This window comes from Nocardia kruczakiae NBRC 101016, assembly GCF_001612965.1.
In the GTDB taxonomy this organism is placed as follows: domain Bacteria; phylum Actinomycetota; class Actinomycetes; order Mycobacteriales; family Mycobacteriaceae; genus Nocardia; species Nocardia kruczakiae.
The window spans coordinates 56,224-113,894 of the sequence record NZ_BDBL01000006.1 but is presented as its reverse complement, the minus strand read 5'-3'; the positions used below and the strand labels follow the sequence as shown (position 1 = coordinate 113,894).

Here is a 57,671-nt window from a genome sequence, read left to right as displayed (position 1 = left end):
TAACGAGGGGCGAAACGGCTACCCGCCGGATGAGCGCGACGCACCCCGGCAATCTCCGTCGGCACGCTTCGCAGCGATATCGCCGATGCGGCAATCGTTCACATTTCCCTTCCCCCTTCCGCCCGATGCGACGAAACAGTCTGTCCTGCTACAGGTTCGATGTCGACGATATGTTCACGTTCGATGTCCGCGCCCTCGATGTCTAGGTCGGGGACGTAGCGGCCGAACCAGTGCGGGTGGTACCACATCCGGTCGCCGACGAGCGCCATCACCGCAGGTACCAGCGTCAGTCGAACGACGAAAGCGTCGAGGAGGACCCCGACGGCGAGAGTGAACGCCAGAGGCTTCACGATGGGGTTGTCGACGGTCGTGAAGGCGACGAAGACGGCGAACATGATGAGCGCCGCAGCAGTCACGACCCGCGCCGAGTGCGCCACACCGTTCTGTACGGAGCGGACGGCGTCGCCGGTGCGGGTGTACTCCTCCTTGATCCGTGACACCACAAAGATTTGGTAATCACTGGAGAGGCCGAAGATGATGGCCAGGGTGATGATCGGCAGGAAGCTCAGCGTTTGTGCCTTCGTGACGTCGAACAGGCTTCCGCTCCAGCCCCATTGGAAGACCGCGACCTGCACGCCGAGCGCCGCGAAGACCGACAGAATGAAACCGGCCACCGATGACACCGGCACCAGGACGGTGCGGAATGCGATCGTCAACAGGGCCAGCGCCAAACCCACAACGACCACGAGGAATACCGGCAATGCCGCACCCAACCGCTCCGAGGTGTCGATATTTGCCGCAGTCGTGCCACCGACGAGATATCGTGCACCCGTATCGCTTTCGATGCCGGCGCGATCGTCGCGCAGACGATTCACAAGGTCGGTGGTAGCAGAGTCCGCGGGGCCGGTCTTGGGGACAACCTGGATCAGAACCAGCTTGTTTGCGCTGGCAGCAGGCTCGACTGCCGCGACGTTCGGTTCTTGTTGTATGCGGGTCATCAGGGTGTGCGCGGCGTCTGACGTTGTGGCGTCCGACAGATCTGCCACCACCAGTAGCGGCCCGTTGAATCCGTCTCCGAACGAGCCACTTACCAGCTCGGAGGCCTTGTGTGCGGTGCTGGATTCGGGTTGGGAGGCACCATTCGGCAGCCCGAGATCCATCCGGAGGGTCGGGATAGCCAGAACGCCGAGAACCGCGACGCCGAGGACGAGAAGCGGGATACGGAATCGGGTGACGAACCGACCCCATGCGTGCCCGCAGGTGCGTTCGGGTTCGTAGGAGGCTATACGCGCCACCTCTTCGGGCTTACCGGGCTGCAAGGGTGGCTTGATGAATGTCGCAACCGAGCCGCCGGCGTAGGCCAGCAACGCCGGCAGGAGCGTCAGCGCGACCAGCATGGCGACAAGTACCGCACCCGCCGCGGTGAGGCCCATGACGGTGAGGAACGGAATACCGGCAACGGTCAGCCCGCACAGTGCGATGATCACTGTGACCGCAGCGAACACCACGGAGCTGCCGGCGGTGCCGATGGCCAGCGGAATCGATTCCGCCGCAGTCATTCCCAGCATAATATGGTGCCGGTGCCGAGACAGGATGAACAGGGCGTAGTCGATCCCGCACGACAGTCCCAACATCAGCGCCAACGACGTTGCGGCCGAGGGAACGTCGACGAAGGCGGCGACACCGAGAATTCCGGTGAGCCCGATTCCGACGCCGACCAATGCAGTGATGATCGGCAGCCCCGCCGCGACGACGGCACCGAAGGTGATCAGCAGGACCACGAAGGCCGCAGCGATCCCGAGACCTTCCGGGGTGTGCGGAATTTCGGCCGCCGAGCCCGGATACACTGCACCCGCGAACTCCACCTCGAAGCCGTCGTGCCGCACGGTTTCCGCAACGCGTGTCACCGCATCGAGCGTGGTTTCGTCGACGTCACCGGCCGACACCGAGAATTGCACACTCCCCAGCGCGACATGCTGGTCCGGCGAGACGGCCTGGGCCTGAAAGGGATCCACGACGGTTGATACCTGCGGAAGTCTCTTCAGGTCCGACATCACCTGCTCAATCCGGTCGGTGACCTGCCCGTCGGTCACCTTCTTCGCGCCCGGCGTGGCGAACACCACCTGCATCTGCGCGCCGCTGTACGCGGGCATCCTCTGCTGCAGCACGGACACGGCGTCCTGCGACTCCGTGCCCGGCACGGTGAAATTGTCGTTCGTCTTGCCGCCCGTTCCGAGAGCGAACGTGATGGCAGCAGCGAGTAGTGCGACCCAGATCACCAACACCCATGACCGGCGACGAACAACCACCTGCCCGAGAGCGAACAAATACCGAGACATGCGGGTCCTCTCGCTGATATGTCTACCGCCGTCGACGGAACGATGTCGTACGAAAACCCTATCTGATATATTCATCATATTCGATGTGATCGTCAACACCGGTGGGAGTCGGTGGCCACGATCAGCGTGTGGAAGCCCATATCCACAGGGACTCGGGGCATCGACGCACAAAAGGCCAGACGCTTCTTTCGGCTTTCTGCACAATGCCGTCCGGACACACGACTGCCGCGGAAGGAATCTCGTACTGTGCGCCCGTCGCGTCGAGCGACTCGAGCGTTTGCGCACCGATCTGCTGCGCTCACACCCCGGCATCACCGTGACGGTCGCGCAGCTGGATGTGAACGACCACGACCAGGTGTTCGCGGTATTTCGCGGGTTCGAGCGCGAACTGGGCGGCATCGACCGGGTGATCGTCAATGCGGGAATGGGCAAGGGCCAACCGATCGGTACCGGCCATTTCGACGCGAATCTGCGGACCGCGAACACAAATTTCATCGCGGCGTTGGCACAGTGCGAGGCGGCGATGGAGATCTTCCACACCCAGAACCACGGCCACCTGGTGATGGTCTCGTCGATCAGCGCGCTGCGCGGGCTACCAGGCTTCATGTCGATCTACTCCGCGACCAAGGCTGGTGCCGCAGCCCTCGCCGAGGGCATTCGCGCCGACACGCTCGCGTCACCGATCACTGTCACCACGCTGTATCCCGGGTACATCGAGTCGGAGTTGAGCGCGCGGGCCACCAAGTCACCGCTGATGTCCTCGACCGAGAAGGGCGTGCGAGCCATGGTGAAGGCCATCGAACATGAGGCCGCCGAGGCGAAAGTTCCCACCTGGCCGTGGATTGCCCTCGGATTCGCGCTGCGTTACCTACCGTTGCGTCTGGTTGCGAAGATGAGCTGAGGAGCGCGATCAGCCACTTGTTCGACGAAGACAGAGCCATCGGCCTCGGCCGCCCATGCCGCCCGAACCCTTCCACTCAGCGGGTACTACGCGCCACTGCCCGCCATAGGTTCGCCTCCGATCACGACACCGAACAAAGGCGGCATGCGGATCGCCGGTTCGATGTCGCGCACGCCACAACCATCGATTCCGCCCACGATCGACTCTGATACTTTCGTCAGATACGATTCTGGTAACGATCGGGATGGAGAGAGGGAACCAATGGCGGCAGAGCCCGTGGTGCGCAATCGCATCGATCGGCGCCGGGAACGCACCCGCAACGCTCTGTTGGGGGCGGCGCGGAAGTTTTTGTCGGAGGGGCGCTCCGCGGTCAGCATTCAGGAGATCACCGATGCCGCCGATGTCGGGTTCGGGTCGTTCTACAACCACTTCACCTCCAAGGAAGAGCTTTTCGACGAGGCTGTGCGCTCGGTGTTGCAGGTCTACAGCGAGATGCGCGACGAGATCGTTGCGCTCTACGACGATCCGGCGGAGGTGTTCACGGTCAGCTTCCGTATGACCGGACGGTTGCAGCGGCAGATTCCCGAAGGCGTTCGGGTGATCCTGAATTCCGGGATGTCGGTGTTGTTACGCGATGAGGGTCTGGCCCCGCGTGCCCGCCGCGACATCATCGCCGCGCAGGAGGCGGGACGGTTCGAGCCGATGGACCCCGATACGGCGATCATGGCCGCGGGCGGCGCGTTGCTGGGGCTGTTGCAGCTGCTCGACGCACGACCGGATGCGGACGTCGACGCACTGACCGACGAGATGGCGTTCCATGTGCTGCGCATGTTCGGGATGACCAAGCGCGCCGCACAGAAACTGACCACCAACCCGTTGCCGCCACAGCCGCAGCTCTGAGGGTTCGTATGGCTAGCGGTGGGGGTACTCCTTCGCCAGGCGGGGAAACAGATCGAGCGCGTTTCCGCGGTTGATCGCTGCACGGCCGGTGTCTTCGAGCCCGGGATAGGCGTCGAGTTGGCCGGTGAAATAGCCGACGGCGAGGTCGGGCGCGAATGGCCAATCGGAGCCGAAGAGGACATGTCCGGGTTCGGCGAAGGCCAGCAGGCTCGGCAGTGCGGCCGGGCTCGCCGATAGGGCGGTATCGAAGTAGAAGCCGGCGAGGTCCGCGAGGGTTTCGAGTGGGTTACGCCCGGTTTCGGCAGTGATCGCGGCGGCGATGCGGTGGGCGGCATAGGGCACGAACCCGCCCGCGTGCGACAGGATGAAGCGGATGTTCGGGTAGCGTTGTGGGACACCTCGCAGCACGAGATTGGTTGCAGCGCGGGTGGTGTCGAGGAGGAAGTCGGCCGCGAAGGGCGGGATCCCCGCGACCTCGGGGCCCGGCAGATCCGAGGGGTGCACGAATGCCACGGCGGCCCGCTGATCGAGCTCGGCCATGACCGGTTCGAGGCGTGGATCGCCCAGATAGATTCCGTGCGAGTTCGCAAGCAGCACCACACCATCGGCGTTCAGCTCGTCGTATGCGTGGGCGATCTCCCGCACCGATCCCTCGACGTCGGGCAGCGGGACGGTGGCGAACAACCCGAACCGGTCCGGGTGCTCGCGCACCAGGTCGGCGCCGGTGTCGTTGACTCGCCGCGCCCACACGCGCGCAGGGCCGTCGTCGCCGAGATGGGTACCCGGTGTGGACAGCGACAGGATCGCGGTGGCGATGGAGTGTCGATCCATCAGTGCGAGTGCGGTTTCCGGGCTCCAGTCCGGTAGATCGCGCCCGCCCGGTGCGACGACGCCGTTCTCGCGCAACCAGTCTGCGTAGTCTCGGGGCACGATGTGCTGATGGACATCGATCCGGTCGGCGGTCATCGCATATCCAGGGCGATGTCGACGATCATGTCCTCCTGGCCGCCGATCAGTCCGCGGCGACCTGCTTCGGTCAGCAGCGTCCGGACGTCGACTCCGTATGTCGCGGAGGCCTTTTCGGCGTGGCGGAGGAAGCTGGAATACACGCCGGCGTAGCCGAGGGTCAGTGTCTCGCGATCGACCTGCACCGGGCACTGCATCAGTGGCCGGATCAGGTCGTCGGCGGCGTCGGTGAGCGCGTCGAGGTCTGCCGCGTGTTTCCAGCCGGACAGATCGGCGACGGCGACGAAGGCCTCCAGCGGTGTATTACCCGCTCCCGCACCCAAGCCTGCCAGCGAGGCATCCACGCGGGTCACGCCCTCCTCCACGGCGACGACGCTGTTCGCGACCGACAGAGAGAGGTTCTGATGAGCGTGGATACCGATCTCGGTGTGCTCGTCGAGCACCTCACGGTAGGCGCGCACCCGGTCGCGCACACCGTCCATGGTGAGCCGCCCACCGGAGTCGGTGACGTAAACACACTGTGCACCATAGGATTCCATAAGCTTGGCCTGCGCGGCGAGGCCGCCGGGTGTGTTCATGTGGCTCATCATCAGGAATCCGGACACATCCATGCCGAGGTCGCGCGCGTAGGCGATGTGCTGGGCGGCGATGTCGGCCTCGGTGCAATGGGTCGCCACCCGCACCGACCGCACGCCGAGATCGAAGGCGCGGCGCAGATCGTCGGTGGTCCCGATGCCCGGCAGCAGCAGGGTGGTGAGCCGCGCATGGGTCAGCGCCTCGGCGGCGGCCCCGAGCCATTCCCAGTCGGTGTGGCTGCCCGGGCCGTAGGTGAGGCTGCTGCCGTGCAGGCCGTCACCATGCGCGACCTCCACGGCATCGACCCCGGCCGCATCCAGCGCGGCCGCGACCGCCGCGACGGTGGCCGGGGTGATGCGGTGCCGCAGCGCGTGCATGCCGTCGCGCAGCGTCACGTCTTGCAGAAAGACTTCTGTCATCACACACTCTCCGAGGTGGTCGAGGCCGCAACCGGCAATGCCGCCGCGGCGAGGCGTTCGGCGACTCGCAGCGCCGCTGAGGTCATGATGTCGAGGTTTCCGGCGTAGGCGGGCAGATAGTGGGCCGCGCCCTCGACCTCGAGGAACACCGATACCTGGTGGGTGACGGCGGTGTCGCCGACCAGCGTGCGCAATGCGGCGTCCGGGGCCAAGGGGGTGATCTGGATGTCCTGCTTGAGCCGGTAGCCGGGCACGTAGGCCGCCACCTCGGCGACCATCGCGTGAATCGATTCCCGTACGGCCACATCGTGTTCCGAATCCGGATCATTGATCAGAGCCAGCACAGTATCGCGCATCATCAGCGGTGGCTCGGCCGGGTTGAGGATGATGATCGCCCGCGCGCCCGCCGCGCCACCGACCACCTCGATGGCGCGCGATGTGGTTTCGGTGAACTCGTCGATGTTCGCCCGTGTGCCGGGACCGGCGGACTTCGAGGCGATCGAGGCGACGATCTCGGCGTAAGGCACCTCGCTGATCCGGGAGATGGCGGCCACGATCGGAATCGTGGCCTGCCCGCCGCAGGTCACCATGTTCACGTTCGGTGCGTCCAAGTGCTGGTCGAGGTTGACCGCGGGCACCACGAACGGGCCGACCGCGGCGGGGGTCAAGTCGATCAGGCGCTTGCCGTAGGGCGCGAGCGCGGCCGCATTGGCCCGGTGTGCGCCGGCGGAGGTGGCGTCGAAGATGATGTCGATGTCGCCGAAGTGCGGCATGGCGATCAGGCCATCGACACCGTGTGCGGTGGTGGGCACACCCAGCCGGTCGGCGCGCGCGAGCCCGTCGGAGGCGGGATCGATACCCACCACGGCGGCCATCTCGAGAGTGCCGGACAGGCGCAGCACCTTGAACATCAGGTCGGTTCCGATATTTCCCGACCCGACGACGGCGACTTTGGTACGACTCATGATTGCTCCCACGTGAAGTCGACGGCACCGAGTGTCTGTGTGCCACTGAATATCTCGGACCGGACCAGGGCTCCTGGGCGCAACGCCGCCATAGGGCCGAGCGCGCCCGAGAGCACGATCTCACCGGCTCGCAGCGGCTGCCCGAGATCGCGGGCGGTACGAGCCAGCCACGCCAGAGCGTTGAGCGGATCACCCAGACAGGCCGAACCCGTTCCGGTGGAGACGATCTCGCCATCGACGGTCATGTTCATTGCGATCTCGCGCGGCTCGAACTCCTCGAGCGAGAGCCGCTCGGTGCCGAGCACGAACCACCCGCTGGACGCATTGTCGGCGACGGTGTCGGCGAAACTGATGTCCCAGTCTGCAATGCGACTGTCGACGATCTCCAAGGCTGCGGCCGCGTACTCCACCGCGCCGCGCACGCTGATGGCGTCCAGCTGCTCGAGGTCGAGATCGGCGCTCAGCACGAACGCCAGCTCGGCCTCCACCTTCGGTTGCAGCAATCGAGGACGTCGCGCGAGCGGCGCGTGCGCGACGTCCATGGTGTCGAACAGGACCCCGAAGTCGGGCTGGTTCACACCCAGTTGCTGCTGCACCGCCGGTGAGGTGAGCCCGATCTTGCGGCCCACGGCCCGCTCGCCCGCCGCGAGCCGTCTGCGGGTACCAAGGCTCTGCACTGCGTACGCCGACTCCAGATCCTCGGGTCCGATCAGATCGCGCACCGGTGGGACAGGGACTCCCAGGATAGTGGCACTGTCCAGACGCTGCGCAGCTGCCCGCACCCCCGTTGTCGTAGTCATCGAGCCTCCTCGTAGCGGTGGTTGGAAGGCTCCGCGATCGACGGGTTCGAGCCCGATGCCGTCGGTATCGAATCCGAGATCGCCAGGGCGGAATCTGCCGTGTCCGGACCGGATTCGGCAGGCTCGGCCGCCGTCCCCATGAGTTGCCGGAAGAGTTCTGCGATCAATGGCCCGCCACTGCCTGCCGTGGCGGTGCCGAAGACGAATCTGTCAGGGCGCAACAGCATCAGTCCCCCGGCGCGGACGCCGGCCTTGGTGAACCATCGCGACAGTGTGCCCGTGTGGTCCTCGATGTCGGCGAAATCCGCACCGCTGGTGCGCCCATCGCCCGGCGAGCCCTGCGGTCGTCCCCCGATCGGGTACACAGTGACGAACCGGGCGCCCAGCGCGCGCAAGACTGCCAGGTCCTCGCCGCTCAGCGCGGCGCGGGGATCAACGCCGTAGCCGAGGACCGAGAAACCCAAGCCGAGCACATCATCGAAGCGGCACAGACGGCCGTCGTAGGTCCGTACCTCCGGCTGCGGGGCCAGTGTGCCCTCCACCCCGCGCCATCCACGCCACCCGCGGCGGGGCAAACCCAGGTAAGCACCGTGACGGAATCGCGGACCCGGCTTCATCTTCGCCGCACGGATCCATCCGCCCAGACCGGGCACTCGCAACGCGGTGGTGAGCGCGATATCCCGAGCCCCGGCGACCAGCTTGTTGTCGATGGAGACCAGAGCCTTGTTGAACACCGACAGATCGATCATCGCCTTGGCGTGCGGGGCACGCTCGGATTGGTAGCTGTCCAGAATCCGGTGGTCGGCACCTTGTTTGATGATCGCCGTCAGCTTCCACGACAGGTTGTCCGCATCGCGGACACCGGCATTCATACCCTGCCCGATGAACTGGGGGGTCATGTGAGCGGCGTCGCCGGCGATCAGGATTCGGCCGACCCGCCAGCGCTCGGCGATCACGGCGTTGAAGGTGTAGACCAGCTTGCGCAGCACTTCGACCTCGTCCGGGTCGACATAGCGAGAAATGTGGCGGCGGACGGTGTCCGGGTCCTCCATCTCCTCCTTGGTCTGCGACTCGGTGAGCATGAACTCGAATCGGTGATGCCCGCCCGGTTGCGGACACGACACGATCGGCAACTCGGGGTCGCAGACGAAGTCGAAGTAGGGCAAATGCCGGAAGGCGTCCACGCCGTCTTTCGCCTTCAGGTCCACTACCAGCCAGCGTTCCGGGAAGCTGGTGCCGGTCATATCGATGCCGAGTTTCGTACGCACGACGCTGCGACCACCATCGCAGCCGACGAGGAACTTCGCATGCACTCGCTCGGCGGTGCGCGGGTCGGGTTCGGTGGCGCGCCTGCCGTAGTCGGTGCCCCGGCATTCGGCATGCTCGACGCTGACACCGTCGGTGTTCTGGTCGAACTCCACCACCTCACGCCCACGCCGCACGGTCACATGCGGGTAGCGCTCGAGGGCACGCTCGAGGGTGTTCTCCAGATACGGCTGGTAGAGGAAGTTGACCACCGGCCACCCCAGCCGCCGCTCGGTCTGATGGAACTGCACCAACACCGATCCATCACTTCGCACCCACTGCACGGTCGAATCGATGTTCATGTCCGCAGCGAGTTCCTCTGCCGCACCAGCGGTTTGAAAGACTCGCATGCCCTCGTCGTCGGTATAGACGGCGCGGGCCATCCCGTAGTATTCGGGCTCACGTTCCAGCACCAATACGCTCACCCCGCGCCGACCCAGCAGGTTGGCGAGGGTGAGGCCGGTGGGTCCGAGCCCGACGACCACGACGTCGTAGTCGACAGTGTTCATCTCGTCAGTCCTCCTGCCAGTTCGGGCACGGTGATCTCGGGGGTGGACGCGGTCCGTAGGGCCTGACGGAATTGCGCGAATTTGGCCAGCACTGTCTCTCCCACTGGGGTGTGGCCCCAGATGCTGATCCCCTGATAAGTGGTCGGCTCCCAGGTGGATTCGAGCTCGGGCCCGATCACGATCGGGTTCCAGCCGACCTCCAGCTCGAATCCCGAAGGGGTCACGCAGTAGAAGGACAGCTCACGGTCGTTGGTGTGCTGTCCCACCGACCACTGCATGCGGAATCCCAGATCGGTCACTCGCTGAAACGAGGCGAGCATGTCATCGAGGCTCGCGGACTGAATATTGATGTGCTGCACCCGAGTTCGGATAGGGTCGATCTTGATCCCGCGGATGTTGGCGATAGCGATCGAGTGATGCCGTTCGTTGACGCGCAGGAACCGGATCTTCATCTTCAGTCCGGAGACGTTCTCGTCGATGTAATCACTGAGCCGGGAGTCGAAGACCGTCTGATAGTAGCCGCGCATCGCCTCCGGTTCACGGGACACGATCGCCACGTGCCCCATCCCGGCCTCGCCGGTGACCCAGCCGGAGCTGAGCATCCGCAGCGGTTCCGGGGTGGTCACCGGGACCGTGAAAATCTCTTGCGCAATGCCTTTCGGCCCGGCGAAACGCCACAACCGCTCCACACCACGCAGCGCCGCTTCCTCCTGAGTGCCTTCGTCGATCGGCACGCCCCGGGCGGTGACCCGCGCGATGATGCGGTCGAAGGTCTCGTGATCATCGACCTGCCAACCCAGTGCCGTGACGTCCTCCGCGGGGCCGCGTCGGATGAGAAAGCGGCAGGACCGATCGTCGAGCCGGAAACGCAGCGTGTCCAGGTCGAGGCGTTCCACGTGCATGCCGATGGCGTCCGCGCCGAAGCGCTGCCAATCGGCCATCCAATGAGACTGCACGACAATGTATCCCAGATGCACCGCACCGAATACCGAGCCATCGTTACCGGGACGCAGGAATTGGCTCATGATCACGCCTCGAGAAACGCGGCGGCCAAGGTGTTGAACAGCTCCGCACGTTCCCACTGCACCCAGTGCCCGGTATTCGCGGCGAGGTACAGATCGCAGTTCGGCATCGCCTCCGCCAGCATCCGGCCGCCGTCGGGCCGGTTCACCTTGTCGTCGGCACCCCAGATCACCAGCGTGGGCTGGGCGACCTTCTTCAGGCGCGAGTCCCGGGTGAAGTCCATGCGCCACAAGGTGCGCAGCGCCAGCGGGCCGGACGGACGACGCAGCGGCGGATGAGCGATCACTTCGGGGTCGATGCTGGCCCGGAAGCGCTCCTCGATGAGTTCCACCGGCACCGCATCGCCGTCGAAAACCAGGAACTCACGGATGAACCGGGTGATCTTCTCGCGGCTCGGCCCGCTACCGGGATAGTAGTTCAACAGCTCTTGCAGGCCCGCGGTCGGCAGTGCACGCGTGGTGCCGACACCGCCGGGACCCATCAGGATCATCCTGCCGACCTTTTGCGGTCGATCGATCGCCAGCCGCAGGGCCGCAGCGCCACCGTAGGAGTTGCCGATCAGATGCGCGGAGGCGATCCCGAGTTCGTCCAGCAGTCCGCCGACCGCACGCCCGAGATAGCCGAATGGATCCGACTGATCGACCCACTTCTCCGACCGCCCGTAACCGGGCATGTCCGGAATGATCACCCGGAACCGCTGAGCCAGCGCCTCGACGTTGCGCGAGTAGTTCGACAACCCGGTCGCGCCCGGCCCACCTCCGTGCAACAAAACCACCACCGGACCGGATCCGGTCTCGCTGAAGAAGAGCTCACGCCCGCCGACCCGGACCGTCCGCCCGGTCCCGACACCCTTGTCGATGCTCGTCATCACTAACCTCCACGGCTCTATTGATGAAATCATCAGTTACGATCAACGTCCTGTCAAGTAGCAACTGATGAAAACGTCAAAATTCCCTCGACGGGCGGGGATGCATGGACCTCGTCGATCGCAGACGTCTTCATAATTTGACTGACGACGTCATACATGATGAAATAATCAAAAGATAACTTCATGCGCCGCTGACGTCGCTTCGAATTCACTGTCGAGCGCGCACGCGCATGAAGGGGGACACTGTGGGCAGTCCACCGAGCCGCCACCACCTCGCGGTCGACGATTCGTTCTGGACCTGGCTCGATTCACCGGAAACGCCGATGCATGTCGCGGCATTGGCGATCTTCGAATCCGACGCCGAGCCAGCCGACCTGGTCGCGCGGCGTATCGCGACCGCGTTCCGGAACCGCACCGACATGGAGGGGCGATTCAGAACCCTGATCAGAGCACGCCGTTTCCCACGGCGAGCCCGGCTGCACGCGGCGGGCACCGTCGAGATCGACTACCACCTGCTGGAGCACACATTGCCCGCTCCCGGCGGCGAAGACGAACTGGCACAGCTCATTTCCCACCTGCACTCGATGGCGCTCGACGAGCGTCGCCCGATGTGGGAGGTCCACGTGATCGCCGGCCTGCAGCACAACCGGTTCGCCGTGTACCTCAAGGTCCATCACGCATTGATCAACGGCGTCGACGCGGTACGCCTGCTCGCCCGATCCCTGGCCACCGACGCCGGGTCCCGAATTCCGGATCCGGTGTGGGCGTTGCGCAGGACAGCTCACCCCGGGCCCGACAGTGCCGACAACACGGCACGGCCCAGCCGGTTCCGAGTGCTGATCACATCTTTGCGGGCCGCCGCCCGCTTGTGGAGGGCTGGGCGCACTGATTCACCATTGGTCGGTCCGTTCCAGGCTCCGCGATCGCCCCTCAATTCCGGTGATGTCGCTCCGGATCGTCGCGTCTGCACCGCGTCGATCGAGTTGGACCGGGTCAAGCTGCTGTCGAAGCTGAGCCGCAGCACCGTCAATGACGTCGTGCTGGCAGTCTGCTCCGCCGCACTGCGCCGATATCTGCTCGACATCGGCGGATTGCCCGCAAGCCCGCTGGTGATCGGCTGCCCGACCTCGATCAAGGCATCGCCAGGATCGTCGAGGAGTTCGGTGGGCATCATGTTCGTCGACTCGGCCACCGACCAGTCCGATCCCGGCATCCGGCTGTCGGTCATTTCCCGCTCGACCACGGCCGCGAAAGCTCATCTGGCGACCCTGCCACACGAGGCCCTCGTGAGCCACTCGATCCTTGCCATGGCGCCGCACACGCTCCGGCAACTCATCCCCCGCGCGGTCGGGCGCTGCGCGCCGATGTTCAATATGATCATCTCGAACGTCCCAGGCCCGGACCGGCCCCGCTACCTCGCCGGAGCACGGATGGTCGCTCTGTATCCGCTGTCACTATTGTTCAGAGGCGAGGGACTCAACATCACCGCGGTGTCTTACGACGGGCGGATGCACCTGGGCTTCACCGCGGGCGGGCCCACGCTATCCCAGGTTCATCTCTTCACCCGCTATCTCGAGACCGCGATGGACGAACTCGAAAACCATTACGCCACTGTAATTCCCGATCTCGGCCGTCCCGCGTGAAAGCTACCCCGAGCCGGGACCGAGCGGCGGTGATGTCATCGATTGTGTATCACGGCGACCGACCGCTCGACCGTGTAGGCGTGCGCCGCGGTGAGCACGCGGGCCTGATCGCCGATGACGGCCGACACCCCCCGCGAGTCCATCAGCTCGACCAGGTGATCGCGACTGCTCGCACCGATCACCAGCGCACCGTGGTACTCGCGGGACGCCGGATTATCATGGGAGACACCGGGAGTCATGTGAGCGAGTGGAGTGTACGGAAGGAACGTGTACGTCCTGAGGTCGCGCGCGCCCGCCGCATCCAGGGCAGGGCCGAGCTCCGCGTGCACGAAGCGACGGAATGCGCGTCCGCTCACACCGCGGCGTCGCCGCAATAACACAGCGGTCCGGTGCAACTCGGCATCGTCATGACCAGCAGTCCACCACCGTCCACCATGCGGGCCGGTCAGGTGACCGAACACGCGCTGGAAAACGTTCTGCTCATCGAGGAAGACCCCCCGCATGTGCAACGGCGTGGTCAGGGCAGCGATGGCCAGACTGCGCAACCGCACCTCCGCGAATCCGTCCATTCGCCACGACGGCGCAACCAGGGTTCCCACTCGCGGCGTCGCCGGCCAATACCCGTGGTCGGTGGGCGAAAATTGGCGTTGGATGTACTCGAGGAGGTGCGGATGCTGCTTGACGATCTCAGCATGCGGGCCGGCCCAGTAGGCCGTGGCGACTTCGCGTGGCATGTCGTCACGCAACGACACCGGATACAGCGCCGAGCTCGTGCGAATGCAGTCCGTCATCGTCCACTCTCCTTGTCGGCGAGGGCCAGAACCCCGGCGAATTGTCTGCTGCGGGACAAAGCCTGCACCCTCAGTGTCGACCAGATCCCGCGCAGCATCTCGAGCGCTCGCCACCTCGCTGGAAACACCAGAGTATCGGTACGAGTCACCATGGCCGCGGCCATCGCTGTCCCGATGGACTGCGTGGTGACCTGGCGCTCGCGCAGACGGGGGACCATCTTCTCGTATTCGTGGGCGGCCTCACCGGTCCGGAACGTGCGATGCGGGACGCCGACGCCGGCGTTGACGACCACCGTGTCGTAACCCCCGAATCGGTCCTCGACCGCTGCCGAGGCCGTACAGAGCGAGCCCAGGTCCCGGACGTCGGCTGCAATGACGCGCCCGGCGAGATCTCCGTGCATTTCAGATGCTCCTAATGATGAATCAATCAGCTGTGACCCTAGCATCACATTACGCCTAGCTGATAACCTCATCACACTTGATCGAATGCAGCACAACCGGAAAGGGGTCCGAGATGGCCGCCGGCCTACTGAACGAACCTCTGGAGATCGGTACCATGCGCGTCGAAGGGCGTCTGTATAAGTCGGCGACCAGCGAAACCCGCGCCACCACAGACGGTTTCGTCACTGATGATCTACTGTCCTTCTACGAGCCGATGGCGGCGGCAAGAACGCCGATGATCGTCACCGGCAACCTCTACATCTCGCTTCAAGGCAAATCAGCGGGCAGGCAAGCGGGAATCGACCACAACGACAAGATCCCGGGCCTGCGCGAGTGGGTCGAGGTCGCCCACGCCGGGGGCAGCAAGCTGGTGGCTCAGCTCAATCACGGCGGACGGCAGATCGCGAAGCTCGCCCCGGGCGCGGATCGCATCGTCTCCGCATCCAACGTCCGCGAACCGTTGTACGGGACCAAGCCCTCACCGCTACGGATCGACGAAATCCCCGGTGTCGTCCAGAGTTTCGTCGCGGCCAGTGTCAGGGCGCGAGAGGCTGGCTTCGACGGCGTCCAGATCCACGCGGCCCACGGTTACCTGCTCAGCCAATTCCTCACCCCACATACCAATCGGCGCTCGGACGAATACGGCGGTCCCCTCGACGCACGCGCCCGCCTGCTACTCGAAGTCCTGCACGCCATGCGGGAACTACATGGCGACGACTACCCCATCCTCGTCAAGATGAACGGCACCGACGATCTGCCCCTGCGACGCGGCGCGACGACACCCGAACTGGTCCGAGTCGCACAGTGGCTGCAGGACGGCGGCGCTGACGCCATCGAGATCTCACGCGGCCACTACGAGTCGTGGCCCGGCATGGTCCAGGGCAACTACCGCGGCTTCCTGAAGGCGAGCGTCACCGCCGGAGCCGGCATGCAGTCCCCTCGAATCCGCAAGCTCGCGATCCGAGCTGCCGCCCCGCTGGTCGAACGAGTGGCTCGACACCTGCGTCCTCCCCAGGAGGGGTTCAACCTCTCCTACGCTCGCCGCTTCACCGAGGCGCTCGACATTCCCGTGATCGCGGTCGGCGGCTTCCACACCAAGGAGGCCATGGAGGCGGCCATCAGCAGTCGCAGCGCCGATGCCGTCTCGGCAGCCAGAGCCTTCATCGCCGATCCCTACCTATACCGCGCCGTCACCGGAGACCTGCTCGAACACCCTGTCTGCGGCTACTGCAACGGATGCATCGCCCGGTTCAGCGGATCACGAATCGACTGCTACAGCAACGACATTCGCGCACAACGCGAAACAATGCTGCGCATCGCGGGCACGAATTCCCACCAAGAACAAGGATGAGATATTGAACGAGAACACATTCCGGACCGCAAGCTCGAGGCGCGCGTTCATCGGCGGCGCGGCAGCGGCGGGACTCGCTGCCGTCCTGGCATCTCATCTGCCCATGGCGGCCGCTGACACCTCAACAGGCGGGCAGGTCAAACTGGTGTGCGTCCTCCGCCGTCGACTGGACATGACGCCCGACCAGTTCAACGACTACTGGCTCAATGTCCACGCACCCATCGCCATCAAGGCCCTCACAACCCTCGGCGCGACCCGCTACATCCAAAGTCACACGATAGACACAGCCCTCAACACCACCATCGCCGCGTCCCACAACACTGGCCCAGCCTACGACGGCATCACCGAAGTCTGGTTCCCCTCCGAACAAGAACTGATCGCTGCGATCGCCACCCCCGCCGGGATACAGGCCAACCAAACGCTGGCCGACAACGAGAAGGAGTTCGTCGACCTGCCCCGTTCTTCATACTTCATGACCAAGGAGTACGTAAAGATCGGCTAGCCACTGGAGCCACTCGACAACGAACGGGTTGCGGCGCTTCGCCGATCCCGAAGGCATTCACGATCAATCGACACCGAGCAAGTTCCTCGCCACCAGACCAAGAACACGAACTGTGTCGGGCTCTCGCCGCTCGTCGGCAGGGAGAGTTCCAGGACTGATTGAACCCGGCCTCCGCCACATCCTGCGATCAGAGGGGTAGCACCCAGCGCTCGCAATCCCAAGTGTTCCATCCGGTTTCACGAAACCGCTGGCAACCACACGTTCTGTGATCTACCGCCTGGAACACAGCGCACGCCGAAGCATCATGCTTCTCCGTGATGCCAAAGAAGATGCCGGAGACCTCGAGAAGAGTTGATGACGGCCCTGAACCTGCTGGTCAGGGCCGCCATCATAGCAGCGGGACAGGATTTGAACCTGCGAACCTTTGGTTATGAGCCCGACGCGGGCAGCCGACCGCGCCTTCCCGTCCCACCACATCCCGCCCGAGTACGGCCCACTCGTCCGCGCGGCCCGGCCCGGCGCGGCCCGGAAGCAACCGGAGTGGTCCCATCATCACTCTTGTCCCAGCAGCCCCAAAAGTCACAAGCACCCCGCTGGATTTGAAACAGGAAAACAGCGACATTTCCGCAGATGAGAGCGCTACAGGGACCGAAGCCAATTCGCAGACAGCGAATGGCCAGAACCCACAGAGTTCCCTGACCAGGGATTATAAGAATTGTGGTCGCAGCTCGTTTCGAACCAGCGACCTCTAGCGCGGGAGTCGGGGGAGGGTTGCACCTTGCGTAGCAAGCAGGCGACATTCTGCACGTTGGCACACTCTAGGCACACTGGCAGTCAGCAGCGGCTGTGTGCCAAAAATAAAAATCCCCTCCGACGCTGGTCGGAGGGGATTTTCGTTGTCGGGCTGACAGGATTTGAACCTGCGACCACTTGACCCCCAGAGAAGTGTTCACCACAAGTTGCGGGCCGGCCGGTCGCCCTATCGGGCGTAATAGCCGCTAGGACAAGAGCGTTGAATGTGTCCACCAATAAAGAGGCGCGGAACGCTGCCGCGCTTGTGATGGTTACACCGCAGATCATTGGACGCGGTCCGCAGTGACGCTCCGCCCTGAGAGATCAGCATGCGGCGACTCAGCCTAAGCTTGCCAGTCTGATACTTCAGCAACATCTTTCGAACAACTACGGAGGGCTGTCACGTGGCGAAGAAGGTCATCGTCGAACTGATCGACGACTTCGACGGCAAATCGAAAGCCGAGGAAACGGTCTCGTTCAGACTCGACGGCGTCGAGTACGAGATCGACCTGTCGAACAAGAACGCGCGCAAGCTCCGTGGCGTGTTCGAGCAGTGGACCGGCCCCGCTCGCAAGGTCGGCCGGATCTCCCGCGCAAGGACCAAAACCGGCACGCGTCCCACAGTGGACAAGCGACAGACCGGCGCCATTCGCGAATGGGCGAAGAACAACGGCTACAACGTCTCCAGCCGCGGCCGAATCCAAGCCGACATCATCGAGGCGTACAACAAGGCGAGTTAGGACCGGGCGAGATCGGCATCGGTTCGATGCCGGATCCGGTGCTGACGAGGCGAACACCGAAGACTCCGCGATGCCTCAGACGCCTCTCTCCGCGCCTCCCCCGAACCCATGTTGCCAACTGGTTGCTAGACATAAAAGTAGCCGGCGTGTCGCGAAACGACACGCCAACCGCCTTTTCGATCTCGACCTGTCTCGACCTGCGATGACGGAGTCCCGGGCGAGAGCAGATATTCAAGCTACTCAACCCGACACACTGAGCGTGCGGGATCGAGCATGCAGAACGCAGATGCGTGCGCGTACGGTCATCGAAGACGGAAGGGCCGCTGCTGACACTCCCGCCGCCCGATGTTCTACCGCACCTCATGTCACGCCGCGCCGCCTCTCCGCAACGCCCGAGTACCCCGTAGGGGTATATGCGCCATCCCGTCATTCTCCCGCGACTCAATGGGACGCGACGAGAACCTACAGGTCACAAGGGGGATGAGGACCAGGCCGAATCAGGCCCACTCAGACACAGAAACCGCCTTCCACCAGGCACTTCTTTCCAACTCGCCGAGCATGAAGCTGATTATCGGGCGTAGCTTGTAGATCGGGTGGTGAGAGGCGGTTTTCGGGGTCAGGACGTCGCCCTGTCCCGTCTGCGTCCCGTCTCTCACAGTCTTGACCGAGGCTCCCTTCGCGATCAGCGCGGAGGCGTAGAAGTGCCGCAAGTCGTGCCACGTGAACCCGCGCGGCACGCCAGCCTCGACACCGATTTCGCGGAACCGTTGCCGCACGGCGGCCTGGTATCGGAACACCCACAACGCCGCCGCCGACAACGCCCACCCCCAGGACCCCGCGACCATCGATCCCGTCTCGCAGATCATCAACGGCGGTTCCAATGGGAAAGACGTCCGGCGTGATCACTTCATCCAGGCGTAGCGAGTGGCCGGCCCCTCACTGTGGCGCAACCGAGGCGTCACCGGACACGTGCAGCGCCAGCTCGGCCGCCACCGTTTCGCCGATCGCCGCACGCCGGGCCGACCGCCGGGCAGCGTCGCGCTCCGTGGCGGTGGCCAGGCGATCCAGGGTCGGCAACGCATGCCAGCTGTAACACAGCGAGAGAATCGTCAGAAGTAGTTCTCTCGCAGCGGATTCCGAAAGCTGCGGCACCGCGTCGCGAACACCGCGAATCTTGCCCAGCATGCTCTCGCGCCGCTCGGATTCGGCAACCGGTACCCCCAATTCCAGACTCTCCCAGAACAGCAGGCGCGCCAATGCGGGCTTGTCGCAGAGGTGATCGAAGAACCGCTCGGCATAGCCGATCACCGCAGCGGTTCCCTCTCCTTCGACCTGGACCGCCTCGCCGAGTTCCCCGATTTCCCGGGCGATCACGATGGCGAAGAGCTGATCCTTGGTGCCGAAATACTTGTAGATGCGCTCCTTGTTGACACCCGCCGCGGCCGCGATGCGGTCGACGCGCGCACCCGCCAGCCCGCGCTCACCGAACTCCGCCACCGCGGCGTCCAGCAGTAACCGTCGAGTGCGTTCGGTGTCCCAGGCCATGCGGGCCAGACTAGCAAATTCTCCAACTAAACAGTTGCGGAATTCGTTCCGGAGGTGTCTACTACATCTGCAACCATCTAGTTGGAGTCTTGAGGAGTCACTGTGCCCACCACTCTTCCCGCCCCATCCGTGCACGTCCGCGCCGCCGTCACCTGGCTCGCGATCTTCCCTATGGTCGCCCTCGGAATGACCGCGATGGCGCCGTTCACGGTCGGCTGGCATCCCGCGCTGCGCGCACTTGTTCTGACCGCGTTCGTAGTCCCCGCCGCGGTGTACGTCGTCGTCCCCCGTCTACTCGGCGTCCTCGCCCGGCATGTTCACCGGTGACACAGGCTGTGGCGGGTCGGGACGGAGCGTCAGCGGAAGAGGCGGAAGAACCCGCGCACCTGCTCGACCAGCGACTGCGGCTGTTCCAGCGCGGCGAAGTGGCCACCTCGCGGCAGTTCCTCGAACCAGCGCAGGTCGGTGAACCGCAGCTCGGCCTCCCGCCGCGACGGGCGGGTTATATCGCGCGGGTAGACCGACAACCCGGACGGCGCGGTGACCTTGTCGCGGAAGCTGGTGAAGCTCTCCCAATACAGGCGGGCCGACGACGTGGCCGACGCGGTGAACCAGTAGACCGAGATCTCATCGAGAATCTGCTGCCGCGACAACGCATCCTCGGGATGACCATTGTTGTCCGTCCATGCCCAGAACTTCTCGGCGATCCACGTGGCCTGGCCCGCCGGGGAGTCGGTGAGACCATAGCCGAGCGTCTGCGGCCGGGTCGCCTGGATCGCCGAGTACCCCCGGCCGGTGCGCTGGAACTCCTTGGCGGACTTCAGGTTCGCCAGCTCCGCGGGCGTCGGGTCGTCGAACGTGCCCGCCGCCACCGATCCCATGTTCAGGTGCACGCCGGCGACCCGCCCGGGCGCCACCTCGCCCAGCGCGCCGGACACCGCCGAACCCCAGTCACCGCCCTGCGCGCCGTACCGCTCGTAACCCAGCGACACCATCAACGTGTCCCAGGCCCGCGCGCTGCGATCGACGCCCCACCCCGTCGTCGACGGCTTGTCACTCCAGCCGTACCCGGGCAACGACGGCGCGACGACGTGAAACGCGTCCGACCGGTCCCCACCGTGCGCGCACGGGTCGGTCAGCGGGCCCAGCACCTCCAGGAACTCGAGCACCGAACCCGGCCACCCGTGCGTGAGCACCAGCGGGAACGCATCCGGCTCCGGCGAGCGAACATGCAAGAAGTGAATGCCCAGCCCGTCGATCGTGTCGCGATACTGCGGGAAGACGTTCAGCCGCTCGGCGAACCCGAAGTCGTAGTCCTCGGCCCAGCTGCGGCACAACTCCTGCGCATAAGCCAGCGGCACCCCCTGCGACCAGTCGTCCACCGGCTCGGGCTCGGGCCACCGCGTCCTCCGCAACCGTTCACGCAGATCCGCGATCTCGGCTTCGGTGACGCTGACTTCGAACGGCTCGGCGACCACTGGGGCTCCCTTCCTCGGCAACACTTGTCGGGATCAGATGTACACCTCGGCCTCCGACATACGACCGCGCCGACTCCTTTGCCGAGCCGGCGCGCTCTCGGTCTCCATCGGCGGTGCCGGTCGGGGCGTCCGGCTGATCGGCGAGCCACGCCACCTAGCGTGTGGTGTAGGCGCCGCCGTTGAGGTGAATGGTCTGGCCGGTGATGTGGCGGGCACGGGGAGACGCCAGAAATTCGACGAGATCAGCCACGTCGCCCGGACGTCCTGGACGTTTGTCGTGTGTCGCCGCGATCAGCTGCGCACGGCGTTCGGCGGTCAGTTTGCCCTGGAAGAAATCGGTGTCCTCGATGTAGCCGGGAGAGACCACGTTCACCGTAATTCCCTTCGGCGCCAGCTCGGCCGACAGGCCCGCAGACCAGGCCGCCAGGGCGGCCTTTGCCGCGCCATAGGAAGTCGAAGCGTACTCGGCTCCGATCGAGCCGACATTGATCAGCGCGCCTCCGGGACGGAGCCGGTCACGCAGGGCCGAGGTGGTCAGCACCGCGGTCAGCAGATTCGCAGACAGATTGGCATTCCATTGTGCAGCAACGTCTTTCAAGGACTCCGGCACGGGCCCGATGAGATCGGTGTTGCCGCCGGCCATGTTGACCAGCACGTCCACGGCATCACCGAGTCGCGCGGCGAATGCCTCGACACTCGCGGGCTCGCTCGCGTCGCACTCGATCCCGTCGACACCCAGCTCGGCGGCCGTTTGCCGAACCCGGTCCGAGCGACCGGTGACCACCACGCGCTCTCCGGATTCGCAGAAGCGCTGAGCCACCTGCCGTCCCAGCCCCCGCCTGCCGCCCGTGATCACGATGGTTCTGGCCATCAGCATCCTCCTTCACTATATTTAGCGCTAAATATACCTTACGAGAGAAAAGGATGCCGGGCACGATGATCGACACCGTACCGACGGCGGACCAGATCGCGACCGCCTGGCAACGCGAATTACCGGGCGCCCGAACCGAATCCATCGAGGTCATCACCCCACTGTGGCGAGTAGCCGAGATGCTCAGCGATGAGAGGCGGCGCACCCTTGCCCGGCTCGATATCGACGAGTCCACTCTCGATCTACTCAGCACGCTGCGGCGTGCCGGCGCGCCCTACCAACTGACCACACGCCAGATCACCGCGCGCAGTCTGGTGACCGCCGGTGCCATTTCGCAGCGACTGGCCCGCGCCGAGACCGCAGGCCTCATCACCCGCGCCCCCACCACCACGTCTCGCCGCGGCGTCCTCGTCACCCTGACTCCCCAGGGGCACACGCTGATCGAGCGGACGGTCCGCGAATTGCTCGACTACGAAACCTCGATCACCGAACGCCTCACCGTTGACCAGCGAACCGCGCTCACCGACGCGCTGCGCTGCCTGGCAGCGGCAGTGCGCCCAGACCACCGAATCTAGCGCCTCGCCGTGTTGTCGCTGCCCGGAAAACGATGCGCCGACCGGACCGGCGCACCGCTCGACAGCAGAGCCCGCCGAGAAAGCGGGGAAACCTCACTCAGCGCGACAGCTGAACGATGCGTTCGACTTGGCTCGCCCGCACACCGGCGAGCAGACTGCACATCGCGGCTTCCTCAGTGGATGACGTGCTCAGTGCGCGGTCCATCCACCGTCGACCGGCAGTACCGCACCGGTGAGATAGGAGGCTGCCGGACTGGCGAGCAGGACTGCCGCACCGACGAGTTCCTCCGGGTCGGCCCACCTGCGCATCGGGACTTGGTGGTCGAGAAATTCTCGGACGTAGGGATCGTCGTCGATGTTGTCGTTCAACGCTGTGCGGAACGGGCCGGGTGCCAATGCGTTGACGCAGATTCCGGTACCCGCCAGCTCAGCGGCGAGGCTACGGGTGAGCTGGACCACCGCACCCTTGCTCGCCGCGTAGCCCGCACGGCCTGCGGCTCCGACCAGGCCCAGGGCACTGGCGAGAGTGACGATGCGACCGTAGCCGGCTTGTCGCATCGTCGGCACGACCGCCTGGCAGGCCAGAAATGTGCCGACGACGTTGACATCGAGACAGTCGCGCAAGGTACCGGCGTCGAGCGTGTCGAGGTCGCCGCGGGCCTGGATACCTGCGCTGGTGACGAGCACGTCCAGGCGCCCGTGACTGTCGAGTATGGTCCGGACGACGTCGTGAACGGCATCCTCGTCGGTCACGTCACAGGACGCACCCTCGGCGATTTTGCCAGTGCGAGTGGATATTTCGGTTGCGGCCCGTTCGCTTGCTTCGCGTCGCCGCCCCGCGACGATTACCGCGGCCCCGGCGGCGGCCAATCCCGTCGCGATGGCGCGCCCCAGTCCGGACGAGCCGCCGGTGACCAGCGCCACCTGGCCGGTCAAGTCGGCCCCAGGTCCGACTGTCGGTTCGGCGCCAGCCTGCGGTGAAGTGAGTTTCCGGGTCATGACCGCTTCCCTCGAATACGAATCCCGCCTCGTCGTTCCGTAAACGGAACGCCGGAATGGAACAGTACTGCGAGCCCTCGAGATGCCCGGTATTTCTGCCCAGAGCAGATCAGGAAGGAAGGCTCCGTCGACTCTCGATAGGGTGCCGGGCAACAGGTGCAGCGGGTAATCCTCACCCATGCCCACGACGACCACATCGGTTCGGCGGCCGACCTCGCGGAGCGGGAAGTCGAAATCTGGGCGCACCATGCCGACGCCGACATCGTGCGGGGCGAACGTCCACAGCCGGCTCCGGTCCTGCGCGAGTGGGAACGCCCGATCGCCGAGGCTCTCGAACCGGGTACACCCCCGCGCCCGGCCCCGGTACACCGCGAGCTACGCGGTGGCGAAGTGTTCGGGAGCAGCGCCTACAGCGGCGTGATCGCGCGGACGACGAGCATGCGCTGCGGGCTCGGGCAGATCAGGTTGCCCCAGGGCAGCCACGAGCGTGACCGGAGCGGGCTCGGGCGCCTGCGGACCCTCGTCCCGCACGGCGGGCTCGCCCACCGGGTCATCGCTGGGGCCGTTGGCTTGCGAGACGCCCGGGAAACCTTGCAGGACACACCGTGCCCCGAACCATCCGAGCCTCTCTTCACGCCATTCGACTTCGTCATCTGCAACCGGCCGGCGACTGTTCGCGGGCTCGTGACCACAGGACCAGGCCCCGACCGATGTCGAGGAGTTCGCGTCGCCCAGCGGCACGGATCGGTCCGCATGGAATTTTTCTGCCGGAGAGAGCCGGCCAACGTGGGCCAGCGGCTGGGAACTTGCGGGTATAGCCGGATTCGCGCCGGTCCAGTACCGTCTCGGCGAGGCCGGGAACCGACGTGGAAACCGAACACCACGGCGGCCCGCCGCGCAGTCCAGCAGCGCCTGGGCCACAGGAATACGCTGTGCCGCACAGGCTTTCGTCGTCCAGGCAGGTCCGTCCTGCGACGAGGCCTGCCTGCACCGGAAAGCGCGAGAAGGCGAAGCCGAGGCAGGGTATGTCTGTTTCGGGCCGCCCGGCCCTCGGGGCAACGCAACTACGGAAAGGGCTGGCCGAGAATGGCGCGCAGCAACAACCCACTCGCGGCAGCGCCATGGGGATCGCGACTACTGGGACACGAGGACGAAGCGGCAGGAACTCGGCGGCTTCGGGTGCAATTGCTGTTGACGGTACCGATCGTGCTGGCCAACCTTGCCGGTGTCTTCGTGTCGATCACGTTGATCGGTTTCGTACTCCCCGGGCCTTCCGTCTTCGCTGCGAAGATCGTTCTGGTCGATGCCGTCGCCGCCCCGGTATACGCCGTGGTCGCACTGCTGATCGGCGTGTGGTGGGGCACTGTGCGTGGTTTGCGCGCGCTGGGCTGGGCCATCGACCCGGACGTGGTGCCCACCGAGCGGCAACAGGCCGCCGCCGCCGCGGTGCCGTGGCGACTGGTGCGGATCCAGGCGGTGCTGTGGTTCGGCGGAGTGGTCCTGCTCACGCTGCTCGCCGGACTCGCCGAGCCCGGGCTGATCGCCAAGGTCGCGTTCGGGATCACGTTCAGCGCAGTCGTGGTGTGCGCGAGTACCTATCTGATCATCGAATTCGCCCTGCGGCCGGTGACCTCGCGGGTGCTTTCGGCGCGAAAGTCGCGCCCCCGCAGTGGAATCGGCGTGTTCGGGCGATCGTTGTTGATGTGGCTGGTCGGATCGGGTCTGCCGGTGGCGGGACTGATGGTGCTCGCGGTGCTGGCGCTGTGCGCCGACTATGTGAGCACGGCCCGGCTGGCGGTATGCGTGCTATCGCTGGGCGGTGCGACCCTGCTGATCGGATCGCTGCTGATGACGCAGACACTGGCCGCCACCGTCGCCCCGATCAATGGTGTGCGCCGGGCGATGCGCGAGGTGGAGAAGGGCGATCTCGATCTGGAACTCGCCGTCTACGACGGCACCGAACTGGGCGAACTGCAGAGCGGTTTCAACAATATGGTCGGCGGTTTGCGCGAACGCGAGGAGATCCGGGACCTGTTCGGCAGGCATGTCGGGCGCGAGGTCGCCGACGCCGCACTGACGGGGAAGGCGGTGCTCGGCGGCGTCGAAGTCGAGGCGGCCGCACTGTTCATCGATATCGTCGGATCCACCACCATGGCCGCGTCCCTGCCCGCGCCCGAGATGGTCGCGATTCTCAATCGCTTCTTCGGTGTGGTGGTGGACGAGGTGGAACGCCACGGCGGCTTGCTCAACAAGTTCGAGGGGGACGCCGCGCTGGCCGTATTCGGCACGCCTGCCACGCTTCCCGACGCAGCGGGTGCCGCGTTGGCGTGCGGTCGCGCGATCCGCGCCCGGCTCGATACCGACGCCGCGGATTTCGTCGCCGCGATCGGCATCGCCGAGGGCCGGGTCGTCGCAGGCAATGTCGGCGCTCGGCAGCGCTACGAATTCACGGTGATCGGCGACGCCGTCAATGAAGCCGCCCGGCTGTGTGAACTGGCAAAACAGGATTCCTTGCTCCTCACCTCGGATAAGACGGTTGTCGCGGCCGCCGCCACCGAAGCCGAACATTGGCAGCTCGGTGAATCGGTGACCCTGCGAGGCCGGCTCACCCCGACGCGCCTTGCCCGCCCAGTCCAGCCATCAGCACTGGCACCCACAACCGAGTGAGGTCTCCCCGGGCCGGCGAGTGCATCAGCCGCCGCAGAGCGCGCGGGCAAGCAACTGGCCGGCCGGTCTCACGACAGCGAGGCCGCCAGCTCGGCATGCAGATCCAGCAGATCCGGGATTTGTTCGGCGGGCCGACGGCCGAATCCGCATTCGGTGGCGATACCGAATCCGTCGACGATTTCCCGGGCAGCGGCGATGCGGCGCAGGGCCCCGTCGCGGCCGTCGGTGGCGTGCACCAGTCCGAGGTACAGCCGGGTTCGCGGCGGCAGGGAAAGCCCGGCCAGCGGTGCGAAATACTCGCGGTCGGTGCGCGAGCGCGGAACCGGCATATGCACCCAGTCGACCCGGCGCGGCAGCGCCGCGACCACGCCGGACAGCACCGTCACCATGCGACCGGTGTCGGTGGGCTCGGCGAAGTGCCGATGCCCGAAATCGCCGTAGCACAAGTGATATCCGAGTTCGATGTCCGTGGGCACGGCCGCGCCGAGGCGCACGAGCCGGGCGACGATCTCACTCAGCCGGGTGTCGTCGTCGGCGCCGAACCAGCACGGGAACACCCCCTCGAAGATCGCGAACTCGACCGGGCAATCCCACTGCACCGCGAGATCGGTGTGCGGGATCTCCGCGGCGATGCGGCCGAGTTCGGCGAGCAGCGCCGCCTCGTAGCGCTGTTCGAGGATGTCCTGCGGATCGCCGACGAAAGCGCCCACCACCGAGATCGGGGTGGGCAGGCAGACCTGGAACCGCACCCCGGCATCGATGTCGCCGCGTTCGCGCAGCTTGCGGAATACATCCCAGGACTCGAGCGCTGCCTGTGCGTAACCCAGCTCACCGAAATCGATCGATGCGGGATCCACGCCGGGTTTGGGCCGCACCCGCTCACTGGGCCCGTATTCCGGGCTCGGCGGCGGCGCCGTCTCCAGATCCGGATGCGCGCCCATGCGCGGCAACTGCCAGACCGTGAAGTTGTCCCGCTCGCCGGTCTCACCGTCGGGTATGCGGCTGAGCCACGGTCCCAGCCGCCGTGCGGCCGCACCGAATACGGCCTCCGCATCCGGTAGCGGCACACTGCCACACAGATGAACATCGCCTCGGGTCATCGCGAACTCCTCATATCCCGGCCGCTGGAGTCCGGGTGCGGGATTCGGGGACGCAGCGGCGCACTCGATCGACGCGACGAGAGTAGATCCAGCAGCCGCCCGCGCGATTCCCACGCGCGAGAATGCGCGGCGTCGGTGCTGCGAAACGATCGCCACCCCGAAACCGGACTGCCGGCAATGGATCCTGCCCAGTCGCCTACTCAGGCTTGCTGACGTTCACAGCCAATCGATCCTGAAGCTCGGCGTGCCGAAACTGGTAAATAGGTCCCACTGTGCGTAAGACGCCTCGCTCCCGTGCGTCCTCCAGAAACCGCATGAGCCGCACCGGGATTCGGTGCCGCAGGGCCAGCTCGATCTGGAAACAGAAGGTTGGCCACGACGCGGTCATTGCGGGGGGCAAAGCGAGCGTCGCGGCAAGTCCACCGAGGAGCCCGACCGCGAGCACGGCAGGCAACCCCAGATCGAACCGCATGCCGAAGCACAGTCCTGCCGTCAGCGCGCCGAACCCGCATATGACCCCGAATCCGAGGCCCGCCATGGCGTCCTGCCTCCACGAGGTAATCGGGTCGCGCGAGCGGCTGTCGTCGCGGTCCGATGCGAACAACGAACTGCCGGTCCCGATCGTAAGCCAGAGCAACACCCCGAGTACGAGCCACCACACGAGCGCGGGCTCGAGGTGGTTGATAAAAACGAGTGCGAATCCGATTCCGAGCCCGAGCGGGAGCGCGATCAACAATCCGGTGGCCGTGACTGGTGCCAGCCACCAGCGAGCAACGACTCGCCTGGGTGTGATCTCACTCTCGCGATTGGTCAAAAACACGGACACAAGCCCGATGGCGAGCCCAACCGGCAGTCCGGACCAAATCTCTCTCCCATCCGCGATCCGGTACGAAAGACCGAACAGGAAGCTGATGGGGATCGCGGTCACGAACCAGACGATCATTGCACGTGCAAACAGAGCGATCCCATGGTCGGTCCATTGCCGGATGGTCCACCACGCCAGGTCACGACTTCCGTTCTGCTTCAGGCGGTCGGCGATGTAGCCGAGCGTCCGTTCCGCGGTCTGGACGGAGTATCGAGGCTTCGGGTTGCCCAGTTCCGGGGTGTATGCGGCGATGAGCACCCGGTCGAGCAGGTGGCTTTCGATCCGCTTGGGCGTCGAAAAGCGCTTGCGGTCGAGGAGTTCGTCGACCTCTCCGATCTGTGGGTAGGTGTCGCGGAGCAGTGTGACGGTGAGTGGTCTGGTCAGCGCTCGGGCGAGGGGGCTCCGTGGATCGTCGTTGAGCTTTTCGGCGACGGCCTGCCAATTCGGTGGCGGCGGGGAGACAACGTGGCGCAGTAGATAGTCGGCGGCGTCGGCGGGTTTCAACGATCGGAGCTCGATGACGGCAGCACCCAACAGCGGCTCGTGCTGTACGGCAGCGCGGAACTCCGCGCGCCGGCTGAGCAATACCAGACGGAAATCGGCCTTGTTCAGCGCCTGCAGCGCGATCGGACGCAGCTGCTCAGGCATTTCATCGAGACCATCGAGGAACACCGCGATTCGGCGCTCCTGGACCAGCCTCTTCGCTTCGTCTCTCCGGAGCGGGAAGGTCTCGGCGAGTTTGTGGATAAGCCATTCGTTGACCGGTGTGGCCCCCGGGTCCCAGTTGTGCAAGGTGAACATCACCGGCACCGGAATCCCAGAGTGACTCTGCTCGCGGAACTTCAGGGCGTCGAGTAGCAGTAGAATCGCGGCGGCGCTCTTGCCCGTACCCGCATCCCCAGTGATCACCAGTCGGCCGGAGGGCAGCCCGCCGTAGACGTCATACAGGGTGCTACGGTCACCCTCCTGCAAGGTAGCGCTGGTGATGAGGGAAAGGCCCGGTAGAGGGTCGAACCGCGGCCGCCCACCCCGTGTCGACGTTGCTGCAGCCACAGGCACGGCAACAGAGAGCGCCGTTTGATGCCACCTGATCGGCAACGGCTCGACCAACAGATCACGATCGTGCGCCTCCTTGGTCCATCGTTCGCGCACGAGGGCGGCCAATCGGTCAGCGAGGCGGTCCAGAGGCTCGGCAGTCCTTGACCAGAACGTCTTCACCACCCACACGACGAGTGAGCAGACTGCCACCACCACCGCCACGACGAACTGCCCGTATCCACTGGCGGTACTTTTCTCAGTCGGCGCGAGCAGCGTCACCCACAGGATCCACCAGACCGCCCCCAATGTGATCACGCCTGTGAATGCCGATATCAACTGACGCACGGACGTATACACTACTCGCCGTACCCACCGCACGAAGACCGAACTCGTTGTCGCGGTTGACAAGTGGATGAACTTCTACACACCGCTATCCGGCGGCATTCCGCGATCGGAGCCAAAGATTCGGAAGGACCGGTTCGGCATGCCGTTGCGATCCGCCTGTCGGTAGGCACCGTCTGTCGAGTATCACGTCCGTCGCCAATGTCGGCACCCTGGGTGTGGCGGAATCAGTTCGGTCCAGAATTCGTGGCGTACCGCGTCCCAATCGGTATCGATACCGACCCACCGGAGTAACTCTGCGCTCGCCGGCACTGTGCTCACGTGCGGTAAGTGTGGGCAACCAATGCCGAACGCAGGTGCCACAGCCCGCTCGCCTGGGTGGAATCGAACCCCGTGAGCTGCCCGATCCGCTTGAGCCGGTAGTCCACGGTGTTGATGTGCACGTTCAGTAGCCGCGCAGTGCGTTGGCGGTTCAGGTTGTGCGCGATATGCACCTGCAATGTCTCCAGCAGTTCCGGATGCTCGTCCAGCGGATCGAGCAGCGACCCGAGATGGTCGCGCCCCGGGCCGGGGCGGGTGAGCTGGTATTCCAGAGCCAGATCGTCGAAGTGATACAGGCCCGGCACCGATCCCAGCCGAGACACGACGTCGAGCAGTTCGTGGGCTTGATCCGCGGCCGTGGGCAGGGTGTCGGTAGAGGCGGTGACCATGGTGGCGGTGATCGGCACGCGCGCCGCCCGCGACAGATTCCCGATGAGTTCTTCCAGGGCCCCTTTGGTGACGCGATCGGCGGGGATGAGCACGGTGCCGCCGTCGATCGACAGCAATGACAGCACGGTGTCGCCGCAGCGGGTGGCCAGTTCTGCCTGCAGGCGCCGGAGTTTGCGGCGGGCAACGACTTTCGCGTTCAGCGTCGGGTTGGATTCGTCGGGGTGGGACGGAATGGCAAGGGCCAATACGCGATAGCGGCCGGCGATGTCGATGCCACACTCGCGGGCCATCGTGGAGGTGGGGTGCCCGCCGAGCAGTGCCGAAGTGAGCGTGTGCACCGCGGTGTGGTGCTCCGACACGACTGCGCGCAATTCGCGTACATAGGCCACCGAGACCGCCGTGGTCATCGTGTCGAGCATCTCGACGACGAGTTTGGCGGCATCGAGAATGCTCTGATAGTCGGCCGTGCTGAGCGTCGGATCGGTATCGGCCGAGCCGGAGGCACGTTGCTTGGCCAAGGCGGTGGACACCACCAGGTCGAAGCCGATCTTGAAGCCTTCGTGAATGGCGTGGTGAATGGTCCCAATGGGCACACCTTCGCGAGCCCATTGAGCCGCGGCGTCCTTCAGTTGCCCGGTCTTTTCCGCAATGTTGCTGCCGTCCAGCATGCTGACTGCCAGCTCCAGGCACACGCGGGTGATGATGGTGATGTCGCCATGGATTGCGTCACCTGGCAAGGTGCCACAGGGCGCGACGGTTTCGACGAAGTGGCTGACCATCTGCCGCGACAGGGCCCGCACGTCTTTCAGCGGCGACGATACGGGTCGACCGGATACGGTGAGGCCTTGCTGGTATGGAGAGGTGACAGGCATGATCGAACTTCCTTCCCTCCCCGGTTAGCTGGGCTATTTCACCAGCGTAACCAGGGCACGATTCGTGAGGAAGTACTACTCCGGGTAACGTGATCTTTGGTATCAGCGGCCGTCAGGCGATAGTGGTAGACCACAATGACGGTCGGCTGAGCTGCGATCGATATGCCGAGATGCCGGCGAACCACACCCTCTCGGGTGGGCGCACGTCCGAAGGTGGGGGTCGCCCGAGCGTGACTGAGCTCCTCTACGCCACGCACCGCTCCCACCGCGCAGGGATCTTCGGCGTCCAGGCGGGATGGAGTCGGGTCGAGTTCGGCGAAGAATCCACAACCTCAGCCAACCCACTGTTTGACGGGCAATTTTCCGGTAAACTTCGAGTTCCTCACATTCCGGAGCTGGAGGACAGAATTCCACCAGCGTGGCCGTCACGCTGGTCGACGAAGCGGAGAATCAGCGTCAGGACTCGTTTCAAACACCCGTTCAACCGAACTTCGTAGCATTACAGGCCACACTCGGAGAATCAGGAACAGTCTCACTCAGGTTATCCGAACTGTCGGCAGGCAACGATGCGGCGAAATCGGCGAGCGCGCATGCCTCGACAGGCAATAATCCGGGAGGTGGCCGTGACGTCCATGGTGTCGAGTGAGCCACGTGATCCATTGCACGGCAACAGTATTCGTCCATTCACCGTCGGCGTCGAAGAGGAGTTCGTTCTTGTCGATCCGGCCACCGGCCTCCCCTCGCTGAACAACACCGCCGTCGCGGCACGCGCCCCGGATGCCGAACTGCAACTGGAGCTATCCCAGTGCCAGATCGAGACCTGCACACCGGTCTGCGCGAACATTCCGGAGTTGCACCGCGAAGTTCGACGGGCGCGACTCTCGGTCACGCAGGCCGCGACATGCGCAGGATCGCTGCCACTGGCGGTGGGGGTGCCGATCTGGAGACCGCCGCCCGGGTCCATGACCGACACTCCCAGATACCGACGCATGGCGGCGCATTTCGGCGAACTGGCCGAGCAAGTGATCTGCGGTTGCCACGTCCACGTCTGCGTGCCCAACCGCGACGTCGCGGTGCAGGTCAGCAATCACCTGCGCCCTTGGCTGCCGACCCTGTTGGCGCTGACGGCGAATTCCCCGATCACAAGTGGTATCGACACCGGCTACGCCAGCTGGCGCCACCTACTGTGGGCGCGATGGCCCAGCGCCGGGCCGCCCCCGTACCTGCGGTCCGCCGCCGAATACGACGACACGGTCACCAAGCTCGTCGAGGACGGGCACATCCTCGACGCAGCGATGGTCTATTGGGATGTGCGATTGTCCTCGCATCTGCCCACGATCGAGATCCGCATCAGCGACGTTCCGGCCACGGTCGAGGAAACGGCACTTCTGGCGAGTCTCGTCCGGGCACTGGTCATCACCTCTGTGGCGGCAGTGGACAGCGGACGGACATCGGACCCTGTCGACCTGGCATATCTGCGGGCGGCATGCCGGCGCGCGGCCCACGACGGCCTGTCCGGTCCGCAGTTCCGCAGAGCTACACGACATTCCGTGCCCAAGCCCGCTTCCATCGCACATCTGCTCTCCCATATCCGCCCCGCTCTCGAACAGTCCGGCGACTACGAATTCACGCGCGGCGCGTTGGCAACAGTTCTGCGGAACGGCAACGGCGCTGTCCGACAACGCGAAGCATTGCGCATCGGAGGCCCCACTCAGGTCTTGAAACAGATGGCGCGATCGACCACCGAAGGATGCGCCGCCACCGAAGACCGTCAGCCGGCGTGACGAACCAGACGCCCATCGGCGCTCGTGCCGACCTCAGACGGGTGAGACCGGCACGAAGGGCCAGATCGCGTCGGCACCGGATCCCACCACCGCAGCACAGGATTCGGGCACCTCGTTCCACGCCCCCTCGAGATCGCGCAGCGGCTCCGACACCACGAAGCGGGTCTCACCGCCCAATTCGCGCAAAACCTCGACTTCGGGGTGCAATGCTCGTAACTGGGAGAGCTTGGTCGAGAAGAACAGTGAGCGCGATCGGCGCTCGCTGGAATAACGGAAGACCCAGAGGTTGTGACCGTTGGTCGTCGCGACGGTCATCTGAACCGGATGCTCGACACCGTGCGCGTGCCCAACGTCCTCGACGAAGCCGACTGCCCGCGCGACGGCACCGAGCGGGTCATCGGCGAGACCGAAGGTCAGGGCGAGGTAGAACAATGCTTCCGTGTCCGTCGAGCCCTCGATGTCGGAGAACAGCCCAGGATCCACGGCCATCAACAAATCGCGCCTGATTTCGCTGAAACCACGCAGGGCGCCGTTGTGTACCCATAACCATCGACCGTGCCGGAACGGATGACAATTGCTGCGCTGAACCGCGGTCCCAGTCGAAGCCCGCACATGAGCGAGCAACCTCGACGTGCGCACCTGACCAGCTATCTCCCGCAAATTCTTATCGTTCCAGGCCGGCTCGATCCCCTTGTACACCGCGGGTTCGGCACCCTCGCCATACCAGCCGACACCGAAGCCGTCCCCGTTGGTGGTGGTCTCTCCCAGACGAGAGTGCAGACTCTGGTCGATCAGCGAATGTTCAGGGCGAAACAACAGATCCTCGACAAGAATCGGCTCGCCCCAGTACGCCATCCACCGGCACATACATCAATTCAAACAGAGTAGACACCCGCTGCGATAGCCCTCGGGCTCCCCGGAACGTCGAACGACAGACACCGGTCAGAGGTCCGGGCGGCGGTGGGCCCACGGCTGGGCCTGCTCGAGTTGCGCGGCCAGCCGGATGAGCTGTCCTTCCGCCCCGAGGCGGCCGACGAACTGGACGCCGATCGGCAGCCCGTCGGGAGTCCAGTGCAGTGGCACACTCATGGCGGGACGGCCGGTGATGTTCGCCAATTGGGTGTAGGGAACCCAGCCCAGGTTGTCATTGATGAACTGGTCGACGATCGGTGTCCAGCGCAGCAGCCCGGCGACGCGGGCGGTCAGCAGCAATCGCTGTGCCGTGCGCAGCGTCGGCGCGAGGCCGAATGCCCCGATCCGAGGCGGCGGCGTGGCTGTGGTCGGAGTGAGCAGCAGGTCGTAGGACTCGTGAAATTCCGCCAGCCGTCGCACGTACTGGTGTCGCCGCTCGACGGCGCGAGTCAACTCGACAGCCTTGGTCGCGCGTCCCAGCGCGGCCATGAGCCGGGTATCGAGTTCGAACCCCGAATCCCCCACGCCCCCAGCGGCTTTGGCCTCTTCCACCGAGAAGGCACACGCGACGAACCAGGTGGTGAGAAAATCCTTGGCCAACGCCGCGTCATCGAAGGGAGCGCGGGGCAGCTCCACCACGTCATGGCCGAGGCTCACCAGTAGTTCGGCCGCTCCGGTCGCCGCCGCCACAGCCTCCGGATGGGGCGCCGGATTGACCGAACTGGCTGTGCAGACGCCGATCCGAAGACGCCCCGGGGCGCGTTCCACCTCCGCGAGATAGCTCCCTTGCCCCCGTGCCGCCAGGTACGGCGCAACCGGAGTCGGGCCCGCCAGCACATCGAGCATGGCGGCGGTGTCTCGCACCGAACGAGAGATGACACCATCGGCGGCGGTTCCACCCAGATACTCACCGTGCACGGGACCGGCCGGGATCAAACCTCGAGAAGCCTTGAGCCCGAAGAGCCCACACGCCGAGGCCGGAATTCGGATCGAACCACCCCCGTCGCTGGCACCCGCGCACGGCACGATGCCCGCGGCCACCGCCGCCGCGGCACCACCGGAGGACCCACCGGGCGTGTGCTCGGTGTTCCACGGATTGCGCGCTGGGCCGAACAACTCGGGTTCGGTGATTCCCTTGGCGCCGAATTCGGGAGTATTGGTCTTACCGAAGATGACCAGCCCGGCATCGAGCCACCGCTGCACCACCGTGGCATTCTCGGTCGCCGGGACAGACGCCAGCGACCGCGAACCAGCGCTGGTGGGATAGCCGGCGAGATGTTGATGAAGGTCCTTGATGAGGAACGGCACCCCAGCGAAAGGCGCGTCGTCCACCTGGACAGCACGGGCCGGATCGACGTCGGCCACGATCGCGTTGATCCGCGGATTGACCTCGGCCGCCCGCGCCCGCGCCGCCTCCAGCAATTCGGACGGCTCGGCCTCCCCCGACCGCACCAGAGCAGCCAGCGCCATCGCGTCCGAACTCGAGTAGGCATCCACACCGGCACCCTATCGGGAAGCGGCTCGGCGCACCGGGTGATCGTCGCGCCGATGAATCGGTCGTGCTGCCGACGACCGAACCGGCGAACCACAGGATCGGGCCGACTACCCCGAGGGGTTCGGCAGATTCATGATGTCGGCGGTTTCGGGGCGAATCCGCTGCAATCCCGCTTTCGGCGAAACCCCATGGGGCAGTGAGCCGTACAACGTCAGCTGCCAGATGGTGCTCAGTGCCGCGGGAGTGAAACAGGTCTTGTCGAGGCACGGCACACAGCGCTGATCTTCACCGCAGCCGGGGACCACCGGAATGCCCAGAGCGTGCGTTCATGATCCGGTAGACGTTCTCGGTGTTACCGCCGACGAGGGCGATGGAACCGGGCGGTAGCACCGACACGGCCCGAGCGATGGGCTCGGCGGCATCCGCGGACGGGGTGCGCGGGTCACTGTTGGGCAGTTGTACCAACGGCAGCCCGTGGCTGTCGGCGGTGAAGGACACAGTCTGTTGCGATCGCAGCGCACTCGAGGCGTACACGTTGGTGAACGCCACATCGTGCAGCACGGCCGACACCGCTTTCCCCCATCGAACCCCATTGTCGGACAACGGCAACGCGGGATCGGTGATCACGGGCTCACCGTGTTCGACGATGTAGACGACGACGGGCGATCGGGCCACTGTGACCGTCCCAGTCTCGCAGGCCGGGAATGCCGGATGCCAGGTCCGACGACCGCACGGTCGCTGAAGATTCCATCGACGAGCATGGGCGCGGTCGTACTGGCGTTCCACTGCGCCGCGAGCCGCACATCGTGAACCAGCCCCATGTCGGTCAGTTCCCGGCCGGAGATCGCCTCGCCCACGAGTGCCGGCAATTCGCTTGTCGCGGAGCGGAATCCGATGGCGGCGAGTCGGGCCTCCGGTGAGCCGTCACCATCGTGTGCGAGTAGGCACGGGCCGACAGCGTCGCACCGTTCGGGGATCGGCGCGTCGCAGCGGTAGCGGCAGTACGCGCCCGCCCCGGGATACCGCCATATCCACCGATGTCGAGAAGGAGAGGACATCGACGATGATCAACGCCCCGCACTCCGGGCCGAGTTACTCGACTCCTTCCCGCCCCCACTCGAGGCGAATGCGATAGTCCTGCTGCCGGAAGATTCCTGCGTTCACTCCCGTGACCTCACTTGTGGTCGATCCGTCCGATCGGGTCGGCGGTTCCGGCCAGCTCGGCCTGCACCTTTTCCCATGCGGCAGTGTCGATTCCGAGGGCGCTGCGCAGGTAGGCCCAGGCGGCCTCGCGGATCAGGGCGACGCGTTCGGAGCTTTCGTCGGTGGTATCCGCGGCGTTGTAGGCGTGAATTCCGCCGAGCGCGTGTTCGCCCCCGAACACGGTGAGCAGGCTCTGCGCGCCGGGGCTGTGGGTGTACACATCGGTGAACCAGTCGGGCCCGCGGGTCGAGAGCTGGGATTGATCGTGATCACCCGCGACCACCAGCACCGGTGTGGCCAGACCGTCGAAGTCCGGGTTCATGAAGGGAAAGTTCGCCACGGCGAACGGGGTCAGATCGTCCCCGCCCAGGCCGGCAGTCGCCAGCAGCACACCGGCTTTCACGCGGGGATCGGTCATATCGGGACCGGGCTGACCGTCCGCGCCGAGGACGCGAGCACCGAGCAACATGCTCACGGTCTGCCCGCCCCAGGAGTGCCCCGCGACGGCGATCCGCTCACGATCGACGCGCTCACCGAGCCCCGGAACCGCGGCGACGACCTGATCGAGGTCGTCGAGTACCCGTACGACGTCGGCGACGCGGATGCGCCAGATATCCGGATACCGCGGATCGTCGGCGGTAACGCCGAGCGTCCGCGCATCCAGGAACGTCGGCTGCACAACGACGAATCCATCGGCGGCCCAGTGGTCCACGAGCGGGTCGTAGGAGGACATGGACTGGCCGAAGCCGTGGGCGAGGACGACGATCGGCAGGCCGGATCCGCCGACGGGCGCGGACACGCGGACCTGCAGGTCGACGCCGCGCTCGGGCGCGGACAGCGTGACGGGCTTGATGCTGACGATCGGGGTGGTCGGTGCGGACACGGGAAATTCCCTTCGAGGACGATAGACTCCTAATCGGAGCACTGTTCCGAATATACGGAGCAATGTTCCGATTCGCAAGGACTGCCGGAGAAGGAGCAACGGGTGAGTGAGCCGTCACCGATGACCGCGAAACGCGCGGATGCCCAACGCAATGCGAAAGCGCTGCTCGACGCCGCAGCCGCGGTCTTCCGCACCGACGGAGTGGACGCTCCGGTGCGCCGCATCGCCGCCGAGGCAGGGGTCGGCATGGGGACGATCTACCGGCACTTCCCCACGCGCGCAGACCTTGTCGCGGCCGTCTACCGTCATCAGATCGACGCCTGCGCCGAGGCCGGGCCCGCTCTTCTCGCGACAGCTTCCTCACCCTTCACGGCCCTGCGCCGATGGGTGGATCTCTTCGCGGACTTCCTGACGACCAAACACGGACTCGCCGCCGCGATGCGCACCGACCCCGACGGCATCACCGCCCTGCACGCCCTGTTCCTGGACCGCCTGGTCCCCGTCTTCGAGAACCTCCTCACCGCCGCCCGCGGCGCGGGCGAGGTCACCACGGATTTCACCGCCTACCAACTGATGCGCGCCATCGGCGACATCTGCGCGGGCGCCGAGATGACCGACCCGAACTACGACCCCCGCCTCACCCTCCGCTTGCTGCTCGACGGCTGCCGAAGATAGGACCGATCACACGTCGCCCGCCGCTGATGGAGCACCGCCGAGGTTTCGCGCTGGTCGGCAGGAGCGGTCATCCGGCGCCATGCTCCCAATCGGCACGTGTTCGACTTCCGCGAGCCACGAGTACGAGTAGCGGTCGGAAACTGCGGGCCGTTCGCCGAAAGACCAGCACCCTTCCACCCCGATGAGACACTGGTACCGGGTATCGCCAACTGTCGGCGACACTTTCGGGTCGGCTGATGCCGCTCTTGGTTGGGAGACGTTCGTGCAGTACATGCCTCAATTCGAATCGGATATCGCCGCCATGCATTCCGAATACCAGTCACTTCTGCACGGGGATCGATGGTCGCTGCGCACTCTGTTCAGCACCGACGACTGCGATATCGCGGAATACTGTGGCACTTTCGCGCCGAACCGGTTCGGCGCCGAGGCGTGCGAGGCGGTCGAGACGTTCTGTCGCAGACACCGGATCTGGCTGGAAAACGGTGGGGCCGCCTACAATTCGATGACACCCTACCTGCATCCGCGCACGATAGACCTGCCGCGGATGACGACGATCGGTGTCTACAACGCGATCCTGTTCGCACTCAACGACACGGTGGGACGCGAGAAGTTCAGCCATCTGTCCGAGGACGAACAAGCACAGGCGCAGCGGGAAGTCGACCAGCTGTGTCGATTATTCGAGTCCGGCCGGATCCGGCCGGACAACTCCACGCCCATCGTCGAGGCGAGCCTCGAATTCTTGACGACCCTCACCGAACAAGCCGAGCCCGTCTGGTTGCAGCGATTCCGCGCATCGACGATCGACCACCTGCGCTCGGCGATCCGCGATCAGAACGTCGGCGCACGCGGTGACCTGCTCAGCGTCGACGACTACATAATCCTGCGCAACGAAGTCTCGGGGATGTACCCCGCGATCCAGATGTGCGAGTTCGCGCGCGCCACCACCCTGCCCCGGGAACAACTCGCGGCCGCCGGCCTCGCCGAAGACCTGCGCACGCTGGAACGCCTGACCGCCGAAGTCGGCGCCCTGATGAACGATGTCTTCTCCTTCGAGAAGGAGGTCATCGTGGACCGATCGGATTTCAACCTCATCTCGATTCTGCTGCTCAATACGCCCGGCGCGACGCTGGCCGATGCCGTGCTCGGCGCCGCGCAGATCGTGCGCGAGCGATTCACACACTTCCGCGGGCTGCGCCGGGACCTGCTCGACCGCTGCGCCGCACTCGACCCGCCGCTGGCCACCGCCGTCACCGCCTATGCCGACGACCTCGACCAATGCGTGCAAGCGAGCTGGGTATGGCAATGCGTCACCTCGCGCTACAAGGGCCGGTCGATATTCGCCGAGGCCCACCACCCATAGGTAGTCCGCCGATGACGTGACGAATCGGGCATGCAGTACCTTTGACTGCAGCGTCTCGATCAGCAGTACCAGCCGGGGGACTATCGCCGGGCACCCGAAGTAGCAGCACAAGCGCATCGGACATGGGGAGTTGGAGTGGATGATCTGAGCACGGCACTCGCCCAGCAATGGGAGCGCGCGCTCGCGACGATCACCGCCCACCCTTCCTACGCCGATGTAGAAATTTCGTTTCTGCGCGATCTGCTGGAAGAACTACGCGCCGGTCTCACCGCGGAGACCTTCGACGCGGCCGCCGGCTCCCGAGCGGGAGCGGCGCTGGCGGGTGCCCGGCTCACCGATCCGGCGGTCCCGGTCGTGTCCGCCCCGGTACTGCACAGGCTCACAGAATTCAGCGACCACCCCGACACCGACCGGCGCATGGCCGCCCTGCTCGTCGCGTTCGGACACGGCCACCACTTCCTGGCCGAAGCGATCCGGGCCGACGATGTCGAGGAAGGCCAGCGCCGGTTCCGGCTCGTGTTCGACCACGCGTCCATCGCCATCGCTATCGGTGACACCAATGGTGTTCTGCTGGAAGCCAATCCGCATCTGGCCGACATGATCGGCGTGCCGGTCGACTCGCTGCGCGGAATCAGCGTCTACGACTTCGCCCACCCCGACGATCAGGCCGCGATCCGCCAGATGGTCTACGACGACCTGGTACCGGCCAGGGCGGGGACCGCGAAGATCGAACGGCGCCTGCAGCGCGCGGACGGCAGCACCGGATGGGCCACATTCGCGATCACCTACGTCCGGAGCGCGTTCGGCCCGGACTACCTGCTCGCCATCGGTGAGGACGTCACCGAACGCCACCAATTACAGGAGCAGCTCCACTACCAAGCGCGCCACGACGCGCTCACCGAACTGCCCAACCGCCGCCACCTGCTCGACACGCTCAGAGCAGTGATCTCCGCGGCCGGCGAGACCGATCAGATGGGGCTGTGCTTCACCGACCTGGACCACTTCAAAGAGGTCAACGACCGATACGGTCACGGCGTCGGCGATCAGGTGCTGGCCACCGTCGCTCGTCGCCTGCACGACAGCCTGCAGGACGACGGATGCCTGGTCGCACGGATCGGCGGCGACGAATTCGTCACCCTCATCCCGCCCCCGGCCGACACGCGACGGGTCTCCGCTGTCGCAGATCGCCTGCGCGGCGCGCTGTCGCATCCGCTTATCGTCGGCGGGCACAGGCTCCACATCTCCGCCAGCATCGGCGCCGTCGTCACACCGGTCGCGGGCAAGGACCCGGAATGGCTGCTCGACGCGGCCGACACCTCGCTGTACGACGCCAAATCCGGCGCCCGCGGCAACTGGATCCTGCACACCGTTCACGCTGCCGAGTCCGCCGACGAGGGCCCCGCCAGATACGGAAACGCCTGAGGACCTCGGGCTACGACGGCTATTCGTCGGCCGGCAACACTCGATAGACGATCTCCACGCCGCCACCGTCCAACGGCCGCGAGCTCTCGAATTCGAGATCGGTCCGCGGATCCAGCGAGTCGCTCAGGCGCAGGCCGCTGCCGACGAAGAACGGCAGGATCACGAGTTCGAGTTTGTCGAGGACACCGAGCGCGCGATAGGTCTCGATCGTGGCGGGCCCCCCGATCAGGTGGACATCGCCGCCACGATTGGCGGCACGAACCTTCTCCAGCAGCCGCACCGGATCGTCGTCGACAATCACGTCGTCGGGGGTGCCCTCGGGCCGGTGCGAACCCAGCACGAAGACCTCGAGATCCGGCCACGGCCAGCGATCGGCGGACAGCGCCGGTTCGAAGGTCGTACGGCCCATCAACGCGGCCTCGCAGGTACGCAGGAATTCGGCGATGCCGTGACTGCCGGGACCGTGCACCGGATCGATGACCTGAGGCGGCCAGCCATCCGGAGTCGTCACGTAACCATCGGCGGTCATACACAGTCGGGCCAGGATCTGCATCGGTTCATCCATTCTGTCGAGTCGCAGAAGAGACGATGCGTGCGGCCGAAAATCATCGGCGGTTCGATGCATCCGGCCGGTGGGGAACGGACCCCTCACTCGCCCCGGTAGCGCACCTGGAGTTCCTTGATGCCGTTCAACCAGCCCGACCGCAACCGCCGTGGGTCGCCCAGTCCGGTGATGTCGGGGAGGTGGTCGGCGACGGCGTTGAAGATCAGGTCGATTTCCAGTCTGGCCAGGTTGGCGCCGATGCAGAAGTGGGCGCCCGTACCACCGAAGGCCAAGTGCGGGTTGGGGTCTCGGGTGATGTCGAAGGTGAACGGCGAGTCGAAGACTTCTTCGTCGAAATTCGCGGAGCGGTAGACGATCAGTACCCGCTGCCCCTTCCGGATGCGCACGCCGCCGAGTTCGGTGTCCTCGAGCGCGGTTCGCTGGAACGTGCTCACCGGCGTGGCCCAGCGGACGATCTCGTCGACGGCGGTCTTGGGCCGCTGCGATTTGAAAAGTTCCCATTGGCCAGGGTTTTCGAGGAATGCGATCATGCCGTGCGTGATCGCGTTACGGGTGGTCTCGTTGCCGGCGACGGCCAGCAGGATGACGAAGAAGCCGAATTCCTCCGAGGTCAGCGCTTCGCCGTCGACGTCGGCGTGGACAAGTTCGGTCACGATATCGTCGGCCGGCCGCGCCTTTCTCGCTTCGGCCATCTGCCAGGCGTAGGCGAGGAGTTCGGTGGAAGCGGCCAGCGGGTCGACACCGGCATACTCCGGGTCGTCGTAGCCGATCATTTCGTTGGACCACCGGAAAATCTTCATCCGGTCCTCCTGCGGCACGCCGATCAATTCCGCGATCGCCTGCAACGGCAGTTCGCATGCCACCTGCGTGACGAAGTCACCCGCGCCCGCGTCGGCGGCCGCGGCCACGATGGCCTCGGCGCGGGCGGACAACTTCGCGCGCAGCCCGTTGACGGCCCGCGGGGTGAATCCCTTCGAGATCAGCTTGCGCATTCTGGTGTGTTGCGGCGCATCCTGATTCAGCAGGACGAGCCGCTGCATCTCCATCCGCTCGGGGGTGAGTTCGACGCCGTACCGGGGCAGCGCGGTGTTCTCGGCGTTGGAGAACACATCGCTGCGCCGAGACACCTCTTTGACGTCGGCGTGTTTGGTCACCACCCAGAATCCGTCGTCCGGAAAACCGTCGCTGTGAGGCGGCTTCGAATTCCACCAGATCGGCGCCGCACGACGCAGTTCCGCCAGTTCTTCGACAGGCACCCGCCGGGCCCACATATCCGGATCCGTGACATCGAAATTCGCCGGGATATCGGGACGTGTCGCACGCATATCAACCACCGGGCCGTCATCACTGACTGAAACAGGTTCTAGACACATTCAAGCACAATCACCGGCCCCCGGGACGCGATCTACGGACCGCGTCCGTCGACCGCTGACCGGGAAATGTCGGTAGTGCCGCCTCGCGGCGATGGCAGGCTCGGGATATGACCTCCGTCGATACCCGCTCGGTACCCGAACTACTGGAATTGCCCACCGAACACGGCGTGCTGCGCTACCGCGACAGCGGTGACGGCCCGCCGCTGCTGATGCTGCACGGGTCCGGGCCCGGTGTCACCGGCTGGCGCAACTTCAGCGGTAACGTGCCGACCTTCGCCCGGCATTACCGCACGCTGGTGCTCGAGTTCCCCGGATTCGGGGTCAGCGACGACTTCGGCGCGGCGCATCCGATGATGTCGGCGCAGCTGGCGGTCACCGCGTTCCTGGACGGGCTCGGACTCGAGACCGTCCGGATCATCGGCAACTCGATGGGCGGTTTCGTGGCAACGGAATTCGCTCTCGCCGCGCCGCAGCGGGTCGACCGCCTGGTCACCATCGGCGGCATCGGCACGAATATCTTCAGTCCGCAGCCGGGCGAGGGGATCATCCGGCTCAGTGAGTTCGTCGAGAATCCGACCCGCGACAGTTTGGTCGCCTGGCTGCGCTCGATGGTCTACGACCAGGCGCTACTCACCGAGGAGCTGATCGAGCAGCGCTGGGAGCAGGCCACCGAACCCGGCGTCCTGGAGAATTCACGCCGGATGTACGGCCGCGCGGCGCTGGCGCGCATGGCGGAGGCAGCCCGCGCCGCCGACGTCACGCCGGGCTGGGCGAATCTGCGCCGGATCTCCGTTCCGACGCTGATCACGTGGGGACGCGACGACCGGGTGAGCCCGCTCGACATGTCGCTGATCGCGATGCGGACCCTGCCGCACGGAGAGGTGCACATCTTCCCGAACTGCGGCCACTGGGTGATGATCGAGCAGAAGCAGGCGTGGGAGGCGACCGTCTCGGCGTTCCTCGCCCGCTGACCACCGCACCGGTGCCGGTCCCGACGCACCCGCCGTGTACTTACGGGACCGGCACCGACGGCTGCGCCATCACCGCCCGCAGACCGACGAGCAGCATCTTCATACCGCGCAGCTGCAGCGCCTCCACCTCGGAGAAATCGCCGCCGACCTCCTCGTCGACCCACTGGATGTAGGCCTGGCGGCTGGTGTGCACGATCAGCTCCGCCGGAAGTCTGCGCAGGAACGGATCGTCACCGAGTTCGACTCTCGCCGAGAGGAACTCGGTGATCGGCTCGCAGAGTTGCTCGCCCCATTCCAGCCAGCGCAGACGGTACTGCGGCGTGTGGATCATCAACGTCATGAATTTGCGGTCGGATTCGGGTGTCCGGCGCTTGTACACCTCGGTGGTGAACGCGCGTGCCAGCGTTTCGGCGACGTCGGCGTCGGCCGGCGCGTTCTTCAGGAAGTCGATGATGATCGCCTGGCTGCGCCGGAACAGCGGCCCCATGACATCTTCCTTCACCGGGAAGTGGCGGTGGAAGGTCCTCGGCGCGATGCCGACCGTCTCGCAGATGCGTTCCACGGTCGCGGAGGTGTCACCGTCGGCGACGAACATATCGCGCGCGGTATTCGCGATGGCCAGGCGCAACTCCTCCGCGCGGCGTTCGGTCAGCGTCGGCCTGGACGACTTGCTCACGACCTCTGTCCTCCTTGATCGCAGTCCACAGTAACGCGGTCGGGAAAACGCCTGGAGGGGTTCGCATTCGTCGACCTGTTCGAGCACATCGATGTGATCTGCTTTACATCCATCTGCGCCCTCCTTACACTCAGACCTGTCAGAATCTGACATGTAGTCACATTCTGCACATGTCTGGCGGTTGGAGGCAACAGGTGGCAACGGTGCAGCTCGAACAAACCCCCAACGCGATGATCGATCGCGTGGCGTCCCTGCTGGAGGCCTTCGTCGGGCAGCGGCCCATGACGCTGGCCGATATCGCCCGGCGTTCCCATCTGCCGCGCTCGTCGGCGCATCGAATTTTGCAGCGGCTCGTGGAACTCGGCTGGGTGGAACGCCACGGCTTCGAATACGCCTTGGGCATAAGGATGTTCGAGTTCGGGTCGCAGGTGGTGCGCCAGCGCAGCGTCAACGACGTGGCGATGGCCGTCATGACCGCACTGCACCGGCGCACGGGCCTGACCGCGCATCTGAGCCTGCTCTCCGGCGCGGAGATCCTGCATCTGAACCGGGTGGGGGCCTGGCCGACGCCGGGGCGCCAGTGGGCGGTCGGCGCTCGCCAGCCCGTCGAGCTCACCGCGGCCGGGCACGCGCTGCTGGCCGCGATGGAACCGGAGCAGTGGCCCGAGCTCCCCTTCGCCAGCGCGCCCACCTGCTACAGCGTGCGGACTCGCCGGCAACTGGAACGTGAACTGGAGAGGGTGCGCGACCGCAGCGGGGTCGCGGTGGACTCGCAGGGCTGCGCGCTGGGAGTGACGGTGGTGGCGGCCGCGCTCGACATCGATGTCGAGCGGGGGCGCGTGGCGGTGTCCCTGTGCGGTCCGACGCGCTCGGTCAAAACCAGCGCCGTCGTCTCGGACGTGCGGCTGGCGGCGAACGAGATCCGGCGCGTGGCGCTGGCGGCGCCACGGAGAGGTCCGCAGCCCGTGCGCGTCTGACCGTCACGAGTAACGGTGCGGCACAGGTGCTTTCGGTGGCGAAAGCATCGCGCTGTCCCCTGGGTTCAGGCGGGCTGGCCGATCGGACGGATCGTCACCGTGTTGAGGTCGACGCCTGCGGGCTGATCGAGCGCGAAGCCGATCGCCTCGGCCACCGCATCCGGGCTCATCGCGATGGGCGGAACCTGTCCGTGCCAGAACGAGGTGTCGATCATGCCCGGATTCACGACCGTGACTCCGATGCCGCGGGTCGTCGCGTGCAGACGGAGGTTCTCGGCGAAGCCGACCACTGCCCATTTCGTGGCGGAGTAGAGGTTGCCCGGGCTGTTCTTGATTCCGGCCACGCTGCCGATGAGCACCAGCCGGCCGCCGGACCGCTCGAGATGGGGCAGGGTCGCCTTGGCCAGCAGAGCCGGGCCGAGCACGTTGGCGAGCACCATCGGCGCCCACAGCTCCGGATCGCCGCCGTCCACGACACCGGTAGCGCCGGTCCGGAAGTGATCCGCCGACGCGCCGCCCGCGTTCGCGACTGCCGCGTCGAGCGACCCGAAGCGCTCCACCGTGCTGGTGACCGCCGTGTTCGTGGCGTCCCAGTCGGCGGCATCGGCCACCAGGCCCAGGACACGGTCCGTGTGGCCGGCTTCGTCGAGAAAGGCCTCGAGCCGGCCGGGGTCGCGCCCGGTGACGGCGACCCGGTGGCCGCGCGCGAGCAGGAGCCGAGCGGTCGCGGCGCCGATTCCGCTCGTGCCGCCGGTGATCAGGACCGTCTTTCCGGCAACCGGCGATGCGCCGGAATCGGTGAGTGTGTCGGTGCGTGAGGTGTTCATGACGTCCACTCTGTGGCGCGGCGCGGACCGGCGACAGTTGCTTGCGAAGGTGGGGACGCCGTCCCCTGGCACCGACCCGGCCGCCCCGGGAAGCTGTCTATATGTCGAACACGAGGTACGTGGGGGTGCGCAGAGACGAACGCAAGCGGATCCTGCACCCCACCGTCGGCATGCTCGACCTCACCTGCCTCAGCCTCTTCAGCGAGGACAGCCGCCAGCGGTTGCTCTGGTTCACCCCACGCGCCGGGACCGACACCGCCGAGAAACTCGCGCTGCTGACCGTCGTGGGCACACAGGCGATGCACACCTGAACCGATCGAGGAGATACCGCACGGGCCCCCGTCGTCGAACGACGGCAGGGGCCCGTTGTCTCGATATCGGCTCAGCGCGCCGCGCTGTCGAGCACGCGCAGTTCTCCGGATTCCGCAGCGGCCCAGATCGATTCACGAAGCTGCGAGCAGTCCCGCATCACCGCGTCCGAGAGTGTGCCGGCGGCGTGACGTTCCACGCACGCGGCGCTCGACTCCGCGTCCCACTGAATGCTCGTCTGCGCCCAGCTGCTCTTGCGAGCGAGCACGCGCGCACCGCACTGCCGGCACTCGACCGGCGCCATGGGCACTTCCCGGATGCGTTCGTCGATCGGCATCACGAGGTCGCCTCCGCGGCTTTGCGGGCGACGTTCTCGCGGACCTCCTCCTGCCAGGCGGCCAGCGGTCGCGTGGTGTCGAGTTCGAATTCGAACCGGTCGACCATTTCGGGGGCGACATCGGCGACGTCGACGTAGAACTGCTGATACCAGCGGCGCAGCTGATAGACCGGGCCGTCCTCCTCGCAGAGCAGCGGATTGTCGATGCGCGCCTTGCTCTTCCAGATCGCGACGTCCTGCTCGAAGCCGAGCTTGACCCAGTCGCCGAGCGCGACGGCGGTGGCCATCGCCTGATCCTCGGGCAGCGTGTCGGACTTCTCGACGATGATGCCGTACTGCAGCACGAACGAATTCTCGTCGATCGGATAGTGGCAGTTGAGCAACACCGTCTTGTAGTCACCGTGCTCGTAGTGATAGACGAGGTCGTCGATCATGAACGACGGCCCATAGTACGAGGCGACCGACGAGGTACCGAGCAACTGCGGCTGCCCCACCGGTCCGGGCAGATCGTCACGGGCGCCACTTCCGAAATACTGCGTCGCCACCGGGCCCTCGAAAACATTCTTGAAAAAGGTCGGCAGGGATCCGTGAATGTAGAAGAAGTGCGCCATGTCCACGACATTGTCGATGATTTCCCGGCAATTCGTGTCGACGATCGTGGTGTACCAATGCCAATCGGTCCAGTTGGGGTCGCCCGCGCCCGCGATCCGCGGGATGGTCACTCCCCCCGGCGGCGGATTGCCCTCCGGATCGTTCCAGACGAACAACATGCCGTCCTGCTCGAGCGTGGTCCACGCCCGGGTCCGTGCCAGTGGCGGCACTCGGCGGGCGTACGGGATCTGCTTGCAGCGCCCGTTGCCGCCCCAGCGCCAATCGTGGAAGGGGCAGGCGATCTCGTTGCCCTTGACCTCGCCGTCGGACAGGTCCCCGCCCATATGCCGGCAGAACGCGTCGAGGACATTGACCCGGCCGTCCTCACCGCGGAAGACCACCAGTTTGGTGCCGAAGGCCTGGACCGCATGCGGGCGGCCGTCGGCGAAATCTCGGATCAGCCCGAGGCAATGCCAGCCGCGTGCGAATCGCGTCGGCACCGTCCCGGCCTCGATCTGGCGAACCTCGTCATGCGTCGTCGTCATGTCTACCGTCCTTGTGAAGAGAGATGTCCCGCAGCGGTTTTCGCGGCGATGTAGCCGAAGACCAATCCCTGGCCGATGGTGGCGCCCGCGCCCGGATAGGTGTTGCCGAAGGCATTGGCCGCCGTATTGCCGATCGCGTACAGGCCCTCGATGACGCTGCCGTCCTCGCGCAGCACGCGGGCCGAACCGTCCGCGCGCACACCGCCGCACGTTCCGAGGTCCGACAGCACCAGCTTCACCGCGTACAAGGTTCCCTTCCTGCCCAGCGGCCGCAGATTGGGATTCGGACCTATGGTGGGGTCGCCGTAGTAGCGGTCGTAGGCGCTTGCGCCCCTGGCGAATTCGTGGTCGACACCCAGTTCGGCGGAGGCGTTGAAGGTGTCGAAGGTCGCGGCGAAGGCGTCCGCGGGGACACCCATCGCCCGCGCCAGGCTTGCCGGATCGGTGGCCGTCGCCGCGATGCCGTTGTCGTACCAGGGCTGGGGCAACGGCTGCCGCGGGAACAGGCCCGCGGCGAAGATGTAGCTGTTGCGGTAGCGCTGATCGAAGACGAGCCACATCTGCTCCACCGGGTCACCGGCGCGCTCGCGCTCGAGTACCCGCTGACCGAAGGACATGTAGTCCGTTGCCTCGTTGACGAAGCGCCGCCCGCTCTGGTCGACGATGAACGATCCGGGCAGCGCACGCTCGGCCAGCAGCACCGCCGGCTGCCCGCCGGGCAGCGGGGCCACGGCCGGGAACCACCACGCCTGATCCATCAGCCCGATCGCCGCACCGGCCTCCTGCGCCAGGGTGATGGCATCGCCGGTATCGGTGTCGCAGCCGAGGCTCGCATGCTCGACCAGCCTGTCCGACTGGTACTTTCGCCGCATCTCGGTGTCGTGGTCGAATCCACCGGCGGCCAGCACCACGCCGCGCCGGGCGGTGACCTCGGTGCGGACGCCGTCGCGGTCGACCACTGCTCCGGTGACGGCGCCGTCCTCCCCCACCAGCAGGCGCACCAGCGAGGTGTCGGTCCAGATCGGAATTCCGGCGCGAATCGCACCCGCGAACAGGCCCGCCGCGAGCGCCTGCCCACCGGCGATGTACTCGCGTTTGAGCACGAGTCCGCCCACGCCGATCGCCATCGCCTTCATGCCGCGCCACAGCGCCTTGCGCGGGGTGCGCGCGATCAGGTTGAGCCACTTGTAATCCGCGCCGGTCACCGGCATCGGCAGCCCGGAGGCCTCCATCACCCCGGGACGCAGCCGCGACCGGTGCGCACCGAGCCGGGAAGCGTCGAACGGCTTGCACTCGCAGGTGCGTCCCGCCGCCGATCCGCCCGGCAATTCGGGGTGATAGTCGGAGTAGCCGTCGGCCCACATGAATGTCATCGGAGTGGTCCGTGCGAGCATCTCGACGGCGGCGGGCCCGTGTTCGAGAAATGCCGCGCCGCGTTCACGCGGTGCCGAATCACCCACTACCGCTTCGACATACGCCGCGGCGGCGCGGGCATCGTCGGCGGGTTGCCGTTCGCGCAGCAGGAAATTGCCCGGTACCCAGAACGCCCCGCCGGAGCGGGCCGTGGAACCACCGACATATTCCGACTTCTCCACGACCAGGACCGACAATTCCGCCTCGGCGGCGGTGAGCGCGGCGGCCAGACCGGTGCCCGATCCCACGACCAGCAGATCGACTTCGTGCTCGGCTGTGTGGTTTTCGCTGGAGTTCATCGCCGATCGGCCTTTCATGCTTGTTTCATCTGCTTGGCCCACAACCATTCATGGCCCCAATAGCTGTCGGCGGTGATCTCCTCGGCGGTGTAGTAGGACTCGTCGACCGGTTCGCCCGCGGTCCCGTATTCGATATCCCAGCCGCCGGGCACCCCGACGTAGAAGGAGATCATCTTGTCGTTGGTGTGGCGGCCCAGCGTCGAGGAGACCGGGAAATCCCGTGCCATCACCTGATCGAGGGCCTGTCCGACGGCATCGAGCGAATCGACCTCGACCATCACGTGGATCAACCCGGGGTCGCGACCTTCCAGCGCGGGCATGATCGCCAGGCTGTGATGGCGCTGATTCACGCCGAGGAACCTGATGCGCAAAGGACCTGTCCCCGGAGGCGAGGGCATCCGGAATGCGCCGCGGGACAGGAAGCCCAGCGTTTCGGTGTAGAAGGCGTAGGACTCCTCGAAGTTGGCGGTCGGCATCACCACGTGACCGAGTCCCTGTGCGCCGGTGACGAATCGCTGCGCGTATTTGGTGACGACCGGCCTGTGTTCGAGGACCGGTCCGTGGAAGAACTCCAGCGGCGTGCCACCCGGATCGGTCGTGCAGATACCGGCTTCGACCCTGCGGCGGTCGGCCAATTCCTGGGACATGGGCGTGTATTCGTATCCGGCGTCGCGCAATGTCGCTTCCAGCCGGCGCAGCGCCGGGCCGTCGCGCAATTCCCAGCCGACAGCGCTCACCCGGTCGACATCGGCGCGTTCGACGGTGATCCGCGACGGGCGCTCGTCCATGCGGAAATGCAGCGCATCCGTCTCGTCTCCGAATCCCGGTGCGAATCCCAATACGTCGAAGCCCAATTCGCGCCAGCGATCCATATCGGTGGCGAGCACCCGGACATAGCCGAGCCCTCTGATTTCAGTCATGAACAATCGCTTTCAGTCATGAAGTAACTCGCGTTCTGTTCGGGCTCGGTCAGATCATCACGCGCAGGGGACCCTGCGGTACTTCCACACCCAGCGAGGCCATGGCCGCGGCGTGATAGGTCGTGCTGGAGACGTGAATAGCGTGGTGGAGCCCGGCGTGAGCATCGCGCCAGAATCGTTGCAGCGCATTGTCCATGCGCAGCGCGTTGCCGCCGGCGCGGTCGAAGATGTCGTCGGCGGCGCGGACCGCCCGCCATGCCGAGCGGATCTGATCCCGGCGTACTCGGGCACGCATTTCGAAATCGATCTCCTTGCCGGCGTCGACCAGGTCCCAGATGCGGTCGACGTTGGCCAGCAGTTGCTGCCGGGCGGCATCGATCTCGGAGGCGGATTCGCCGAGTGCGTGCAGGACGTAGGGGTCGTCCTTGACCAGAGTTCCGGTGGCCCCCACCCGATTTCGCTGATAGTCGATACCGGCGGCCAGCACGCCCTCACAGATGCCGATCGTCGCCGAGGTGATGCCCAGCGGGAACATGGTCGACCACGGCATCTTGTACAGCGTTTCCGTGACGCCGTATTCCGCGGCCGCGCTCCCGTCGATGACCTTGCCCTGATCCATCACCCGGTAATCGGGGATGAAGGCGTTCTTCACCACGATGTCCTTGCTGCCGGTGCCGCGCAGCCCGACCACATCCCACGAGTCCGCGACGATCTCGTAGTCCGAGCGGGGCAGGATCACATGCAGCGGTTGCGGAGGCATGACCGGTGTACCGTCCGCATTGCCCACCAGGGCGCCCAGGAAGATCCAGTCACAGTGGTCGGTGCCGGAGGAGAACTGCCAGCGCCCGCTCATGACGTATCCGCCATCGGCCGGCACCGCGACGCCGCCGGGCATATACGGCGAGGCCATCCAGGTGTCGGTGTCCTCGCCGAGAACCTCCTCCTGCACCCTCGGATCGGCGAAGGCGAGCTGCCACGGGTGCACGCCGACGATTCCGGCCACCCAGCCCGCGGATCCGTAGAGGCTCGCGGTCTTCATCACCGTCTCGGCGAACTCGCGCGGATGCGACTCGTAGCCGTCGTACTTCTTGCGCTGCAGCATCCGGATGACGCCGGCGTCCTTCAGCCCTTTGGCCATGTCGTCGGGTAACCGGCCCAGCGAATCACCCTCGTCGGCCCCGTTGCGAATCTCCTCGGCGATGCTGTCGATACTGCCGATCACTGTGTTGGACATACGGCCCAGCTTGGCCGCTCGGCCCGCATTTGTGACCTGAGTCTCCTACTCATCGGAACACCGGATCGCGGCCGGGGCCAAGCCGACGAGCCGCTCGATCGATTGAGGTAGCGGACTACTCGTGTGGAACACACGCGGGCGAGGCACGCTGAGCACAGTGCTTCACACCGAGGCGAGCCGCCGGCTCGGACGTACCGGTGGCCTTTCCGAACGAGGGAATGGTGTCGTGGGTACCACGTGGGCGCGCCGACTGCCTGTCGGAATCGCCCTGATCGGAGTTACCGGACTGCTGCTGTGGGTCTGGCTCGCATCCGGGTGGGAAACCATCGGAAAGGTCGCCGGCCTGATCACCGCGGTCATCGGCGTGCTGACCGCGGTGGCGGCACGATGGCCGGGCCAGCGGACCACCATCGATCCCGACGCCGCCGTGGAGGCGCTGGCCGGCGCGGTGCGTGAGCAGTGGCAGGCGGAGGAGAGATTGCGCCGACTGCCCGACCCGCGGCCGCTGCAACTGCACTGGGACACCTGCCGCCGAGACGGGGTGATGGATTACTGGGAAGTGATCCGCGGCGTCGAAGGCTGCGATACCCCGATCGAACTCGGCGGACGGCTCAGCGAGATCGTCGAGGTCTTCGAGCGGATCCCCTCACGGCGGCTGGTCGTGCTCGGTGAGCCCGGATCGGGTAAATCGGTGCTCGCGATGCAGTTCACCCTGACGGCGGTGCGACGCCGAAGCCCCGGCGATCCCGTCCCGGTATTGATGCCCGTCGCGTCGTGGAATCCGGGCGAGGCGAGCCTGGCGGCATGGATGGAAGCGCGGTTGTGCGTGGACTATCCACTGCTCGGCGGCCGCGGCGCCTCGGGATCGACGCTGGCGCACGATCTGATCATCAGCGGCCGGATCTGGCCGGTTCTCGACGGCCTCGACGAAGTCCCCGAAGAGCTGCGTGCCGAGGTGATCACCGCGTTGAATCGCACCCTCACCGTCGGTGACCCGCTCCTGCTGACCAGCCGCTCGGCGGAGTACGAGGCCGCGGTCGACGCTGCCGGGGACGTCGTGACGGCCGCCGCGGTGATCGAATTGACCCCGCTCGGACTCGAGGAGGTCGCGTCCTATCTGCGGGTCACGTCGGCGCCCCGGCGGGGGGTGAACAAGTGGGATCCCGTCCTCACCCATCTCCACGAGAACCCGCAGGATCGCCTGGCCTCGGTATTGACGACACCGCTGATGACATCGCTCGCGCGGGCCGCCTACAGTGACGGACGCGCCGATCCCGGCGAGCTGCTCGACGCCACCGCCTTCGATACCCGGGAAGCAGTCGAGACGCACCTCCTCGACCAGGCGATCCCCGCCGGCTATGCGGGCGAAAGCTCGCCCGCGGGTCGCAACGGCGACGCGGTGCTCGACGCCGAACGCCGGCTGCGGCTCCTCGCCGGTGACCTCGACCGCTGCGGCGATCGCGAATTGGCTTGGTGGAAACGGCATCTCGCGATTCCTTCGCCATTGTTCGCGGCGGTGTCGGGACTCGCGGTCGGGGTACTCGTGATGGCAGTGACGCTCACCGCGGCATGGCCGACCGACACCTTCACATCGACCAGATGGGGGGAGAGTGTCGAGTGGTCCGTTCGGCTGGGATCGCTCGCCGCGGTCGTCGTCGGCTTCTTCACCTTGGCAGACCGGGACCGCGAGAGACCGACATTCCGCCGTCAGGCTGGGCGCTTCACCATGGTGATGGCGCTCGGTTCGGTCGCCGCGCTCGCCGTCGGCGGGCTGAGCTACCGGGCTTGGATCGACACGAGCTATCGGTCCGATATTGCCGACAGCGCAGTCGATACCGCGCAATACGTCGCGGAGAGCTTCTTGCTCATCGCCCTGGTCGTCGGTTTTCTGCGCGTACCCCCGACACCGTCGCCCACCGCCGTCCTCCGAGAATCACCTCGAATCGCCGATACGGCTGCCGGACGCTTCCGGGCGTGGATCGGGCCGATCGCGGGCACAGCGGCCGTGGTCGGGATCGTTTTCGGCCTGGTCCATGCAATCGGCGCGTCGGCTGCGGGTGTTGTGGTACGGCACGAGTCCGTGCGGGACGGAGTTCTCGACGTGCCGAACGAGTGGCTGACGGTGGGACCGATCGCCGGGCTCTGCTCGGCACTCGGCGTGCAGCTCGGCCGTCGCATTCTGCGGCCGGTTTTCGCAGCCGGCGCCGAACGGACGACGACGGGCCAGCCGCGGATTCTGGCAGCGGTCACGGTCACCGTGGTCGGGGTAGTCGTCGGCGCGTTCCTGCTACCGATCGTGAGAGAAATGCTCGGTGGTGGAAAGGCAGTGTGGGAACCCGCACTGCGCGCCGCGAAGGACGGTATCCGGCTCGGCATCGGCCCTGTGGTCATCCTCGCATTCCTGCCATGGGAAACCCGGCCGATGAGCCTGCAACTGCGGCTACGGGGCAGGCTTCTGCGTTTACTCATCGTTTCCGCCATCGCCGCGACAGTGGGAGCGGCGACGCTCTGGTTCGCGGCAGACCTTCCCGATGCCGGACAGAAGGCACGAGACTGCGTGCTCGTCGGTCCGCCGTTCGGCCTCGCCGTCGGAATACTCGCCGTCGCGCTGGATCGGCCGGTCACGCTGGACCGGCCGATGGGACCACTGGCATCGCTACGCCTGGATCGACGAGCGGCCGTCATCTACAGCCTCGCCTATGCGGTCGCCGCCGGCGCGGCCACCTGGCTCCACGCCGCGATCAGCTCGACCACCGCGCTCGGCGCCCAGGACATCGGCGTCTTCGCCGTCGCGTTCTTCGTGATCTCGTATTTCCTGACGGCCTCCGGCCGGCACACGATCACATCCGTCTGGTTGTGGCTGGCCGGGCGAATGCCGTTGCGGGACATGGAATTCTATCGCACCGCTCATCGCCGCGGGGTGCTCCGGCAAGTCGGCAGCGTCTACCAATTCCGGCATGCCCTGTTGCAGGATCGGCTCGCCGCCGGCGCGCGACGGCCGTTCCGGCGCAGTCGCGCGCACGCGGCGCTCGTCCTCGCCGCCGCCGCGGCGCTGGCCCTTTCGTCTGTCGGCGCGCTCGTGCACCACGCGTACGAACACCGGGAGCGGCTTGCGCGGAGCAATGCGGCCGCACTCCCCTTCGACGACGTTTCCCTACCCCTCGGTGTCGCCGTCGACCACGCCGGAACCCTGTACGTGGCCGGCACGAGATTCGGGAGGAGCGCCGACCACGTCGACGACACCTCCGCCCTCGGCCGGTTGTGGCGATGGGAGAAGGGTGCGCCGAGACCGTCGATGCTCCCTCTCACCGACCTCGGACTGACCTTCACACTGGCGGTCGACCGAGCGAACAACCTCTACGTCGCCGACCGCGACAACCATCACGTTCTCGTACTGGGTCCTCGATCGACCGTCCCGGTCACATTGCCGTTCTCCGAATTGGTGGCGCCCATCGGCCTGGACGTCAGCGAATCGGGTGATGTCTATGTTTCCGACAACGGCACCGGTGTGGTCTGGAAGCTGCCGGTCGGGTCGACGACCGCAATCGCCCTTCCGTTCCCGAAACTCGACCATGTCACCGCTGTCGCGATCGACTCCGCGGGCACCGTGTACGCCAACGAAGCGGGCCGCAATCGCGTATTGAAATTGACCATCGGATCGACCGCCCCGACGGCGCTGCCGTTCGACGGCCTCGACAAACCGAGCGGGATCGCCGTCGACTCGGAAGACACCCTCTATGTCTGCGACTGGAGCGGCCAAGTGATGAAACTTCGCGCCGGATCGGCCGCGCCCGAGATGGTGCACATGACCGGACTCGAGCGGCCGCAGTCCATCGCCGTCGACGATGCGCACAACCTGTACGTCACGAACCCCTACGACAACCGCGTGCTCGAACTACCTGCGCCTCGATGAATGAATAGTCGTGGGCCGGCCATTCGATGCGGCGCACCATTTCTATTGTGGCGCGCGAAAGCTGTCGCAATCTCGGGTAGCACACTACCCGCTTTCAACTGGGGGTGTAAGCAGAAGTCGAGTATGCACGACCCTCCCAGAACAATGCGGCAACCATTAGAATTCAAGGGCACCATACCTTTTGGATCGCCAGGCCATCCGGTTTTCCGGGAATTTCCAGCCGCGATGGGGCCGGGTTCACCCACCCCCTGCCGGCTGTCCCCCCCGGGGTCGACTACGTTTATCCGCTCGCCCTGGTAATCCTTTTCCGAAGGGCGAAAAACATGTTGGTACGCATTCATCACAATGGCGACGACGCACTGGTCGCATGGAAACCCGACGGGTTCATTCCCGGGTGCCGCGGTTTCGCGCTCCTGCGGCGACGTAACGGCATCGAAGAGGTCGTCAGCACCTGGGTCGGCTTCACCGACGACCAGGCCACCGCCGGCGAACGTCGCGCGTCCACGAACTGGCCGATTCAGAAATATCAATGGACCGACTACATGGCCGATCCGGGCGACAGGGTGGCATATCGAGTCCTGCCGATGGTCGGGGACGACAAAGCCAACCTGCGCCCCGACCCGGACGCGGCGAGCGCCTGGACCGACGAGATCACCCTGACGCATATGGCATCGCCCGATATCGAGGCGGTCTTCAACCGCGGAATCGTTGCCGCACAATGGGTCTCACGCCGATTGGGGGTCACCGGCCACGAACTGCAGAACGCGAAACTGGAAACCGTGCTCGAGACCACCGGCGATCCACTCCGGAACTACCTCGCCGGACCACTGGGCACGCGGTTGTTCACGCTGCTCGACAAGGCCGCCGGGGACGGATCCGATGTATACGCGGCGCTATACGAACTCGACGATCCTCAGCTGGAAGCCGCCCTGGCCGAGCTGGGCGAGCACGCGCACGTCGTCCTGGCGAACGGGAGCGTGAAGAAGAAGGGGGACGATCAGAACGCCGAGGCGCGCGGCAAACTGCGTGGACGGATCGACCTGCACGATCGAATGTGTTCGCCGCGCGCTCTGGGACACAACAAGTTCCTGGTCGTCTGCGACCAGGAATCCACACCGCGATGGGTGTGGACCGGCAGCCAGAATTGGACCATGACCGGGTTGTGCACTCAGGCCAACAACTCGCTTCTGATCGAGGACCCGGACCTCGCCGCGCAATATCGGCACCAGTGGGACCTGCTCGAGCAGGCGGGCGACGCCACACCGGCGAGCCTGCGTACCGACAACAGCACACCCCGGGACGAGACGGTGGATCCGGCCCGGGTGCGACTGTGGTTCACCCCGACCGTCGGACAGGTCGACCTCGACGACGCACGCACGCTCATCACGGGCGCGGAGACCGGCATCCTCTTCCTGATGTTCAATCCGGGACCGAAGGACACCCTGCTCAACACGATTCTCGACACCGCTCGCGCGGGACGACCCGACGACCGGCGTCTCTATATTCGCGGCGTCCTCAATCAGGACCCGAGCACCACGGCCAACCCGGTGCACCTGTTCGATCAGGACAACACCGAGAAGGCCGACTTCGACGTCGTCCTTCCCGCGGCCATCGACGCACCGACCATGTTCTTCCGCGAAGAATTGAAGAAGCTGGACCGAGCATTCGCGATGGTGCACAGCAAGGTCATCGTGATCGACCCCTTCGGGGCCGACCCCGTCGTGCTCACCGGGTCGCACAACCTGGGCCCGAAAGCCAGCGGGACCAACGACGAGAACCTGCTCCTCATTCGCGATACGCCGGGTCTGGCCGACGCGTACGCGACCAACATCATGTCCGTCTACAACCAGTACCGGTGGCGCTTCCGCCGACACCTGCAACCACCGAATCTGCGATGGCAGGGTCTGGTCGACAGCGACTCCTGGCAGAGCTGGTACCTGAAGCCCGACAGCCCTCAGGTCCGCGAGATCGACTTCTGGGTCGCATAGCCGGCGCAGAGCGCTAACGGCGGGTTGACACATGGCAAGACACGTGTCTATTTTCGGTGGGTCCGCAGCCACCGCGCGGGCGGATGCCGCAGATGAGCAACCATG

The 57,671-nt window shown here is 65.8% G+C and carries 49 protein-coding genes and 2 pseudogenes; 20 read left to right on the top strand and 31 right to left on the bottom strand.

Annotated features, from left to right (window positions below):
• Positions 1-98: 98 nt before the first annotated feature.
• Complete coding sequence (locus NK1_RS06450) at positions 99-2,279, bottom strand: MMPL family transporter (RefSeq protein ID WP_245660369.1); 2,181 nt, start codon at positions 2,277-2,279, stop codon at positions 99-101.
• Positions 2,280-2,520: 241 nt separating this feature from the next.
• On the opposite strand from NK1_RS06450, the pseudogene NK1_RS06445 reads away from it, so the two are divergent.
• Together NK1_RS06445 and NK1_RS06440 are read left to right on the top strand one after the other, a co-directional pair.
• Positions 2,521-3,240: pseudogene (locus tag NK1_RS06445) on the top strand (SDR family oxidoreductase); the annotation flags it as partial.
• Between the two features lie 144 nt (positions 3,241-3,384).
• Complete coding sequence (locus NK1_RS06440; RefSeq protein ID WP_245660368.1) at positions 3,385-4,140, top strand: TetR/AcrR family transcriptional regulator; 756 nt, start codon at positions 3,385-3,387, stop codon at positions 4,138-4,140.
• Positions 4,141-4,152: 12 nt separating this feature from the next.
• On the opposite strand, the gene NK1_RS06435 is transcribed toward NK1_RS06440, so the two are convergent.
• From NK1_RS06435 to NK1_RS06405, 7 genes are read right to left on the bottom strand one after another with little or no spacing between them, the layout of a single operon-like run.
• Entirely contained in the window at positions 4,153-5,106 is a 954-nt protein-coding gene (locus tag NK1_RS06435) for an amidohydrolase family protein (protein WP_063007645.1), read from the bottom strand.
• Positions 5,103-6,101: a 4-hydroxy-2-oxovalerate aldolase gene (gene dmpG, locus NK1_RS06430; protein ID WP_439955931.1), complete on the bottom strand. Its 999-nt coding sequence runs from the start codon at positions 6,099-6,101 to the stop codon at positions 5,103-5,105. Before dmpG ends, NK1_RS06435 begins: the two co-directional genes overlap by 4 nt.
• On the bottom strand, positions 6,101-7,066 hold the full coding sequence (locus NK1_RS06425; RefSeq protein ID WP_063007644.1) for an acetaldehyde dehydrogenase (acetylating): 966 nt from the start codon (positions 7,064-7,066) through the stop codon (positions 6,101-6,103). The genes dmpG and NK1_RS06425 overlap by 1 nt, the downstream gene beginning before the upstream one ends.
• Positions 7,063-7,866, bottom strand: a complete 804-nt coding sequence (locus NK1_RS06420; RefSeq protein ID WP_063007643.1) for a 2-keto-4-pentenoate hydratase — start codon at positions 7,864-7,866, stop codon at positions 7,063-7,065. The genes NK1_RS06425 and NK1_RS06420 overlap by 4 nt, the downstream gene beginning before the upstream one ends.
• Positions 7,863-9,680, bottom strand: a complete 1,818-nt coding sequence (gene mhpA / locus NK1_RS06415) for a bifunctional 3-(3-hydroxy-phenyl)propionate/3-hydroxycinnamic acid hydroxylase MhpA (protein ID WP_084460630.1) — start codon at positions 9,678-9,680, stop codon at positions 7,863-7,865. The genes NK1_RS06420 and mhpA overlap by 4 nt, the downstream gene beginning before the upstream one ends.
• Complete coding sequence (locus NK1_RS06410; RefSeq protein ID WP_063007763.1) at positions 9,677-10,705, bottom strand: VOC family protein; 1,029 nt, start codon at positions 10,703-10,705, stop codon at positions 9,677-9,679. The genes mhpA and NK1_RS06410 overlap by 4 nt, the downstream gene beginning before the upstream one ends.
• Positions 10,706-10,707: 2 nt before the next feature.
• Positions 10,708-11,571 carry an alpha/beta fold hydrolase gene (locus NK1_RS06405; protein ID WP_063007762.1) on the bottom strand — a complete coding sequence of 288 codons (864 nt, stop codon included), beginning with the start codon at positions 11,569-11,571 and terminating at the stop codon, positions 10,708-10,710.
• 245 nt (positions 11,572-11,816) lie between these two features.
• Between NK1_RS06405 and NK1_RS06400 the strand changes: the two genes are divergently transcribed.
• Positions 11,817-13,214 carry a wax ester/triacylglycerol synthase family O-acyltransferase gene (locus NK1_RS06400; RefSeq protein WP_167354232.1) on the top strand — a complete coding sequence of 466 codons (1,398 nt, stop codon included), beginning with the start codon at positions 11,817-11,819 and terminating at the stop codon, positions 13,212-13,214.
• A gap of 35 nt (positions 13,215-13,249) precedes the next feature.
• Here the strand turns inward: NK1_RS06400 and NK1_RS06395 are convergent, their stop codons facing one another.
• Both NK1_RS06395 and NK1_RS06390 read right to left on the bottom strand, forming a co-directional pair.
• Positions 13,250-13,960 (bottom strand): hypothetical protein, encoded by a 711-nt coding sequence (locus NK1_RS06395; protein WP_157104108.1) that lies wholly within the window; start codon positions 13,958-13,960, stop codon positions 13,250-13,252.
• A gap of 41 nt (positions 13,961-14,001) precedes the next feature.
• Positions 14,002-14,406, bottom strand: a complete 405-nt coding sequence (locus NK1_RS06390; protein WP_063007641.1) for a hypothetical protein — start codon at positions 14,404-14,406, stop codon at positions 14,002-14,004.
• A gap of 77 nt (positions 14,407-14,483) precedes the next feature.
• Between NK1_RS06390 and NK1_RS06385 the strand changes: the two genes are divergently transcribed.
• The 3 genes from NK1_RS06385 (at position 14,484) to NK1_RS06375 (ending at position 17,831) form a co-directional block, all read left to right on the top strand.
• Entirely contained in the window at positions 14,484-15,797 is a 1,314-nt protein-coding gene (locus NK1_RS06385) for an NADH:flavin oxidoreductase (protein WP_218023068.1), read from the top strand.
• A gap of 4 nt (positions 15,798-15,801) precedes the next feature.
• A complete protein-coding gene (locus tag NK1_RS34235) occupies positions 15,802-16,299 on the top strand; it encodes an EthD domain-containing protein (RefSeq protein ID WP_167354231.1) in 498 nt (165 codons plus the stop codon).
• Between the two features lie 1,196 nt (positions 16,300-17,495).
• On the top strand, positions 17,496-17,831 hold the full coding sequence (locus NK1_RS06375; RefSeq protein ID WP_063007638.1) for a histone-like nucleoid-structuring protein Lsr2: 336 nt from the start codon (positions 17,496-17,498) through the stop codon (positions 17,829-17,831).
• 497 nt (positions 17,832-18,328) lie between these two features.
• Here the strand turns inward: NK1_RS06375 and NK1_RS06370 are convergent, their stop codons facing one another.
• The gene (locus tag NK1_RS06370; RefSeq protein WP_063007637.1) at positions 18,329-18,697 is read right to left on the bottom strand and encodes a tyrosine-type recombinase/integrase; all 369 of its coding nucleotides are present in this window, start codon (positions 18,695-18,697) and stop codon (positions 18,329-18,331) included.
• 70 nt (positions 18,698-18,767) lie between these two features.
• Positions 18,768-19,376, bottom strand: coding sequence for a TetR/AcrR family transcriptional regulator (locus NK1_RS06365; protein WP_063007636.1), 609 nt, complete (start codon positions 19,374-19,376; stop codon positions 18,768-18,770).
• A 102-nt stretch (positions 19,377-19,478) separates the two neighbouring features.
• On the opposite strand from NK1_RS06365, the gene NK1_RS06360 reads away from it, so the two are divergent.
• Positions 19,479-19,703, top strand: coding sequence for a putative antibiotic biosynthesis monooxygenase (locus NK1_RS06360; protein ID WP_063007635.1), 225 nt, complete (start codon positions 19,479-19,481; stop codon positions 19,701-19,703).
• A 29-nt stretch (positions 19,704-19,732) separates the two neighbouring features.
• On the opposite strand, the gene NK1_RS06355 is transcribed toward NK1_RS06360, so the two are convergent.
• Together NK1_RS06355 and NK1_RS06350 are read right to left on the bottom strand one after the other, a co-directional pair.
• Positions 19,733-20,854 (bottom strand): epoxide hydrolase family protein, encoded by a 1,122-nt coding sequence (locus NK1_RS06355; RefSeq protein ID WP_063007634.1) that lies wholly within the window; start codon positions 20,852-20,854, stop codon positions 19,733-19,735.
• A 154-nt stretch (positions 20,855-21,008) separates the two neighbouring features.
• Complete coding sequence (locus NK1_RS06350; RefSeq protein ID WP_063007761.1) at positions 21,009-21,725, bottom strand: SDR family NAD(P)-dependent oxidoreductase; 717 nt, start codon at positions 21,723-21,725, stop codon at positions 21,009-21,011.
• Between the two features lie 65 nt (positions 21,726-21,790).
• Between NK1_RS06350 and NK1_RS06345 the strand changes: the two genes are divergently transcribed.
• Positions 21,791-22,300 (top strand): MarR family winged helix-turn-helix transcriptional regulator, encoded by a 510-nt coding sequence (locus NK1_RS06345; protein ID WP_063007760.1) that lies wholly within the window; start codon positions 21,791-21,793, stop codon positions 22,298-22,300.
• 189 nt (positions 22,301-22,489) lie between these two features.
• On the opposite strand, the gene NK1_RS06340 is transcribed toward NK1_RS06345, so the two are convergent.
• Positions 22,490-23,236: an SDR family NAD(P)-dependent oxidoreductase gene (locus tag NK1_RS06340; protein WP_218023067.1), complete on the bottom strand. Its 747-nt coding sequence runs from the start codon at positions 23,234-23,236 to the stop codon at positions 22,490-22,492.
• Positions 23,237-23,455: 219 nt separating this feature from the next.
• Between NK1_RS06340 and NK1_RS36150 the strand changes: the two are divergent.
• Positions 23,456-23,647: pseudogene (locus tag NK1_RS36150) on the top strand (MBL fold metallo-hydrolase); the annotation flags it as partial.
• Positions 23,648-24,385: 738 nt separating this feature from the next.
• Positions 24,386-25,966, top strand: coding sequence for an adenylate/guanylate cyclase domain-containing protein (locus NK1_RS35565; RefSeq protein WP_063007632.1), 1,581 nt, complete (start codon positions 24,386-24,388; stop codon positions 25,964-25,966).
• Positions 25,967-26,034: 68 nt separating this feature from the next.
• Here the strand turns inward: NK1_RS35565 and NK1_RS06330 are convergent, their stop codons facing one another.
• From NK1_RS06330 to NK1_RS06320, 3 genes are all read right to left on the bottom strand, one after another.
• Entirely contained in the window at positions 26,035-27,066 is a 1,032-nt protein-coding gene (locus NK1_RS06330) for a hypothetical protein (protein WP_063007631.1), read from the bottom strand.
• Positions 27,067-27,262: 196 nt separating this feature from the next.
• On the bottom strand, positions 27,263-29,314 hold the full coding sequence (locus tag NK1_RS06325) for an NACHT domain-containing protein (protein WP_157104106.1): 2,052 nt from the start codon (positions 29,312-29,314) through the stop codon (positions 27,263-27,265).
• A gap of 314 nt (positions 29,315-29,628) precedes the next feature.
• A complete protein-coding gene (locus NK1_RS06320; protein WP_063007629.1) occupies positions 29,629-30,894 on the bottom strand; it encodes a PucR family transcriptional regulator in 1,266 nt (421 codons plus the stop codon).
• A gap of 418 nt (positions 30,895-31,312) precedes the next feature.
• On the opposite strand from NK1_RS06320, the gene NK1_RS34915 reads away from it, so the two are divergent.
• Both NK1_RS34915 and NK1_RS06315 read left to right on the top strand, forming a co-directional pair.
• Positions 31,313-31,540 carry a hypothetical protein gene (locus NK1_RS34915; RefSeq protein WP_167354230.1) on the top strand — a complete coding sequence of 76 codons (228 nt, stop codon included), beginning with the start codon at positions 31,313-31,315 and terminating at the stop codon, positions 31,538-31,540.
• A complete protein-coding gene (locus NK1_RS06315) occupies positions 31,512-32,678 on the top strand; it encodes a carboxylate-amine ligase (protein ID WP_439955930.1) in 1,167 nt (388 codons plus the stop codon). Before NK1_RS34915 ends, NK1_RS06315 begins: the two co-directional genes overlap by 29 nt.
• Before the next feature lie 33 nt (positions 32,679-32,711).
• Here NK1_RS06315 and NK1_RS06310 read toward each other — a convergent pair whose 3' ends face one another.
• From NK1_RS06310 to NK1_RS06290, 4 genes are all read right to left on the bottom strand, one after another.
• On the bottom strand, positions 32,712-33,533 hold the full coding sequence (locus NK1_RS06310; protein WP_063007627.1) for a class II glutamine amidotransferase: 822 nt from the start codon (positions 33,531-33,533) through the stop codon (positions 32,712-32,714).
• A gap of 87 nt (positions 33,534-33,620) precedes the next feature.
• Positions 33,621-35,060 (bottom strand): amidase, encoded by a 1,440-nt coding sequence (locus NK1_RS06305; RefSeq protein WP_157104127.1) that lies wholly within the window; start codon positions 35,058-35,060, stop codon positions 33,621-33,623.
• A 310-nt stretch (positions 35,061-35,370) separates the two neighbouring features.
• Positions 35,371-35,760, bottom strand: coding sequence for a histidine phosphatase family protein (locus NK1_RS06295; protein WP_063007624.1), 390 nt, complete (start codon positions 35,758-35,760; stop codon positions 35,371-35,373).
• A 499-nt stretch (positions 35,761-36,259) separates the two neighbouring features.
• On the bottom strand, positions 36,260-37,171 hold the full coding sequence (locus tag NK1_RS06290; RefSeq protein WP_063007623.1) for an alpha/beta hydrolase family protein: 912 nt from the start codon (positions 37,169-37,171) through the stop codon (positions 36,260-36,262).
• A 102-nt stretch (positions 37,172-37,273) separates the two neighbouring features.
• On the opposite strand from NK1_RS06290, the gene NK1_RS06285 reads away from it, so the two are divergent.
• The 3 genes from NK1_RS06285 (at position 37,274) to NK1_RS06275 (ending at position 40,628) form a co-directional block, all read left to right on the top strand.
• Complete coding sequence (locus NK1_RS06285; RefSeq protein WP_374726605.1) at positions 37,274-37,846, top strand: TetR/AcrR family transcriptional regulator; 573 nt, start codon at positions 37,274-37,276, stop codon at positions 37,844-37,846.
• A gap of 271 nt (positions 37,847-38,117) precedes the next feature.
• On the top strand, positions 38,118-39,206 hold the full coding sequence (locus NK1_RS06280; protein ID WP_084460654.1) for a terpene synthase family protein: 1,089 nt from the start codon (positions 38,118-38,120) through the stop codon (positions 39,204-39,206).
• A gap of 135 nt (positions 39,207-39,341) precedes the next feature.
• Entirely contained in the window at positions 39,342-40,628 is a 1,287-nt protein-coding gene (locus NK1_RS06275; protein WP_063905915.1) for a sensor domain-containing diguanylate cyclase, read from the top strand.
• A gap of 19 nt (positions 40,629-40,647) precedes the next feature.
• On the opposite strand, the gene NK1_RS06270 is transcribed toward NK1_RS06275, so the two are convergent.
• Positions 40,648-41,181, bottom strand: a complete 534-nt coding sequence (locus NK1_RS06270; protein WP_063007758.1) for a dihydrofolate reductase family protein — start codon at positions 41,179-41,181, stop codon at positions 40,648-40,650.
• Between the two features lie 95 nt (positions 41,182-41,276).
• Positions 41,277-42,518, bottom strand: a complete 1,242-nt coding sequence (locus tag NK1_RS06265) for a cytochrome P450 (protein WP_063007621.1) — start codon at positions 42,516-42,518, stop codon at positions 41,277-41,279.
• Between the two features lie 155 nt (positions 42,519-42,673).
• Between NK1_RS06265 and NK1_RS06260 the strand changes: the two genes are divergently transcribed.
• Entirely contained in the window at positions 42,674-43,537 is an 864-nt protein-coding gene (locus NK1_RS06260; RefSeq protein ID WP_063007620.1) for an alpha/beta fold hydrolase, read from the top strand.
• 40 nt (positions 43,538-43,577) lie between these two features.
• Here NK1_RS06260 and NK1_RS06255 read toward each other — a convergent pair whose 3' ends face one another.
• Positions 43,578-44,213: a TetR/AcrR family transcriptional regulator gene (locus NK1_RS06255; RefSeq protein ID WP_039779670.1), complete on the bottom strand. Its 636-nt coding sequence runs from the start codon at positions 44,211-44,213 to the stop codon at positions 43,578-43,580.
• A gap of 203 nt (positions 44,214-44,416) precedes the next feature.
• On the opposite strand from NK1_RS06255, the gene NK1_RS06250 reads away from it, so the two are divergent.
• The gene (locus NK1_RS06250) at positions 44,417-45,190 is read left to right on the top strand and encodes an IclR family transcriptional regulator (protein ID WP_245660367.1); all 774 of its coding nucleotides are present in this window, start codon (positions 44,417-44,419) and stop codon (positions 45,188-45,190) included.
• A gap of 65 nt (positions 45,191-45,255) precedes the next feature.
• Here the strand turns inward: NK1_RS06250 and NK1_RS06245 are convergent, their stop codons facing one another.
• Positions 45,256-46,017, bottom strand: coding sequence for an SDR family oxidoreductase (locus NK1_RS06245; protein ID WP_063905925.1), 762 nt, complete (start codon positions 46,015-46,017; stop codon positions 45,256-45,258).
• Positions 46,018-46,118: 101 nt separating this feature from the next.
• On the opposite strand from NK1_RS06245, the gene NK1_RS06240 reads away from it, so the two are divergent.
• Positions 46,119-46,328 carry an MmyB family transcriptional regulator gene (locus tag NK1_RS06240; RefSeq protein WP_167354228.1) on the top strand — a complete coding sequence of 70 codons (210 nt, stop codon included), beginning with the start codon at positions 46,119-46,121 and terminating at the stop codon, positions 46,326-46,328.
• Between the two features lie 71 nt (positions 46,329-46,399).
• On the opposite strand, the gene NK1_RS06235 is transcribed toward NK1_RS06240, so the two are convergent.
• Genes NK1_RS06235 through NK1_RS06215 form a run of 5 tightly spaced genes read right to left on the bottom strand, consistent with a single transcriptional unit; the run spans position 46,400 to position 51,665 of the window.
• Entirely contained in the window at positions 46,400-46,663 is a 264-nt protein-coding gene (locus NK1_RS06235; protein WP_063007617.1) for a hypothetical protein, read from the bottom strand.
• On the bottom strand, positions 46,663-47,799 hold the full coding sequence (locus NK1_RS06230) for a 3-ketosteroid-9-alpha-monooxygenase, oxygenase component (RefSeq protein ID WP_063007616.1): 1,137 nt from the start codon (positions 47,797-47,799) through the stop codon (positions 46,663-46,665). The genes NK1_RS06235 and NK1_RS06230 overlap by 1 nt, the downstream gene beginning before the upstream one ends.
• Before the next feature lie 2 nt (positions 47,800-47,801).
• The gene (locus NK1_RS06225) at positions 47,802-49,529 is read right to left on the bottom strand and encodes a 3-ketosteroid-delta-1-dehydrogenase (RefSeq protein WP_245660366.1); all 1,728 of its coding nucleotides are present in this window, start codon (positions 49,527-49,529) and stop codon (positions 47,802-47,804) included.
• Positions 49,526-50,431 carry a VOC family protein gene (locus tag NK1_RS06220; RefSeq protein WP_063007756.1) on the bottom strand — a complete coding sequence of 302 codons (906 nt, stop codon included), beginning with the start codon at positions 50,429-50,431 and terminating at the stop codon, positions 49,526-49,528. Before NK1_RS06220 ends, NK1_RS06225 begins: the two co-directional genes overlap by 4 nt.
• Before the next feature lie 49 nt (positions 50,432-50,480).
• Positions 50,481-51,665 carry an acyl-CoA dehydrogenase family protein gene (locus NK1_RS06215; RefSeq protein WP_063007614.1) on the bottom strand — a complete coding sequence of 395 codons (1,185 nt, stop codon included), beginning with the start codon at positions 51,663-51,665 and terminating at the stop codon, positions 50,481-50,483.
• A 226-nt stretch (positions 51,666-51,891) separates the two neighbouring features.
• On the opposite strand from NK1_RS06215, the gene NK1_RS06210 reads away from it, so the two are divergent.
• A complete protein-coding gene (locus tag NK1_RS06210; RefSeq protein WP_063007613.1) occupies positions 51,892-55,578 on the top strand; it encodes an NACHT domain-containing protein in 3,687 nt (1,228 codons plus the stop codon).
• Between the two features lie 323 nt (positions 55,579-55,901).
• Positions 55,902-57,566, top strand: a complete 1,665-nt coding sequence (locus tag NK1_RS06205) for a phospholipase D-like domain-containing protein (protein WP_063007612.1) — start codon at positions 55,902-55,904, stop codon at positions 57,564-57,566.
• Positions 57,567-57,671 lie beyond the last annotated feature (105 nt).

Coding starts and splice junctions, on each gene's coding strand:
- NK1_RS06440 (WP_245660368.1), top strand. CDS start 3,385: ATGCGGATCGCCGGTTCGATGTCGCGCACGCCACAACCATCGATTCCG.
- NK1_RS06435 (WP_063007645.1), bottom strand. CDS start 5,106: ATGACCGCCGACCGGATCGATGTCCATCAGCACATCGTGCCCCGAGAC.
- dmpG (WP_439955931.1), bottom strand. CDS start 6,101: ATGACAGAAGTCTTTCTGCAAGACGTGACGCTGCGCGACGGCATGCAC.
- NK1_RS06425 (WP_063007644.1), bottom strand. CDS start 7,066: ATGAGTCGTACCAAAGTCGCCGTCGTCGGGTCGGGAAATATCGGAACC.
- NK1_RS06420 (WP_063007643.1), bottom strand. CDS start 7,866: ATGACTACGACAACGGGGGTGCGGGCAGCTGCGCAGCGTCTGGACAGT.
- mhpA (WP_084460630.1), bottom strand. CDS start 9,680: ATGAACACTGTCGACTACGACGTCGTGGTCGTCGGGCTCGGACCCACC.
- NK1_RS06410 (WP_063007763.1), bottom strand. CDS start 10,705: ATGAGCCAATTCCTGCGTCCCGGTAACGATGGCTCGGTATTCGGTGCG.
- NK1_RS06405 (WP_063007762.1), bottom strand. CDS start 11,571: ATGACGAGCATCGACAAGGGTGTCGGGACCGGGCGGACGGTCCGGGTC.
- NK1_RS06390 (WP_063007641.1), bottom strand. CDS start 14,406: ATGCACGGAGATCTCGCCGGGCGCGTCATTGCAGCCGACGTCCGGGAC.
- NK1_RS06370 (WP_063007637.1), bottom strand. CDS start 18,697: ATGATCTGCGAGACGGGATCGATGGTCGCGGGGTCCTGGGGGTGGGCG.
- NK1_RS06365 (WP_063007636.1), bottom strand. CDS start 19,376: ATGGCCTGGGACACCGAACGCACTCGACGGTTACTGCTGGACGCCGCG.
- NK1_RS06350 (WP_063007761.1), bottom strand. CDS start 21,725: ATGGCCAGAACCATCGTGATCACGGGCGGCAGGCGGGGGCTGGGACGG.
- NK1_RS06345 (WP_063007760.1), top strand. CDS start 21,791: ATGATCGACACCGTACCGACGGCGGACCAGATCGCGACCGCCTGGCAA.
- NK1_RS35565 (WP_063007632.1), top strand. CDS start 24,386: ATGGCGCGCAGCAACAACCCACTCGCGGCAGCGCCATGGGGATCGCGA.
- NK1_RS06330 (WP_063007631.1), bottom strand. CDS start 27,066: ATGACCCGAGGCGATGTTCATCTGTGTGGCAGTGTGCCGCTACCGGAT.
- NK1_RS06320 (WP_063007629.1), bottom strand. CDS start 30,894: ATGCCTGTCACCTCTCCATACCAGCAAGGCCTCACCGTATCCGGTCGA.
- NK1_RS06310 (WP_063007627.1), bottom strand. CDS start 33,533: ATGGCGTACTGGGGCGAGCCGATTCTTGTCGAGGATCTGTTGTTTCGC.
- NK1_RS06305 (WP_157104127.1), bottom strand. CDS start 35,060: ATGGCGCTGGCTGCTCTGGTGCGGTCGGGGGAGGCCGAGCCGTCCGAA.
- NK1_RS06280 (WP_084460654.1), top strand. CDS start 38,118: ATGCCTCAATTCGAATCGGATATCGCCGCCATGCATTCCGAATACCAG.
- NK1_RS06270 (WP_063007758.1), bottom strand. CDS start 41,181: ATGCAGATCCTGGCCCGACTGTGTATGACCGCCGATGGTTACGTGACG.
- NK1_RS06265 (WP_063007621.1), bottom strand. CDS start 42,518: ATGCGTGCGACACGTCCCGATATCCCGGCGAATTTCGATGTCACGGAT.
- NK1_RS06260 (WP_063007620.1), top strand. CDS start 42,674: ATGACCTCCGTCGATACCCGCTCGGTACCCGAACTACTGGAATTGCCC.
- NK1_RS06245 (WP_063905925.1), bottom strand. CDS start 46,017: ATGAACACCTCACGCACCGACACACTCACCGATTCCGGCGCATCGCCG.
- NK1_RS06240 (WP_167354228.1), top strand. CDS start 46,119: ATGTCGAACACGAGGTACGTGGGGGTGCGCAGAGACGAACGCAAGCGG.
- NK1_RS06235 (WP_063007617.1), bottom strand. CDS start 46,663: ATGCCGATCGACGAACGCATCCGGGAAGTGCCCATGGCGCCGGTCGAG.
- NK1_RS06230 (WP_063007616.1), bottom strand. CDS start 47,799: ATGACGACGACGCATGACGAGGTTCGCCAGATCGAGGCCGGGACGGTG.
- NK1_RS06225 (WP_245660366.1), bottom strand. CDS start 49,529: ATGAAAGGCCGATCGGCGATGAACTCCAGCGAAAACCACACAGCCGAG.
- NK1_RS06220 (WP_063007756.1), bottom strand. CDS start 50,431: ATGACTGAAATCAGAGGGCTCGGCTATGTCCGGGTGCTCGCCACCGAT.
- NK1_RS06215 (WP_063007614.1), bottom strand. CDS start 51,665: ATGTCCAACACAGTGATCGGCAGTATCGACAGCATCGCCGAGGAGATT.
- NK1_RS06205 (WP_063007612.1), top strand. CDS start 55,902: ATGTTGGTACGCATTCATCACAATGGCGACGACGCACTGGTCGCATGG.